The sequence below is a fragment of the Streptococcus caledonicus genome, from assembly GCF_042656225.1.
Taxonomy (GTDB): domain Bacteria; phylum Bacillota; class Bacilli; order Lactobacillales; family Streptococcaceae; genus Streptococcus; species Streptococcus caledonicus.
In genome coordinates, this window is sequence record NZ_JBHSOJ010000015.1 from 1 (window position 1) to 57,671 (window position 57,671).

General features: G+C 39.4%; 55 protein-coding genes, 3 pseudogenes and 1 riboswitch (1 of these 59 running past the window's edge). Of the genes and pseudogenes, 9 read left to right on the forward strand and 49 right to left on the reverse strand.

Going from position 1 to position 57,671, the window contains the following annotated elements:
• Window positions 1–85 precede the first annotated feature (85 nt).
• On the forward strand, window positions 86–724 hold the full coding sequence (locus ACFPQ3_RS01830) for a copper homeostasis protein CutC (RefSeq protein ID WP_156806351.1): 639 nt from the start codon (window positions 86–88) through the stop codon (window positions 722–724).
• A 71-nt stretch (window positions 725–795) separates the two neighbouring features.
• On the opposite strand, the gene ACFPQ3_RS01835 is transcribed toward ACFPQ3_RS01830, so the two are convergent.
• The 6 genes from ACFPQ3_RS01835 to ACFPQ3_RS01860 all read right to left on the reverse strand — a co-directional run bounded on the left by ACFPQ3_RS01835 (window position 796) and on the right by ACFPQ3_RS01860 (window position 6,482).
• The gene (locus ACFPQ3_RS01835) at window positions 796–2,064 is read right to left on the reverse strand and encodes a dihydroorotase (protein ID WP_156806352.1); all 1,269 of its coding nucleotides are present in this window, start codon (window positions 2,062–2,064) and stop codon (window positions 796–798) included.
• A gap of 9 nt (window positions 2,065–2,073) precedes the next feature.
• Window positions 2,074–2,706, reverse strand: coding sequence for a hypothetical protein (locus tag ACFPQ3_RS01840; RefSeq protein WP_156806353.1), 633 nt, complete (start codon window positions 2,704–2,706; stop codon window positions 2,074–2,076).
• A gap of 12 nt (window positions 2,707–2,718) precedes the next feature.
• Window positions 2,719–3,372 (reverse strand): uracil-DNA glycosylase, encoded by a 654-nt coding sequence (locus tag ACFPQ3_RS01845; RefSeq protein ID WP_156806354.1) that lies wholly within the window; start codon window positions 3,370–3,372, stop codon window positions 2,719–2,721.
• 90 nt (window positions 3,373–3,462) lie between these two features.
• The gene (gene rarD / locus ACFPQ3_RS01850) at window positions 3,463–4,341 is read right to left on the reverse strand and encodes an EamA family transporter RarD (protein WP_156806404.1); all 879 of its coding nucleotides are present in this window, start codon (window positions 4,339–4,341) and stop codon (window positions 3,463–3,465) included.
• Window positions 4,334–5,194: a homoserine kinase gene (thrB, locus tag ACFPQ3_RS01855; protein ID WP_156806355.1), complete on the reverse strand. Its 861-nt coding sequence runs from the start codon at window positions 5,192–5,194 to the stop codon at window positions 4,334–4,336. Before thrB ends, rarD begins: the two co-directional genes overlap by 8 nt.
• A 1-nt stretch (window position 5,195) precedes the next feature.
• Window positions 5,196–6,482 (reverse strand): homoserine dehydrogenase, encoded by a 1,287-nt coding sequence (locus ACFPQ3_RS01860; protein ID WP_156806356.1) that lies wholly within the window; start codon window positions 6,480–6,482, stop codon window positions 5,196–5,198.
• A gap of 373 nt (window positions 6,483–6,855) precedes the next feature.
• Here ACFPQ3_RS01860 and ACFPQ3_RS01865 point away from each other — a divergent pair, with 373 nt between their 5' ends.
• Window positions 6,856–7,773 (forward strand): polysaccharide deacetylase family protein, encoded by a 918-nt coding sequence (locus tag ACFPQ3_RS01865; protein ID WP_156806357.1) that lies wholly within the window; start codon window positions 6,856–6,858, stop codon window positions 7,771–7,773.
• Window positions 7,774–7,913: 140 nt separating this feature from the next.
• On the opposite strand, the gene gorA is transcribed toward ACFPQ3_RS01865, so the two are convergent.
• The 3 genes from gorA to ACFPQ3_RS01880 form a co-directional block, all read right to left on the reverse strand.
• Window positions 7,914–9,272: a glutathione-disulfide reductase gene (gorA, locus tag ACFPQ3_RS01870; RefSeq protein ID WP_156806358.1), complete on the reverse strand. Its 1,359-nt coding sequence runs from the start codon at window positions 9,270–9,272 to the stop codon at window positions 7,914–7,916.
• A 96-nt stretch (window positions 9,273–9,368) separates the two neighbouring features.
• Entirely contained in the window at window positions 9,369–9,902 is a 534-nt protein-coding gene (locus ACFPQ3_RS01875; RefSeq protein ID WP_156806359.1) for a DUF2798 domain-containing protein, read from the reverse strand.
• A gap of 77 nt (window positions 9,903–9,979) precedes the next feature.
• Window positions 9,980–10,441, reverse strand: a complete 462-nt coding sequence (locus ACFPQ3_RS01880) for a GNAT family N-acetyltransferase (RefSeq protein ID WP_156806360.1) — start codon at window positions 10,439–10,441, stop codon at window positions 9,980–9,982.
• Window positions 10,442–10,555: 114 nt separating this feature from the next.
• Between ACFPQ3_RS01880 and plsY the strand changes: the two genes are divergently transcribed.
• Entirely contained in the window at window positions 10,556–11,191 is a 636-nt protein-coding gene (gene plsY / locus ACFPQ3_RS01885; protein ID WP_156806361.1) for a glycerol-3-phosphate 1-O-acyltransferase PlsY, read from the forward strand.
• A 212-nt stretch (window positions 11,192–11,403) separates the two neighbouring features.
• Window positions 11,404–11,912 (forward strand): annotated as a pseudogene (locus tag ACFPQ3_RS11805) (transposase); the annotation flags it as partial.
• Window positions 11,913–12,252: 340 nt separating this feature from the next.
• Here ACFPQ3_RS11805 and nagB read toward each other — a convergent pair.
• Window positions 12,253–12,957, reverse strand: coding sequence for a glucosamine-6-phosphate deaminase (gene nagB, locus ACFPQ3_RS01900; RefSeq protein WP_156806362.1), 705 nt, complete (start codon window positions 12,955–12,957; stop codon window positions 12,253–12,255).
• 149 nt (window positions 12,958–13,106) lie between these two features.
• Here nagB and queA point away from each other — a divergent pair, with 149 nt between their 5' ends.
• A complete protein-coding gene (gene queA, locus ACFPQ3_RS01905) occupies window positions 13,107–14,135 on the forward strand; it encodes a tRNA preQ1(34) S-adenosylmethionine ribosyltransferase-isomerase QueA (RefSeq protein ID WP_156806363.1) in 1,029 nt (342 codons plus the stop codon).
• 82 nt (window positions 14,136–14,217) lie between these two features.
• Here the strand turns inward: queA and ACFPQ3_RS01910 are convergent, their stop codons facing one another.
• The 6 genes from ACFPQ3_RS01910 to ACFPQ3_RS01935 all read right to left on the reverse strand — a co-directional run bounded on the left by ACFPQ3_RS01910 (window position 14,218) and on the right by ACFPQ3_RS01935 (window position 20,295).
• The gene (locus ACFPQ3_RS01910; protein WP_156806364.1) at window positions 14,218–14,457 is read right to left on the reverse strand and encodes a DUF3165 family protein; all 240 of its coding nucleotides are present in this window, start codon (window positions 14,455–14,457) and stop codon (window positions 14,218–14,220) included.
• A gap of 115 nt (window positions 14,458–14,572) precedes the next feature.
• The gene (typA, locus tag ACFPQ3_RS01915) at window positions 14,573–16,414 is read right to left on the reverse strand and encodes a translational GTPase TypA (protein ID WP_156806365.1); all 1,842 of its coding nucleotides are present in this window, start codon (window positions 16,412–16,414) and stop codon (window positions 14,573–14,575) included.
• Window positions 16,415–16,580: 166 nt separating this feature from the next.
• Entirely contained in the window at window positions 16,581–17,843 is a 1,263-nt protein-coding gene (gene ftsY, locus ACFPQ3_RS01920) for a signal recognition particle-docking protein FtsY (protein WP_156806366.1), read from the reverse strand.
• Entirely contained in the window at window positions 17,830–18,666 is an 837-nt protein-coding gene (locus ACFPQ3_RS01925; RefSeq protein ID WP_156806367.1) for a Cof-type HAD-IIB family hydrolase, read from the reverse strand. Before ACFPQ3_RS01925 ends, ftsY begins: the two co-directional genes overlap by 14 nt.
• Window positions 18,663–19,454 (reverse strand): HAD family hydrolase, encoded by a 792-nt coding sequence (locus ACFPQ3_RS01930; RefSeq protein ID WP_232323229.1) that lies wholly within the window; start codon window positions 19,452–19,454, stop codon window positions 18,663–18,665. The genes ACFPQ3_RS01925 and ACFPQ3_RS01930 overlap by 4 nt, the downstream gene beginning before the upstream one ends.
• Window positions 19,455–19,626: 172 nt before the next feature.
• Window positions 19,627–20,295, reverse strand: a complete 669-nt coding sequence (locus ACFPQ3_RS01935) for a hypothetical protein (RefSeq protein WP_156806368.1) — start codon at window positions 20,293–20,295, stop codon at window positions 19,627–19,629.
• 239 nt (window positions 20,296–20,534) lie between these two features.
• On the opposite strand from ACFPQ3_RS01935, the gene ACFPQ3_RS01940 reads away from it, so the two are divergent.
• The gene (locus tag ACFPQ3_RS01940) at window positions 20,535–20,918 is read left to right on the forward strand and encodes a hypothetical protein (protein ID WP_156806369.1); all 384 of its coding nucleotides are present in this window, start codon (window positions 20,535–20,537) and stop codon (window positions 20,916–20,918) included.
• Window positions 20,919–21,060: 142 nt separating this feature from the next.
• Here the strand turns inward: ACFPQ3_RS01940 and ACFPQ3_RS01945 are convergent, their stop codons facing one another.
• The 5 genes from ACFPQ3_RS01945 to ACFPQ3_RS01965 all read right to left on the reverse strand — a co-directional run bounded on the left by ACFPQ3_RS01945 (window position 21,061) and on the right by ACFPQ3_RS01965 (window position 28,590).
• Window positions 21,061–24,366: a DUF6359 domain-containing protein gene (locus ACFPQ3_RS01945; protein ID WP_156806370.1), complete on the reverse strand. Its 3,306-nt coding sequence runs from the start codon at window positions 24,364–24,366 to the stop codon at window positions 21,061–21,063.
• 392 nt (window positions 24,367–24,758) lie between these two features.
• Window positions 24,759–26,936: a DNA internalization-related competence protein ComEC/Rec2 gene (locus ACFPQ3_RS01950; RefSeq protein WP_156806406.1), complete on the reverse strand. Its 2,178-nt coding sequence runs from the start codon at window positions 26,934–26,936 to the stop codon at window positions 24,759–24,761.
• A 37-nt stretch (window positions 26,937–26,973) separates the two neighbouring features.
• On the reverse strand, window positions 26,974–27,612 hold the full coding sequence (locus ACFPQ3_RS01955; protein ID WP_198039908.1) for a helix-hairpin-helix domain-containing protein: 639 nt from the start codon (window positions 27,610–27,612) through the stop codon (window positions 26,974–26,976).
• A gap of 8 nt (window positions 27,613–27,620) precedes the next feature.
• The gene (locus ACFPQ3_RS01960; protein ID WP_269747749.1) at window positions 27,621–27,752 is read right to left on the reverse strand and encodes a hypothetical protein; all 132 of its coding nucleotides are present in this window, start codon (window positions 27,750–27,752) and stop codon (window positions 27,621–27,623) included.
• 97 nt (window positions 27,753–27,849) lie between these two features.
• On the reverse strand, window positions 27,850–28,590 hold the full coding sequence (locus ACFPQ3_RS01965; RefSeq protein WP_156806372.1) for a lysophospholipid acyltransferase family protein: 741 nt from the start codon (window positions 28,588–28,590) through the stop codon (window positions 27,850–27,852).
• Between the two features lie 93 nt (window positions 28,591–28,683).
• Here ACFPQ3_RS01965 and ACFPQ3_RS01970 point away from each other — a divergent pair, with 93 nt between their 5' ends.
• Window positions 28,684–29,706: a GIY-YIG nuclease family protein gene (locus ACFPQ3_RS01970; RefSeq protein ID WP_156806373.1), complete on the forward strand. Its 1,023-nt coding sequence runs from the start codon at window positions 28,684–28,686 to the stop codon at window positions 29,704–29,706.
• Between the two features lie 346 nt (window positions 29,707–30,052).
• Here ACFPQ3_RS01970 and ltrA read toward each other — a convergent pair.
• The 3 genes and pseudogenes from ltrA to ACFPQ3_RS01985 form a co-directional block, all read right to left on the reverse strand.
• A pseudogene (gene ltrA / locus ACFPQ3_RS01975) lies at window positions 30,053–31,329 on the reverse strand (group II intron reverse transcriptase/maturase).
• 726 nt (window positions 31,330–32,055) lie between these two features.
• The gene (locus tag ACFPQ3_RS01980; protein WP_156806374.1) at window positions 32,056–32,580 is read right to left on the reverse strand and encodes a QueT transporter family protein; all 525 of its coding nucleotides are present in this window, start codon (window positions 32,578–32,580) and stop codon (window positions 32,056–32,058) included.
• Window positions 32,578–32,700: riboswitch (PreQ1 riboswitch) on the reverse strand. (Overlaps the previous gene by 3 nt.)
• Window positions 32,701–32,742: 42 nt before the next feature.
• Window positions 32,743–33,312, reverse strand: a complete 570-nt coding sequence (locus ACFPQ3_RS01985; protein WP_156806375.1) for a hypothetical protein — start codon at window positions 33,310–33,312, stop codon at window positions 32,743–32,745.
• Window positions 33,313–33,657: 345 nt separating this feature from the next.
• Here ACFPQ3_RS01985 and ACFPQ3_RS01990 point away from each other — a divergent pair, with 345 nt between their 5' ends.
• Window positions 33,658–34,086, forward strand: coding sequence for a GtrA family protein (locus ACFPQ3_RS01990; protein ID WP_156806376.1), 429 nt, complete (start codon window positions 33,658–33,660; stop codon window positions 34,084–34,086).
• A 183-nt stretch (window positions 34,087–34,269) separates the two neighbouring features.
• Here ACFPQ3_RS01990 and smpB read toward each other — a convergent pair whose 3' ends face one another.
• The 19 genes and pseudogenes from smpB to lacA all read right to left on the reverse strand — a co-directional run bounded on the left by smpB (window position 34,270) and on the right by lacA (window position 52,141).
• Complete coding sequence (gene smpB / locus ACFPQ3_RS01995) at window positions 34,270–34,740, reverse strand: SsrA-binding protein SmpB (protein ID WP_156806377.1); 471 nt, start codon at window positions 34,738–34,740, stop codon at window positions 34,270–34,272.
• A complete protein-coding gene (gene rnr / locus ACFPQ3_RS02000) occupies window positions 34,740–37,121 on the reverse strand; it encodes a ribonuclease R (protein WP_156806378.1) in 2,382 nt (793 codons plus the stop codon). Before rnr ends, smpB begins: the two co-directional genes overlap by 1 nt.
• A gap of 249 nt (window positions 37,122–37,370) precedes the next feature.
• Window positions 37,371–37,607, reverse strand: a complete 237-nt coding sequence (gene secG / locus ACFPQ3_RS02005) for a preprotein translocase subunit SecG (RefSeq protein ID WP_156806379.1) — start codon at window positions 37,605–37,607, stop codon at window positions 37,371–37,373.
• A gap of 45 nt (window positions 37,608–37,652) precedes the next feature.
• Window positions 37,653–37,799: a 50S ribosomal protein L33 gene (rpmG, locus tag ACFPQ3_RS02010; RefSeq protein ID WP_156806380.1), complete on the reverse strand. Its 147-nt coding sequence runs from the start codon at window positions 37,797–37,799 to the stop codon at window positions 37,653–37,655.
• A complete protein-coding gene (locus ACFPQ3_RS02015; RefSeq protein ID WP_156806381.1) occupies window positions 37,799–38,971 on the reverse strand; it encodes a multidrug efflux MFS transporter in 1,173 nt (390 codons plus the stop codon). The genes rpmG and ACFPQ3_RS02015 overlap by 1 nt, the downstream gene beginning before the upstream one ends.
• Window positions 38,972–39,015: 44 nt before the next feature.
• Window positions 39,016–40,509 carry a helicase HerA-like domain-containing protein gene (locus ACFPQ3_RS02020; protein ID WP_156806382.1) on the reverse strand — a complete coding sequence of 498 codons (1,494 nt, stop codon included), beginning with the start codon at window positions 40,507–40,509 and terminating at the stop codon, window positions 39,016–39,018.
• Between the two features lie 204 nt (window positions 40,510–40,713).
• Window positions 40,714–42,354, reverse strand: coding sequence for a hypothetical protein (locus tag ACFPQ3_RS02025; protein ID WP_156806383.1), 1,641 nt, complete (start codon window positions 42,352–42,354; stop codon window positions 40,714–40,716).
• Window positions 42,344–43,045, reverse strand: a complete 702-nt coding sequence (locus ACFPQ3_RS02030; protein WP_156806384.1) for an ABC transporter ATP-binding protein — start codon at window positions 43,043–43,045, stop codon at window positions 42,344–42,346. Before ACFPQ3_RS02030 ends, ACFPQ3_RS02025 begins: the two co-directional genes overlap by 11 nt.
• 79 nt (window positions 43,046–43,124) lie before the next feature.
• A complete protein-coding gene (gene coaE / locus ACFPQ3_RS02035; RefSeq protein WP_156806385.1) occupies window positions 43,125–43,706 on the reverse strand; it encodes a dephospho-CoA kinase in 582 nt (193 codons plus the stop codon).
• Entirely contained in the window at window positions 43,703–44,530 is an 828-nt protein-coding gene (gene mutM, locus ACFPQ3_RS02040) for a DNA-formamidopyrimidine glycosylase (RefSeq protein ID WP_156806386.1), read from the reverse strand. Before mutM ends, coaE begins: the two co-directional genes overlap by 4 nt.
• A gap of 76 nt (window positions 44,531–44,606) precedes the next feature.
• Window positions 44,607–44,684: pseudogene (locus ACFPQ3_RS02045) on the reverse strand (DNA mismatch repair protein MutT); the annotation flags it as partial.
• Window positions 44,685–44,750: 66 nt separating this feature from the next.
• Window positions 44,751–45,632, reverse strand: coding sequence for an aldose 1-epimerase family protein (locus ACFPQ3_RS02050; protein WP_156806387.1), 882 nt, complete (start codon window positions 45,630–45,632; stop codon window positions 44,751–44,753).
• An 87-nt stretch (window positions 45,633–45,719) separates the two neighbouring features.
• Window positions 45,720–47,126, reverse strand: a complete 1,407-nt coding sequence (lacG, locus tag ACFPQ3_RS02055) for a 6-phospho-beta-galactosidase (RefSeq protein WP_156806388.1) — start codon at window positions 47,124–47,126, stop codon at window positions 45,720–45,722.
• Window positions 47,127–47,191: 65 nt separating this feature from the next.
• Window positions 47,192–48,895 (reverse strand): lactose-specific PTS transporter subunit EIIC, encoded by a 1,704-nt coding sequence (locus ACFPQ3_RS02060; RefSeq protein ID WP_156806389.1) that lies wholly within the window; start codon window positions 48,893–48,895, stop codon window positions 47,192–47,194.
• Window positions 48,895–49,212 (reverse strand): PTS lactose/cellobiose transporter subunit IIA, encoded by a 318-nt coding sequence (locus ACFPQ3_RS02065; RefSeq protein ID WP_024409319.1) that lies wholly within the window; start codon window positions 49,210–49,212, stop codon window positions 48,895–48,897. The genes ACFPQ3_RS02060 and ACFPQ3_RS02065 overlap by 1 nt, the downstream gene beginning before the upstream one ends.
• A gap of 27 nt (window positions 49,213–49,239) precedes the next feature.
• Window positions 49,240–50,220 (reverse strand): tagatose-bisphosphate aldolase, encoded by a 981-nt coding sequence (gene lacD, locus ACFPQ3_RS02070; protein WP_156806390.1) that lies wholly within the window; start codon window positions 50,218–50,220, stop codon window positions 49,240–49,242.
• A gap of 2 nt (window positions 50,221–50,222) precedes the next feature.
• Window positions 50,223–51,155 (reverse strand): tagatose-6-phosphate kinase, encoded by a 933-nt coding sequence (lacC, locus tag ACFPQ3_RS02075; RefSeq protein ID WP_156806391.1) that lies wholly within the window; start codon window positions 51,153–51,155, stop codon window positions 50,223–50,225.
• Window positions 51,156–51,166: 11 nt separating this feature from the next.
• The gene (gene lacB, locus ACFPQ3_RS02080) at window positions 51,167–51,682 is read right to left on the reverse strand and encodes a galactose-6-phosphate isomerase subunit LacB (protein WP_002936382.1); all 516 of its coding nucleotides are present in this window, start codon (window positions 51,680–51,682) and stop codon (window positions 51,167–51,169) included.
• Window positions 51,683–51,715: 33 nt separating this feature from the next.
• A complete protein-coding gene (gene lacA / locus ACFPQ3_RS02085) occupies window positions 51,716–52,141 on the reverse strand; it encodes a galactose-6-phosphate isomerase subunit LacA (RefSeq protein ID WP_003084983.1) in 426 nt (141 codons plus the stop codon).
• A gap of 395 nt (window positions 52,142–52,536) precedes the next feature.
• On the opposite strand from lacA, the gene ACFPQ3_RS02090 reads away from it, so the two are divergent.
• On the forward strand, window positions 52,537–53,298 hold the full coding sequence (locus ACFPQ3_RS02090) for a DeoR/GlpR family DNA-binding transcription regulator (protein ID WP_156806392.1): 762 nt from the start codon (window positions 52,537–52,539) through the stop codon (window positions 53,296–53,298).
• A 142-nt stretch (window positions 53,299–53,440) separates the two neighbouring features.
• On the opposite strand, the gene pezT is transcribed toward ACFPQ3_RS02090, so the two are convergent.
• The 6 genes from pezT to glmM form a co-directional block, all read right to left on the reverse strand.
• Window positions 53,441–54,211: a type II toxin-antitoxin system toxin PezT gene (gene pezT / locus ACFPQ3_RS02095; protein WP_156806393.1), complete on the reverse strand. Its 771-nt coding sequence runs from the start codon at window positions 54,209–54,211 to the stop codon at window positions 53,441–53,443.
• Window positions 54,211–54,687 carry a type II toxin-antitoxin system antitoxin PezA gene (gene pezA, locus ACFPQ3_RS02100; RefSeq protein WP_156806394.1) on the reverse strand — a complete coding sequence of 159 codons (477 nt, stop codon included), beginning with the start codon at window positions 54,685–54,687 and terminating at the stop codon, window positions 54,211–54,213. The genes pezT and pezA overlap by 1 nt, the downstream gene beginning before the upstream one ends.
• Before the next feature lie 74 nt (window positions 54,688–54,761).
• On the reverse strand, window positions 54,762–55,238 hold the full coding sequence (locus ACFPQ3_RS02105; RefSeq protein WP_156806395.1) for an NUDIX hydrolase: 477 nt from the start codon (window positions 55,236–55,238) through the stop codon (window positions 54,762–54,764).
• Between the two features lie 9 nt (window positions 55,239–55,247).
• The gene (locus tag ACFPQ3_RS02110) at window positions 55,248–55,670 is read right to left on the reverse strand and encodes a GNAT family N-acetyltransferase (protein WP_156806396.1); all 423 of its coding nucleotides are present in this window, start codon (window positions 55,668–55,670) and stop codon (window positions 55,248–55,250) included.
• On the reverse strand, window positions 55,670–56,569 hold the full coding sequence (gene era, locus ACFPQ3_RS02115) for a GTPase Era (protein WP_156806397.1): 900 nt from the start codon (window positions 56,567–56,569) through the stop codon (window positions 55,670–55,672). Before era ends, ACFPQ3_RS02110 begins: the two co-directional genes overlap by 1 nt.
• Before the next feature lie 146 nt (window positions 56,570–56,715).
• Window positions 56,716–57,671, reverse strand: partial view of a phosphoglucosamine mutase gene (gene glmM, locus ACFPQ3_RS02120; RefSeq protein ID WP_156806398.1) — the 3' portion only. 397 nt of this gene lie beyond the right edge of the window; 956 of the gene's 1,353 nt are visible here — the last part of the coding sequence; the start codon falls outside the window, past its right edge; the stop codon is at window positions 56,716–56,718.

Genomic DNA, 57,671 nt, shown 5'->3' on the forward strand with positions numbered 1-57,671 from the left:
TCAAAACTCTTTTTTAAAAATTTGGGGCAGATTTGGGTCGATGCTTATCAAAACACTATAAAATAAAGGATTTTTAACGTATATCATGATTACCAAAGAATTTTGTGCTGAAAATTTAACAGATTTGCACCGCTTAGTTGGTACTGACATCACACGTGTCGAGCTTTGTGATAATTTAGCTGTTGGTGGCACAACACCGAGTTATGGTGTCATAAAAGAAGCTAACCGCTACCTACATGAGAATCACATTACCTCTGCTGTGATGATTCGTCCTCGTGGTGGCAATTTTGTCTACAACGACCTTGAACTTCGTATTATGGAGGAAGATATCTTGCGTGCGGTTGAGCTAGAAAGCGATGCTCTTGTTCTCGGTCTACTTACTGAGGATAACCAACTGGATCTTGAAGGTATTGAGTACCTTTTACCTGCTACTCAAGGACTGCCCCTCGTCTTTCACATGGCCTTTGATTTGATTCCAAAAGCTGAGCAAAAAGCTGCACTGGATAGCTTGATGGAGTTAGGATTTACCCGAGTTCTTCTTCACGGTTCTGCCATTCGCCGAGATATTTTTAAAAATGTAGACCACATCAAAGAACTCATTGCCCACGCCAATGGTCGCATTGACATTCTCCTCGGTGGTGGGGTCAATGCTGATAACTATCAAGAACTCATTGAAAAAACGGGAGCCAGCCAAGTTCACGGAACAGGACTTGTCGCTGACTAAATCATCTTAAAAAGCACTGGAAAACCCAGCGCTTTTATTGTGCCCAAAGATAGCATTTCTATCAGTCCATTTTATGCCTGATAGACAAGATTCCCATTACAAATCGTGTATTTGACAACGCCTTTGAGTTTGTCTCCGATAAATGGCGAATTGGCTGCTTTTGAATGGAAATGCTCCGAGATGATGCGATCTTCGTTATCAGCGAAAATCACAATATCTGCTGGGCCATTTTCCGCCAAATAACCGGCGTCAAATCCGTAAAGTTCTGCTGGGTTGACGGTCATTTTTGCCAGTAATTCCGACAAACTAAGGTGCCCTGCTTCAACCAAATGAGTCAGTCCCAAAGAAAGGGAGGTTTCTAAACCAGTCATACCTGACGGTGCTTGGGTCACATCAGAGACCGCTTTTTCATCGGTATGATGAGGAGCATGGTCGGTTGCAATCACAGAAATCACGCCTGATTTCAACCCTTCAATGACTGCCAAGCGATCACTCTCCAAGCGTAACGGGGGATTCATTTTTGCATTGGACCCTTTTTCAAGGAGCAGGTCTTCGGTTTTTGAAAAATGTTGCGGTGCAACTTCTGCGGTTACCTTGGCACCTAATCCTTGCACAAATTCAATAACTTTCACTGACTCCGCTTTAGACAAATGCTGCACGTGGAATTTATTTTGCACCTCATAGGCAATCATGACATCACGCGCCACCATGCTATATTCAGCCACGCCACGAGCACCACCACAGCCAAAATGATGTTTGGCGATGTGTTCATTTAACCCTAGAATGCCATTCAACTGAGGGTCTTCCTCGTGAAGCGCCACAACCACATCCAATTCCTTGGCTTTTTTGAAGGCCTTGCGAACCACACCGGTATTTTCAAGAGGAATCCCATCATCTGAAAAGCCGACTGCACCAGCTGCTAACAAGGCATCAAAATCCGTCAAAGTTTCACCGTCAAAGTTTTTGGTTATAGTAGCATTGGTTTTTATATGGATAGCTTCTTTTGCTGCTGACTCCAAAACCTCGGTCAAGGTCTCCACGTCCGAAATGGTTGGATTGGTATTGGCCATCATGACCACAGTTGTAAAGCCACCTGCTGCCGCCGTCAAAGCACCTGTGTGAATGTCTTCCTTATGCGTCTGCCCCGGCTCACGGAAGTGCACATGGATGTCAATGAGACCAGGTGCCACCACAAGGCCCGTGGCATCAATCACCTCGGCACCTGCCGCTTCAATACCATCTGCAATGCTTAGGATTTTTTTCCCTTCAACAAGCACATCCGTCACCCTATCCAAACCAGTTTTTGGGTCAATCACTCGACCATTTTTAATTAAAAGCATGTGTTCTCCCTATTTTAGTTGCGTGATTAGCTCTTCCACTTCAGCTGCACCTATGGTATCTCCGATGGTTAAAAAGAGGTCTTTGGCCTTTTGGAAATAGCTGAGCTCCTTGGTGATTTCACCGAGACCACGATAAGCGCAGGCTTTAGCCACCTCATCATCGGTCTGTAATGCCAAATCTAGTGCCGTTCTCATCTTAGCTTCCGCAGTAGTTTTGTCACCCATTAAAAAATGTAGGTAAGCATCTTCATAGCCAGCTACTGAATCCGCCTGTTTCCGATCACTGTCATCTAAGTCTAATTGTGCTATTAAGGCTTGTTCTTGAACAATATAGTCGAGAGCTTTAGGGTAGTCTTTGGCCTCTCGTTCGACATAAGCCAGCTGGTGAAGAGCTATGTGCTTCATTTCCAAGTCACCAAGCTTTTCTGCTAGCCTTACATTACGTCGGCCTGACTGCCTTGCTTCCTGTAATTGCGCTTTCTTCACGGACAAATAAATCCTATTGTTATTAGCCCAAAATTGTCCGATGACATCTTCCTTGTCTAGGGAGTCATACAGTTGTGTCAGTAACTGTTCTGCTTCTGTTAGCTGATTGCTCTCTAGCGCCTCAAAAAAGAGTGCGGTTCTATCCAACTCTGTCACTACTCTCACTCCTTACTGCAACCAATCAATTTTATCCAGCCCAGCCTCTTCTAAGTAGGCATTAGCTCTTGAAAAAGGCTTACTACCAAAGAAACCACGATGGGCTGAAAGAGGACTTGGGTGAGCCGATTCAATCACTTGATGATGGGAATTGGTAATCAAGTTTTTTTTCTTTCTCGCATAGCCACCCCAAAGAATAAAAACTACAGGCGCTTCTTTTTGATTAAGGACCTTAATCACGGCATCTGTGAACGGTTCCCAGATAAGATTCGCATGACCATTGGCATTACCAGCTGGAACCGTCAGACAAGCATTTAGCAATAATACACCCTGATCAGCCCAAGGGGTTAAATCATGGTTTTCTTTCAGACCAATATCTTCTTGTAATTCTTTCAAAATATTTTGCAAAGATGGCGGAGCAAGCAAGTCATTTGGCACTGAAAACGATAGCCCTTGCGCTTGATTGGGACCATGATATGGATCCTGTCCTAAAATAACGACTTTGGTCTGCTCAAAAGTCGTGTGTGTCAAGGCCGCAAAAACCTTCTCTCTCGGTGGATAGACCACTCCCTCGCCATAAACCTTGTCCATAAAAGCGTTGATCTGACCAAAATAATGCTCTGGTAGTTCTGCTTTGATTTTTTCATGCCAGGTTGAATGTTTCATTTTGACCTCCTACCGTATTGCTTTGCTATTTATTGTACCATAAGATACCTAAAAAATCCCTTTTGTTCAATAATCAAAAAGGATTGTTCATTATTTTTTTTTATGAAAAAGCTGCGCAAAAACAAAGACTCCTACTGCAAGCCAAATTATCGCGAAGCCTACCATTTCTCCACCATTGATCCCCTCACCAAAGATAAAAACTGCAATAACCAGTTGCAAAGTAGGATTAAAATATTGAATGAATCCTACTTGATTAAGTGGAGCGCGTTTAACAGCTTCCGCAAATAATAAGAGAGGAATTGCAGTGATTATTCCCGACAGAGCTAGTAACCCTTGCTCAATCAAGCTAACATCACACCAGCCAACTGGACTTAAAAAGATAAGATAACCTACCGCAAAAGGCAAAATAATTCCCGCTTCTACTAGCATCGCAACATCACTTGAAAGTTTAACCTGTTTTTTTAATAAGCCATAAATGCCAAAAGACAAGGCTAAAATAAAGGTTACAAGCGGCAGCTGTCCTGTTAGCACTATCAAAACAAGAGCTCCTAAAGCTGCCAAAGCAACTGCAATCCACTCAAGACGCACCAGCTTTTCCCCTAAAAAAAGAATGGACAAAAGAACTGATACCAACGGCATTAAGTAGTAACCTAGACTAGCCTCGGTGGCTTGACCGCTACCCACCGCATAGATATAGACTAGCCAATTGACGGCGATAAATAGGCTCGCAAAAATCATTGTCCATAAAGGCTTTGAAGAGCTTTTCAGATAAGTGAGCTCCTTCGTTAACTTATCAGTCTGCCTAGCCAAAACAAAATAAGCTAACATCGTTACAAAAGTCCAGACAATCCGATAGGAAAAAGTCGTATAGGCAGGTACTCCACCCAATGCTTTCCAATAAAGGGATAAAAGTGCCCAAGCCAGATAGGCACAGAAGGCGTAAATCAACCCTGTTCTACTTTCATTCAACACGCACACCCTCACGGTCAATTTCTAAGATAAAGCATTCACCATCAAACTGGAGTGCTTCAATAGCTAACTTGATTTCATCGGATTTATCGTGTGCTGTTAAGACCATAATTGTAGGCCCTGCACCTGATAAATAGGTCGCATAGGCTCCCATTTCTTTAGCTAAAGTCTTAATCGGAAGAAATTCCTTGACCAAAGATTGGCGATAGACTTCATGGAAACGATCGCCCTCAATAGCCTCTCCTGCCACTTCTAGATTTCCTGATAAAAGCCCTGCAACAGCCACATTTGCAATGGAGGAGGCTGCGACAGCTTCTTTATAAGAAAGCTCTTGTGGTAATACCCCACGAGAATCAGAAGTCTTCAACTCATAACTAGGAATAAAAGCAATAAAACTACAAGCTGGGAACTCAGCAACAATCTGATTAACGTTTTGATTCACATAAGAAGCAATGACCAAATTTCCAAAAATAGCTGGTGCAACATTATCAGGATGCCCCTCGGTCTCAGTCGCTATAGCCAATTTTTCATCAGCAGTCATCTCAAGATGACCAAGCTGATTGGCTAACTCAATACCTGCTACAATAACTGATGATGATGACCCCAAACCACGCGCCAGTGGGATATCTGATGTCATCTCAATCATGTGCGGCTGCAAATTAGGATTAATTTGAAGTGCCGTAGCAATTAATAAGTTACTCTCATCACTAGGAATATCTCCCAAATCATGCTTGATGAACCACTTATCAGTTGGCTCCTTAATCTCAATCGTTAAATATTTTGAAAGTGCGACCCCAACCGAATCAAAACCAGGTCCAATATTGGCTGAAGTTGCAGGTACTGTAATTCTCATCTTACTCACCCAACACCTTGAAAGTATTCAAGACCTTGAACTCTGCTACTTCTGATAATTTAGCAGTCACATTTGCCAAGGCAGTTTTGCTCATTTCGTGTGTAATGATAACAACACTAGCTCGCTCTCCTTGAGCCTTTTGTTGTAGCACTTGCTCAAATGAAATATCTTCTGAGCTGAAAATTTCAGCTAGTTGCAAAAGTTGTCCTTTCTTATCTGGTGTCTCAATTGAAAAGTAATAACGACTCTTCACATCTGATAAATCAGATAATTTTATTTCACGACTAAATTCATTAAAAGGTTTGCCAATGGTTTTATCATTTAAATGACGAGCAATACGAACAATATCTGCCACAACACTTGTTGCTGTTGGCTTTTGTCCAGCACCAGGTCCGTAATACATGGATTGACCGATACCTATTGACTCAACAAAAACAGCATTCATCACACCATTAACACTTGCCAATGGGTGTGTCTTGGGCACAAAGCTTGGTGACACCTCTGCAAAGAGCCCTGATGGGGTTTCCTCGATTGCTCCCACTAGCTTAATCACATAACCGAGCTGTTGCGCCACTGCAACATCAGCTGTGCTAATGGTTGAAATGCCTTTGTGGGTAACATCTTCCAATCCAATCGTCATGCCAAAACCAAACTGACTCAGAATAACAGCTTTATAAGCAGCGTCAATACCTTCAACATCATTTGTCGGATCACTTTCAGCGTAACCTAATTTCTGAGCAGTCACCAAAGCATCCTCATAAGACCAACCTTCATCAACCATTTTGGTCAACATGAAGTTAGATGTCCCATTTAAAACCCCTAAGATACGAGTGACCTTATCAGAAGTCAAGGAATTAGCCATAGTGCGCAAAATTGGAATACCACCCGCAACAGCTGCTTCGTAGTAAAAAGCTACACCCTTATCCTGTGCCAAAGAAATCAATTCCTTACCGTGACTAGCAATCAAGTCTTTATTGGCAGACACCACATGTTTACCAGCCTTCAAAGCCTTAGTGATAAAGGTTTTAGCTGGTTCAATACGCCCCATCAGTTCAATCACAATATCAATCTCACTATCAGAGATAATATCGTCAATGTCAGTCACAAAATGATAATCATTTCCTGCTGCCAAAAGACGCGTTTTCTCTTCTTCATCCTTCACCAATACCTTAGAAATTTCAATCTGATCTTTCGCTGCTGCTGTGATTTTATCACCATTTTCTTCTAATAAAAACGGAATACCGCTTGCTACAGTACCAAATCCAAGCAAACCTAGTTTAATTGTCATATCATTCTCCTTACTTTCTAAAACATAACATGCCAAATGTTAATTCATTATACCAAAAAATGGGAGATTAACGCAAAAACAAATATTTTCAAACTAAAATATAAAAGTCCTACAGGTATGCTGAAGTTTGTAATCGGTACACTAAACTTAATCTCTACAAACGTAAACGTTTCCAATAACTAAAATAGTATGTTATTATCGATAAAGTCTAGTTCTTATTTTATATCGTTTTTGCATATTAAGAAGAAGTTCCAAAATATTCCAGCTATTTTAACACTAGTCAGTTAGGAGAGTCTCAAATAGCTTTTCAATTCCATTTGCATCCTATTCACTTTTTCGTTATAATGAAGAAAAATTAACAAAGGAGCCCAACATGTCAAGACCTTCTCGCCATTCTAGACGCCGTCGTTCACCATTCCTCGGCGTATTACTTTCTCTCATAATCCTGCTTAGCTGCTTTGCTCTTTTCTTCTTTTGGAAAATGGCTGACGCTAAAAATAGTAATCAGAAAACAACTCAAGCCAGCTCTGCTATTTCCAAAGTCCAAGAAACAACCGATCAAGCCCAACAAACCGAAAGCACCTCTGAAACGGAAACCGTCACTTGGACGACACAAGAGCAACCCGTTACTATCCCAATCCTCATGTATCACGCTATCCACGTCATGGCTCCTGAAGAAGCTGCTAATGCTAACCTTATCGTGGCACCAGATGTTTTTGAGAGCCATATCAAGCGCCTAAAAGATGAAGGGTACTATTTTTTAAGCCCTGAAGAAGCCTACCGTGCCCTTACTGAAAATAGTCTCCCTGCTGAAAAAGTTGTCTGGCTTACCTTTGATGATAGCCTCTGGGACTTTTACGACCATGCTTATCCGATTCTTGCTAAGTACAGTGCCAAGGCAACTAATAATGTCATCACAGGTTCTGTTGACCATGAAGGTAATTTAACGGTTGATGAAATGCAAGAAATGAAGGCAAATGGTATTTCCTTGCAAGGACACACTGTCAATCATCCAGATTTAGAATATTCAACACCTGAAAATCAAACAGCTGAACTCAGCGATTCAAAAAACTATCTTGATCAAACCTTTTCACAAGATACTATCGCTGTTGCCTATCCAGCAGGTCGCTACTCTCAAACAACTTTGGATATCGCCAAATCACTCAACTATAAACTTGGTATGACGACAAATGAAGGTGTAGCTAGCGCAGCAAACGGATTACTCACCCTTAACCGTATCCGTATGTTCCCAACAACAACTGCTGATGAATTGATGACTCGAATCCAATAACAAGAAAACACTCCATTCAACATTGAATGGAGTGTTTTTATCATAACAGTTAAAATCAGGAGACTAACTCATTTGAGTAATATGGAATAATTTGATTCGCATTTTTATCATCCTATTCTTGATTCAAATTACAGTACCAATTATCTCATCGTCACAAATTCTTCTGCACCTGTTGGGTGAATGGCTACAGTATTATCAAAATCTTCTTTTGTTGCGCCCATCTTGATAGCAACTGAGAAGCCTTGAACCATTTCATCAACACCGTATCCGATACCATGAAGCCCAATAATTTTTTCATCTTCCCAAAGGCAAACAAGCTTCATCTTGCTTGGTTGACGGTGTGTTCCAAGAGCTGTGTACATTGGTGTGAATGTTGAGCGATAAACTTTAATATTTTCAGCACCAAATTCAGCGACGGCTGCTTCTTCTGATAAACCGATTGAACCGATGGCAGGGTGACTAAAAATAACGGTTGCCACATCCTTGTAATCCATCTTGGCATTCGTTTTAGCATTGAAAAGACGTTCTGACAATTGACGACCTGCTTTAACAGCTACAGGCGTTAATTCTAATTTACCAGTCACATCACCAAGCGCATAGATTCCTGATACATTTGTATTTTCAAATTCATCAGCAGCGATAAATCCCTTATCATTAAGTGCAACTCCAGTTTTTTCTAGCCCAAAACCAGTCACATTTGGACGACGACCAATGGCCCAGATAAGCGTATCAACTGTGTACCTCTGCCCATTTTCCAAAACCAAAGTCAGCGACTCATCAGCGTTCTTAATCACTTCCTTAGGAATCGAATGCGTATGCAAAGTAGGACCATTCTCTGTCATATAATCAGTCAGTGTTCCAATGATTTCTTGGTCAAAATTGCGGAGCGGACGGTCCTGACGGACAAAAAGATGCGTCTCCGAACCCAGAGCATGGAGAACACCCGCTACTTCTACCGCAATATAGCCTGCGCCTACAACAGCTGTACGATTAGGAACAGCATCTAGCTCAAAGAATCCATCAGAGGTGATACCATACTCAGCACCTGGAATTTCTGGATAGAGGGCATGACCACCTGTCGCAATCAAAATATGAGGAGCTGTATAACGTTGCCCAGCCACTTCTACGGTATGAGCATCTACAAAAGTTGCGTATTCATAAACACGCTCCACACCATTATTGTCAAATCCACGCTCGTAAGACCCGTGAATACGGTCAATATAAGCCTGACGATTAGCCTTCAAAGTTGCAAAATTAAAGTTTTTCGTTTCAACTTCAAAACCATACTCTGCCGCATAATGATTGAGGGTTTCAGCAACCTGAGCACCGTACCACATCACTTTTTTAGGAACACAACCCACATTGACACAGGTTCCACCAACTTCTTTTCCTTCAAACAGGATGACCTTAGCACCATGCATAGCTGCACGGTTAGCACTAGCAATTCCACCTGAACCACCACCGATAACGATATAATCATATTGTTTTACTTCTGACATCATTTCTCCTTTTTCAAACTAGACCGATTGGTACAATTTTCTTTATTTTAACATAAAAAAAGGTAGCAGACAAAAAACTGCTACGACATTTTTGAGTTAGATAATTTCAGGTAATTCGTCATCATTATCAAAGTCCTCAACCTTATCTTCACCTGGAAATGGTTTTTGAAGATGACCCAAAATAAAACGAGAAATTGGCCCTGCAATGAGGAAATTGAGTGGGATAGCAGCCACAAAGTTTGTTAGCCATGCTTTTCCATAAGCACCCAAAGTAATCACAGACCAAGGTAATCCTTGACCGATAATAAGATTAAAAATCAAACCATAGAGCGACATAAAGGTCACCATAAACAGTGCCATTGTCCCTGAAATCGCAATAATTTTCACCCAGCGTTTCTCGTGATGACCGATGTGGTGTAGAATCGCAAAAGCAATTTTCTTAGCAATCGGCCCTACCAAAATCACATCAAGCAGAAAAGCGACAGCAAATCCTGGCAAGTAGCCAGCAAAAACATGCCCCCAATGTACTGCTCCTGTATTTATGTAAAGGTTCCAAATTGACATTCCAAACACCATGATGCCACACATCATCACTGTAAACAACATCGCTTCTTTAACATTTCTAGGCATTATAAACTCCATTTCTAAAACATTAGTTTTTACTATACCATAAAAATTTTTTCTTCGTAAGCAATTTTTTCAAAAAATTACAAGATAATTTCCATTTCTGTATGTAAGGGTTTCATGCCTTGCTTTTGGTAAAAGCGGAGCGCCGAAACATTATCATTCCAAACATTCAAAGTTAGATGATAACAACCCAATTCTTTGGCATAAGCTAATGCAAAGCTATACAATTCCTGACCAATACCACTACCACGTACGTCTTGATCCACACATAAATCATCTATGAAGAGAGATTTTACTGGCTCAAGAACTGCTCCTTTCGCCTCTCTTATCTCTAAAAAGAGATGTCCGATAACAGCTTTGCCATTATCATAAACATAAACAGGCTTGGTATCATCTGTTAAAAGATGCTCAAGCTCCTCATCTGTAAACTTACAACCACTCCCTTTAAAAATATCCGGTCTAGCTTCATGGTGGACTACTAAAATTTGCGCCAATAATATCTGTATTGCTGGAATATCTTCTAAAGTCGCACGTCTAATCATTTGATAGTTCCTAAAGCACTAAAAAAGAGAAGTCTTCCTCTTTGTTTAGCTGAGCTCCCTTTCTAATTTTGTCTATTATATCAAAAATTGTGCTTCTTATGCTATAATGGAAACATGAAAACATTACTTTTTATTCTAATCGCCTATCTGCTTGGTTCAATCCCGACTGGTCTTTGGATTGGGAAGCAATTTTTTAAGATTAATCTCCGCGAACATGGTTCAGGAAATATGGGAACAACCAATACCTTCCGTGTACTTGGAGTTAAAGCTGGGTTAGTCGTTCTTGCTGTTGACGTCCTCAAGGGGACGCTAGCGACCTTACTACCTATCTGGCTTGGCATCACACTATCACCTCTTATGATTGGATTTTTTGCCATTCTAGGACATACCTTTCCCATTTTTGCTCAATTTCGTGGTGGAAAAGCTGTCGCTACCAGCGCAGGCGTTCTCTTAGGCTTTGCACCGAGTTTTCTTCTCTACCTAGCCATTATTTTTGTAGCCAGCCTATACCTCTTTAGCATGATTTCTCTTTCGAGTGTCATTGCCGCAACTGCTGCTATTCTAGGAATCGTTATCTTCCCTGCCATTGATTTCATCCTAACAACCTACGACCCACTTTTTAGCCTTCTCATTCTCCTAATCGCAGCCGTCATCATGGTTCGACATAAAGAAAATATCTCTCGAATAAAAGCGAAAAACGAAAACCTCGTCCCATGGGGACTAAACCTTACCAAGCAACAAAAAAAATGAGAATGGGACAAAAATCATTAAATCGTCAAAAAAGGTGATTTCGATTTTGTCGTCCCACCTCCACATAGTTGATTAGGATGGCCGCTAACGATTGCGTGGTACTCAAATAGTCCAGTGGACTATTTGAGGTGGACACTTGAAAATAAAGAAGTGTCCAGTTGCAGACCTCTAATCAACTACTGCGTCAATCTGTTATTACTATCAAAAAGAGAAAGAACCTCCTTCGTTTGGATGAAAGCAATGTGAACCATTTGTTTAAGTATGCCATGTTTGATAAAGAGCAGAAGAAAGGGTATAAACCGTCAGCTAGGAACTTAACGAATTGGCACTATGATGACAAAGAGGATAGCTATACTCATCCTGACGGGTGGTGCTATCGTTTTCACCATGTCAAACATCAGAAAACACAGACGGACTTTCAACAGGAAATCAAGGTTTACTACGCCGATGAACCTGAACTAGCCCTCAAAAGGGACTGTATATCAACGAACATTATCAACACTTAAAGGCTAAAGAATGCCAAGCACTTTTATCTCCCGAAGGTAGACAGATTTTCACTCAATGCAAGATTGATGTGGAACCTGTCTTTGGGCAGATAAAGGCTTGTTTGGGTTACAAAAGATGTAACTTAAGAGGCAAATGTCAGGTGACAATTGACATGAGATTGGTACTTATGGCCAATAATCTCCTAAAATACAATAAGAGAACAACTCAAAACTAAAAAGCTAGAGTTCCGCTATTAGGAAGCTCTAGCTTTTTTTGTCGCTGAGAACTATTTTTGTCTCAGACTCTTTTTTATTTCTGTAATAATAACTTTGTAAGAAAGAAGGGACTATTTATGGAAAGGATTTTTCCAATGTTTACGTTTCGGAACCATTCGAAACAACACAGCGAGTTAAAATAAGGCAGTGATTTTTAATCCCGTCCGTATCCAACTTGAAAAAGTGAGCACCGATTCGGTGCTTTTTTGCTTTTCCCAAGAATCACCAAGCTGAAAAGGCTTAGAACTGACATACTAAAAATAGTATGCTGATTCTAAGCCTTTTATGTAGATTTTTCTTTTAGTCCAATTTACTCGCTGCTGCTTCGTCAATAATTAAAACGACATTGTCATGATTTTGGAGAACCGTAGCTGGGACTTCTTCCGTAACTGGTCCGTGGACTGTTTTGTAAATAGCGTCAGCTTTTTCAGAACCATAAGCCATCAAAATAATTTGTTTAGCAGACATGATAGAGGCAATTCCCATCGAAATTGCCTGACGAGGCACTTGGCTTACATCTTCAAAAAAGCGAGCATTAGCTTCAATAGTGGATGCATCAAGATCTACAACATGGGTTTTAGTTGAAAAAGCGGTGCCTGGTTCATTAAAACCGATGTGACCATTACGGCCGATTCCTAAGATTTGAAAATCAATAGGATGTTTTTCAATCAAGCGATCATAATTCTTAACTGCTTCCTGTAGGTCTTGTGCCATGCCGTTAGGAACATAATGCGCTTTTAAGCTTTTATGATTAAATAATTGTTCTGTCATAAAATAATGATAAGACTGCTCATTTTCAGAATCAAGTCCAACATATTCGTCTAAATTGATTGATGTAATCTCTGAAAGATCAATATCAGATTTTCTAATTTGTTTGTAAAACTCTAATGGAGTAGAACCAGTCGCAAGCCCTAATGTCTTAGCCCCCTCATCAACAGCTTTTTTTAATAAATCAAAAGCAAGAGCTCCACCTTCTACTTGATTTTTCACTTTAAAAATTTCCATTTTGTTCTCCTTTTTGGTATATACCAATATTGTTTGATTTTATTTTATTATATTAACCTATAAATGTCAATTCAAAAGAAGTTCTTTTCATTATTTTTATCAACGTGGTATAATATAAAAGCATCTTTTGAAATGATATTGGAGAATTTATGAATACTAATGATTTTGATTTTTATTTACCAGAGGAATTGATTGCTCAGACACCTCTTGAAAAGCGTGATAGCTCTCGTCTTTTAATTTTAGATCGTGACCAAAAAACGATGGTTGATAGCCATTTTGACCACCTCGTGGATCAGCTAAATCCTGGTGATGCCTTGGTCATGAATAACACACGTGTCCTCCCCGCTCGTTTATACGGAGAAAAGCCTGATACTCATGGCCATGTAGAGCTTTTACTATTAAAAAATAACCAAGGTGACCAATGGGAAGTTTTAGCTAAACCAGCAAAACGCCTTAAAACTGGTACAAAAATTAGTTTTGGAGACGGTCGTCTAACCGCTACAGTCGTTGAGGAACTGGAACACGGTGGACGAATTGTTGAATTTCATTATGATGGTATTTTTCTCGAAATCCTCGAAAGTTTGGGAGAAATGCCACTACCGCCTTATATCCATGAAAAATTAGATGATCGTGAACGTTATCAGACTGTTTACGCTAAGGAAAATGGCTCCGCGGCTGCACCGACTGCAGGATTACACTTTACAACTTCGCTTTTAGAAAAAATTCAAGCCAAAGGCGTTAAATTAGTCTATCTTACCCTTCATGTCGGGCTAGGGACCTTTAGACCTGTTTCGGTTGACAATGTGGACGACCATGATATGCATTCTGAATTTTATAGTCTTAGTCAAGAAGCAGCTGACACAATCAATCAAGTCAAGACTTCAGGAGGCCGTATTGTTGCTGTTGGAACGACTTCTATCCGTACACTTGAAACCATTGGACAGAAATTTGATGGAAAAGTCCAAGCAGATTCAGGCTGGACTAAAATCTTTATCAAACCTGGATATGATTTTAAAGTTGTTGATGCCTTCTCAACGAACTTCCACCTTCCAAAATCTACGCTTGTCATGCTAGTCTCTGCCTTTGCAGGACGAGAATTTGTCTTAGAAGCCTACAAACATGCTGTGAATGAACGCTACCGCTTCTTCTCCTTCGGAGACGCCATGTTTATCCAATGATAGTCTACTTTTAACCTGTCGTGTGAACATCGCACGGCTTTTTCTGATATAAAAAATGCTCACCACAAGGATGAGCATCAGTTTATTTTTCTGAAAGATTTTTAATATCTCTTAAAGTTAGGTAAGCCAAACCTAGCATCCCAAGGACGATAAACAATTCTGGCGGCGACTGAAGAATTTTCATAAATGTCATTCCAGCTAAAACGATTAATAAAGCAAGCAGACCGACCAATAAAATCATACTAAGGGTATTTTTTATGGTCTTTGGAGCTCTAAAAAAATAATAAAGGATGATTAAAACAGCTACAATGAAATAGAACATAAAATGTAACACCGAGAGCTAAGACAAAGAAAACATAATGATAAAATAAAGTATGTCGCTATCTAAAACCCGTATTTAGTTCCTTTCTAAGCTGTTATAATAACTCATTCTGTTATTATTCAGCTTGTTTTTTCTTTTTATTGGCTTTTTCGCGTTCGTTTTTATTAAGAATTTGTTTACGAAGACGAATTGATTCAGGGGTTACTTCCATGTACTCATCGTAGTCAAGGAACTCGATAGATTCTTCAAGAGTCAAGATACGAGGTGTTTTAATAACTGCTGTTTGGTCTTTTGTTGCTGAACGAACATTAGTCATTTGTTTAGCAGTTGTGATGTTAACAGTTAAGTCATTTTCACGTGCATTCTCACCGATAATCATTCCCTCATACACTTCTGTGCCTGGGTTGACAAAGATAGTGCCACGCTCTTCAATACGCATGATTGAATAAGTAGTTGCCTTACCTTGGTCTATAGAAACCAAAGCTCCACGGTGACGACCACCAATTTCAGCATCAATATATGGAAGGTATTGATCAAAGGTATGGTTCATGATACCGTAACCACGTGTCATTGACAAGAATTCTGTAGAGAATCCGATAAGACCACGAGCAGGAATCAAGAAAATAAGACGTGTTTGGCCATTTCCGACCATTTGCATATCAAGCATATCACCTTTACGCTCTGAAAGGGCTTGGATAATTGAACCTTGATATTCTTCTGGTGTATCGATTTGAACACGCTCAAATGGCTCACATTTCACACCGTCAATCTCTTTGATGATAACCTCTGGTTTTGAAACTTGAAGTTCATAACCTTCACGACGCATTGTTTCAATAAGAATCGACAAGTGAAGCTCTCCACGACCTGATACAATCCATTTATCTGGTGACTCTGTATTTTCAACACGGAGAGAGACGTCTGTTTGAAGTTCCGCCATGAGACGCTCTTCAACTTTACGTGATGTCACGTGCTTACCTTCACGACCTGCAAATGGTGAGTTATTTGCCAAGAAAGTCATTTGAAGCGTTGGTTCATCAATGCGCAGAACTGGAAGTGGCTCGATTACATCTGTTGGTGTTACTGTCTCTCCAACGAAGATATCTTCCATACCAGAAACAGCAATCAAATCACCGGCTTTAGCTTCTTGGATTTCTTTACGCTCCAGACCGAAGAAACCGAAAAGTTTTGTGACACGGAAGTTTTTAGTTGTACCGTCAAGTTTTGAAAGGGTAACTTGATCACCGACTTTAACAGTTCCACGGAAAACACGCCCAATACCGATACGTCCTACAAATTCATTGTAGTCAAGAAGGGAAACTTGGAATTGCAACGGCTCATCTGAGTTATCAACTGGCGCTGGAATGTGCTCAATAATGGTATCAAAAATTGGTGCCATTGTTTTTTCTTGATCAGCTGGGTTATCTGAAAGTGATGATGTTCCATTAATCGCTGACGCATAGACCACTGGGAATTCAAGCTGATCATCATCTGCTCCAAGTTCGATGAACAATTCAAGAACTTCATCCACAACTTCTGCTGGACGTGCTGATGGTTTATCAATTTTGTTAACAACAACGATTGGTGTCAAGTTTTGCTCAAGAGCTTTTTTCAACACAAAACGTGTCTGAGGCATTGTTCCTTCATAAGCATCTACAACAAGTACAACGCCATCAACCATTTTCATGATACGTTCAACTTCACCACCGAAGTCCGCGTGTCCTGGGGTATCCATGATATTGATCCGAGTATCGTTATAAGCAACTGCTGTGTTTTTCGCAAGGATTGTAATACCTCGCTCTTTCTCAATATCGTTTGAGTCCATCGCACGCTCTTCAAGTTCTTTACGCTCATCCAGTGTTTGCGATTGCTTCAAAAGCTCGTCTACGAGGGTTGTTTTTCCGTGGTCAACGTGGGCAATAATGGCTACGTTACGGATATCATTTCTTAAGTTTATCATAAAATCCTCTTACTCTTATTTTTAACCTAACTATTGTATCACATTTTTAAAAAAATGACTGTTCTAATCTTTATGTAAATGTTTTCAGTTGTTACAAAGCACTTATTTCCTCTTAAAATCATTCATTTAGTCAAAAAAGACTGCCTAAGCAATCTTTTTCTAGTTCTTATAAAATTTCTGCGAGAAGTCCGGTCATAAAGTCTTCTGAATTAAATTGTCCAATGTCATCAATTTTCTCGCCAAAGCCGATGAGTTTCACAGGAATATCCAATTCTTCACGGATGGCTAGGACAACCCCACCTTTGGCAGTCCCGTCAATTTTAGTTAAGACGAGTCCTGTCAATGGTGTAATTTTTGAAAATTCTTTGGCTTGGCTGAGGGCATTTTGGCCAGTTGAGGCATCTAGAGCCAACAAGGTTTCATGGGGTGCTTCTGGGATAACACGTTTGATAATACGACCAATTTTTTCAAGCTCTGCCATGAGATTATCTTTGTTTTGCAGGCGACCAGCAGTGTCAATCAAAAGGATGTCTACTCCTTCTGCGACAGCTTTTTCCATACCATCAAAAACAACTGAGGCAGGATCAGCTTTTTCTGGACCAACAACAACTGGCACATCCACACGGCGGCTCCACTCAACAAGCTGAGCAACGGCACCAGCACGGAAGGTATCCGCTGCAACGAGCATGACTTTTTTGCCTTCCGCCTTATATTTATGGGCAAGTTTACCAATAGACGTTGTCTTACCGACACCATTGACCCCAACAAAGAGCATGACTGTCAAACCATCTTGGAAATTGATTTTCTCGTTAAAGTTACCGTCTTTTTCGTAGATGTCTACTAATTTTTCAATAATGACACGACGGAGTTCTTCTGGTTTCTTAGCTTTTTCTAACTTAGCTTCATAGCGAAGCTCCTCAGTCAAGTTAGTTGCAACACTAACACCAACATCTGACAGGATGAGCAATTCTTCCAATTCTTCAAAGAAATCTTCGTCAACACGACGGAAATTGGCTAAGAAAGCATTGAGACGAGCTCCAAAACCAGTACGTGTTTTTTCTAAACTTCGGTTATATTTTTCCTCTGTTGTTTCAACAAAGGTTTCTTCTATAACTGGAGCTGGTTCACTCACTTTTCGTGTCTCAACTGCTTCAAAATGAATTTCTTCACCCTTTTCAGCAGCAGCTTTGGCAGCAGCTTTTTTAGCATAGTAGTCTGCCATCACAGATGAAAAAGCATTATCAACTGCTTGCGTTTGCTCAGCTGATGCTTCAATGATTTCTTCTGAGACTTCTTCTGATATTTTCTCAACTACTAATTCATCTTGCTCGTCATTATCAGCATCAACAACTTCTTCACTCGCTACCTCTGCCACTTCCTCGACAGCTTTTTCTTCTTTGTTTCCAAATAACTTATCAAATAAGCCCATTACATTCTCCATTCACGATATATTTTTTGACCGCTTCAGCAACTCCTGATTGGTCATTCGTTTTCGTTGTGACTGCCTTAGCACTTTCTTTGGCAATAGCAGAGCCATTCGCCATAGCAACACCTAAACCAGCCCATTTTAGCATGGTTATATCGTTTTCTTCATCACCCATTGCCATCACCTGCTCCGCCTTTAACCCTAAATGCTTTGCTAAAAGGTCAAGTCCAACTGCTTTATGAACACCTTTTGGCATGATTTCAAGAATAATCTCACGTGATTTAAAAATCTCGAAAACTTGATGTAGATGAGCTGGAATTTTAGGAATTTGGCTATCTAAAAAATCAGCATCTGTCACAATCACTACTTTATTATAAATGATATCTCTCGATAATTCATTAAGGCTGTCTAACTCAACAAAAGTCAACATAGGATTAGCTTGATAGTACTGTGAATGATTGCCACGACTAGCAATGCTATACACCGTCCCATCACTAATAACATCCATAGGTAGTCCTAATGGCTCTATATGCCGGTAAATGATTTCCAATTCCTCAAAAGTCATGTCACTTTTATCTAAGATGTCCCCATTATTGCATTGAACTAAACCACCATTAAAGGTAATACTATAGTTATCCTCATTGTAAAGGTCTAATTCTTCTAAAACGTGGATAATAGCTTTTAAAGGGCGTCCTGTGGTAATAACTATCTTAACCCCTAATTCTTGCGCTTTTTTCAGAGCCTGTTTGTTTTCTTCAGTAATGGCTTTATCAGTTGTAAAAAGGGTCCCATCCATATCCAAGGCTAGTAATTTAATCTCAGTCATTCGTTTAACATTCCTTCTAAGTAAGTCAATACGGCACCATCTTCACAAGAGCCAATCACTTTATCGGCTATTTCTTTAATACCTTCACGCGCATTGGCGGTAGCAACAGCTGTACCTGCAAACGACAACATCTCTGCGTCGTTAAAGTTGTCCCCAAATGCAATTACCTCTGAAACATTTAGCCCCAAAAAGTGACACAGGTCTTCTAAACCAGTTGCCTTTGTGATACCGTCTAGGATAATATCCATTCCTCCAAAACCAGTCACTACAGCTGATAAGCTAGGATTTTTATCAGTCAAGGCTCTGCTATGTTCCAAAATTAAATCATCTGAAAACTGAGCAGTTAACTTGTAAATGTCATCAGTTATTTGAGTTAAATCCATTTTCTGTGTTTTTTCATAAAATTCAGAAACACGGTTAAAATAAACATCTCTGGTATTTAACGGAGCATAGGCACCTACCCGTCCTGAAAGTAGGTAGCCATGACAATCTGAAAGATTTTCAAGTTGCTCTGCCACAGCCAGATATTGCTCAGGACTCATAAAATGCTCTGAAATCACTTTACCCTTGTAGGAAACAACACTACCGTTCTCAGCAATAATGGCAATCCTAGATAGGACATCTGAAAATAACCTTTGCACACTCAACATAGGGCGACCGCTAGCCACCGTAAATAAAATCCCTCGATCTTCACACTTATCTAAAACCTTTGCGAATAAAGTCTTATCATAAGTATGCTCCTTCGTCAAAAAAGTACCGTCCAAATCTGTTGCGATTAATTTAATCATACAATGTCACCAATTTCTATTTTAGGAATGCCAATTTCGCCTCCGCTTTCTAACTTCCATTATAACATATAAAAAGTTAAAAAAGCGCACCTCGGGCAAGCTCTCGAAAAAGAAACATTTTCGGATAATAATCACTCATTATTCATACTATTCATTCCAAAGGTTAACATTTCTAAACTATTGTATAAGGTAGATGAATACTCTCGGTATCTACACCTTTTAGCTCTAAAAACTCTTTAAAGCTACATTTAGTTTTTTCTTCTAAATATTCAAACCAGAGTGGATAATACCGTTTACAATTATGGCATAATATTTCAAAGTTTTTAGCTTGAAAATTGAGTTTCTTAGCCGTTTCTTCCATCTCTGTTACTGAGTTTAATTCTTCTTCTCTATTTCCTTTTACTAATACTCCCCAAGGAAGTTCGTGTAAGCAAAAATCGTGGTAACGGACTAACAGTTTTAATTTAAGTTTTAAGGCTTTGACATGATTTTGATTACGTTTTAAGACTTGATTTGCCAAATGCATAGATGAAAGGTCAAATTTCCATATCAATTCCTCTAAATCCATTTCCAATAAAAATTCAGAAAACTGATAGCCATGGTTAAAATCTTCTCTCCACACATATTGAAATTTTTGAAAAAACTGTGGCGTAATGTGAATGTTGTTTTTATACTGAGTCACAAAATCCATCAGCTCGTCTAAGCTTGGATACTCGTCTACCACTTCTTTTTCCCAACTAGTCATCATCTTGTGACGAACTTTCCTTTGCACTTTGGAAAAATAAGCATTTAAAGGAAATTTTTCATAGATTTCTAAATATTTCTTTAAATGTGTATTCATCAGTCACCTCGTACAAAGCAAATAATCATCTATTATTCTGTTAAGTACCTTCTGTTTCGTTATCTCTCATTGTAACATATAAAAAGCAAAAATAGGCCCACTCTGCAGAGTATACAATGGAGAATTCTTCTAAAATTTACGCACTAAATTTCTCATGCCTCTTCACGACATCACCCTCTTCCTTGCCCTCTTTTTCGTTTCACGCTATAATAAGGAAAAGTAATCTCGAAAGGTTTATCATGTCTATTACCATTAAACGTCGTACGAAGTATATTCGCGCCTTTGCTCCTATTTACCTGAAGCTGAATGGGAAAATTGTTGCTCGTATTATGGAAAATGAGGAGGTTGACTTGAGTCTTCCTACATCTGAAAGTTTGCTCACCGTTCGCGGCAGTAAAAAATCTAGAATTTCTGTATCAGATAGTGATGTCGTTATTATTAAAGATAATGTTCTGAATATTCTAACGTTTTGGGGTGGTGTTTTAGCCATCCTCTTTGGGCAATTTATTTTTTCTCCTGGAACGTGGATCATGGCTATTATCACTTGGCTTGGGTTGGCTAGTATCCTAGCAAGTCTTTTTATTCCTCGTTTTCTATTGGAAAAAGCAGGTGCAGACCAATAAAAGTCCAAAGACACAGCTAAAATGTTGACAGATATAAACTATGAATCTCTCACAAACATAAAAAAGAGACCTTATTCCTTACTTAGAATTTGGTCTCTTTTGATTTTTATCAGATACACAAATAGTGTTTCTTAGAAACTGCTTAGTATTCTTTACGTTTATGACTTGCAATGGCAAGACTGCTCAAGAGAATACTTGCTCCTACGACTAGCATAACGTGTTCATCTGAGTCTGACAATGCTGGTAGGCTTTCTGCTTTTGAAACGTTAAAGATATCTTGTTTCGCTCCACCTGCTGTTTGTTGCCCTTCTTTCACAACCGGTGATGGTTTCACCTCTGTTTGCGCATGAGGAGCATTAATTTTCTCGTTTTTAGATGTCAAAGATAATGGTAATGTCAATTCAGGTTTCTTATCCACTGTTGGAAAATCTTTTGGCACTTCATTGACTTTTCTGATATCAATTTGCAGCAACAATGGGTCATGATCCGAAGCTCTGCCATGTTCTTCCATAAAGGCAGCATTCACATGAACCATATCAAACTCATAATTATCAGCTAGGTGGCCTGAAATCATAGCTTGGTCCAAAGTTTGATTATTTCCTTGATGGAAGTAAGAATAGCGATCTGATTCCTCATGATGTTTCACAAGGTTTCTAAGTCCTGCCGACTCAATAATTGATAGAGTCTTAGTGAACTCATAATCGTTATAATCCCCTAGGATAACGATATTCGCTCGTTCATTTTGAGCAAATCCAGCCTCTACAAATACTTTGATGTCTTCTGCCATCTGATGACGTCTGGCTTCTGACTTGAACTGTGGTGGTTGAACCTTACCAAAGACGCCCATATCACCGCGTTTAGAATTTAAGTGTAACCCTAGCAGAACAACTTTTTCACCATTAAATTCAAATTCAGCTACTGGAACTTTTCGTGTGCCTTCCCATACAGGACTTGTTGGATTTAGTCTTGCGACGCTGTATTTTAACTCTCCATTTTCCCAAGTTGCTGATTCATTTGGCTGGGCTGCTGGTTTATCAGATAATTTAACTCTTTCAGAATTGTACAAGAAACCTGTTCTAATGTTACCACCAGGTGCTCCACCATCGGCATTATTTTCAGGTGCAAAGTCAATATACTTGTAAGCTGGGCCACCTAAAGCGGCAATGGCGTCAATCAAACGTTGTGCCGATTTCGTCGCATCTGTCGTACCATCATTAGTTTCCCCGTTATTATCTTGAACCTCTATAAGGGTAATAATGTCTGGAGAATGCAAGTCAGAGACAAAGGATTTCGCAATTCTTGCTACTTTCTCATCACTTGTACCTTTTTTATTGGCAGAGAAGTTTTCAATATTATAAGATGCAATCATTAATTTTGCAGGGTCTTTGACAATGCGGCTAACTTCTGGCTTCAAACCACCATCTTGATGAGATTCCAAGGCCTTATTATCGACTAACAATTTATAGTTAGTGTACGAATAAGAAATTGGTCCTGTAATGTCTTTACCGAAATAATCCCCTGCTTTAGCGACAAATTTTCGATTCGTTGTCAGAAGAGCAATTTTTTGTGGATTGTAGCTATCACTTTGCAAGGTGATACCACCTGAATTATTTTTCTTAGTCGTGTCATTTCCTGGTACAACATAGATTTCACCGTATCTTTGTGGACCTAAGACTCTTGCTCCTTTTACAGTAACCAGCTGTCCTTCTAGCGATTCCCAGAAATCAAGGGCATCATTTTCTGGATCAAACTCTTTAAAAGCATCATCATCAATAATTTTAGTAGGAGCTACTCTATCCTCACCTAAAACAATGGCCTTAGGCACTTCTGCTGTCCCTACAACTCTTGTTTCATTTGCCTTGATTTGAGTGACGGTAAGGTCAGTTTCAGCTTTATCCGAATAACCGTCACCTAAATATTCTTCAACTTCACCAGTGATTTCCAATTTATCACCAACTTTGACCTTATGTTTTGGTAAAAAGACAGCAATGCCATCAGAAGTTTTAGCATTACCATCAGGGACTAAATCCTGCACATAGAATTTATTATCTTTCTCAACGTAGGTAACAACGACATCTTTAACTGTGACTTGTTTCCCAACTAAAGGAGAGACATGCCCTTCTCCTTGTACTTGGGCAACGGTTACTTCAAGAACAGGGGCCTGCTCTGCTTTTTTCACAATTTCAAAATGGTCAAGAGAGAAAGGTTTTACTTGGTTGGCTTCTTTGAAACTAGATAAAATCCCTGTGACATGAATCTCGTCATTAGTATTAATTTTTTCTCTAAGAGCCGTTGCTGTGAAGCCAGAACGACTGTCTAAACGCACAGAAACAACCTTGCCATCCTTGTCAGTGACATCAAAAGTCGCGTTATCAAAGGAATCATTTGAAATCGTTCCAACTTTGACATTCTCTAATTTGATTAGTGTAGACTGTTTATCAGCACTCAATGTTGGAATTGTTAATGTCGTCAGTGTCGTGTTGATGTCACCTGCAATTTTTTTACTTGCTGTAATATCAACAACCTGTAACTCACTGCCGTATTTGGACAGGGTACCAGTCAACTCTACAACATCACCTTGCTTGAACGATAGGTCTTGTTTAGGATAAACATAAATTCCTGCGCCAGACTTATCTTGAACGTAAAATCCTTGGCCACCCCAAGCATTGACAGGGCTGATGACTTTTCCTAAAAAACTATATTCTTTACCTTGCTCATATGTTCTCAAATGAGCGATTGGGGTAAGATTTGAACTTACTGGCTCTAATGGAACTGGGGGCTCAATAGGTTTATCTTCTACTGGTACACTACCATCTTCAACTAATTCAATTTTGCTCGTAGATTTTATGCCAATTTTATTGAAATAGGTTTCTGAAATGCCAGTTACTCGAACTTTCTTCCCAATATAACTTGGATTATCTTTCACATTGAAATTTTTTCTAACCTCTGACTTGCTAACGAGTTGAACTGGAATGGTGTCCTTTGCCTCAGCATCCTTTGTGGCACCAAGAGCTAGGTTAGAATATTCATTTCCATAAGCATTTCCTGATTTCAAAGATCCTGTGATATAGCCCTCAACAGTGGTTTCTTTCTTATCAGCAGTCATTTTTTGGTAATCTTCTACGCTAACAACTGATGATTGAAGAACTTCTGATTCGACAACTGGTGCTGGGGTATTAAGTGATTCTGAAACTACCTCTGGAGAAACAATATCTGATACTGCATTAGGTTCTGGCGTCAAAGAAACAGGTTGGGTTTCTTCCAAACCTTGTGGAGAGGTGTTAGCGTTAGGCTGTATAAGCTGATTTCCCAAATTGGTTGGCTCCTCTGCTTGAACAATTGTTCCACCTAGGAAAGCTAACCCTAAAAGGACAGAGACAACACCGATACTATACTTCTTGATTGAAAAACGTTGCGCATTCTCTCGAGTTCTGTTTTTTCCAAACATTTTAATTCCTCCGAATTTTTAATACGGTTACATTATACAAAACCCGAACAAATAAATCAACTATATATTTTTTGTTATGCTTATTCTGTTTTTTTTTTATAGTTATAAATATAAAACAACATTAATGAAACTATCAATCATTTTAACACTCTATTAATTTTTAGTAATACTGCTAATATTGCTAATTTCTACAATAGTGATAAACGGTGGCTACTCCTAGAATTCTATATAATCGTAAAAATGAGAGACAAGCTAGTAAATCTCATTCCTTCTCTTGAAATATGAATATAGCAAAAAGTACGAAATCAACGTTTTGATAAACATCATTCCATACCTTTTATTGTAGTCTAAAACTGTTGTCACCCAATAACTATTAGCCTAGTAACCTGTCGCTACCTCACCGTTTCTATTTGCCAATTAGTCCATCCATAAAAACGAATAGCGCCTTGTTGGTCCGTTCGATAGACTGTCATATTTTCTTTTTTAAACCGTTCTAAAGTTTCTGGATTAGGATGGTTAAACTGGTTGTTTTTTCCAGCCGAAACAAGAGCCACTTTTGCTCCAATATGTTTTAAAAACTCTGGATGAGAAGAACCTTTTGACCCATGATGACCTGCTTTGAGAATATCCACAGGTAACTTCGGATATCTCTGGATCAATTCTAACTCTCCTTCTTCAAGGTCTCCTGTAAAGAGAAATGTCTTATCCAAAAGTTTACCGTAAAGCACCAAAGAATCATTATTTTCACCATTTCCAATCATCGTTGGATAAAGGACTTGTAGCTGACTTCCCATAATTGAAATAGTATCACCTGCTAACATAGCCTTAACCGGAATGCGTAAGGTTTTCAATCTCTTGACAAAATTAGGAACTGTCAAACTACCTGGACTGACAATAATTTCACCAATAGAAAAAAACTTGGCGACCACTTCTAAATCACCCACATGGTCCGTATCGGTATGGGTCAACACCACTTGATCAATATGACTCACGCCCCGACTTTTCAGATAAGGAATCAGTGTCCTCTCAGCATTCGCATCGCTGGTACCATTTTTCCATCTTTCTTTTTGAGTAAATTTTGCCTTGCCACCAACATCAATCAGTAGGGTTTTCCCTCTCATATCACGCAGAAAAATACTATCTCCTTGGCCAATATCTACCACCGTCACTTCATTTGTCATCGGATTTTTAGTGATAAAAAATAGCAGAGCTAAAACTAGACTAAGTCTAATCACCCTTTTTTTACTGCTAGAACTATCATAAAGATAGCCTAGACAAATGAGACTGAACAAAAAAATCACCAAACTTGGGCTTCCAAATATAATAGGTCTATCAAAGACCTGCCCAACTAGCGTCAGCCCTTTTTCCAACAAAATAAAAAGGAAATTGACAAACGTTAGCTTAATGACAGGCGAGCAGATAAAAACAAGACTGAGCAAAGGCAGAATTATTACATCAAAGAGCACAGACATCAAGGCAGTTAGCGCAATAGCAAGAGGTTGAAAACTAGAAAAATACCAGATGAGGACTGGTAAAATACCAATGTTAACGCCCAACATTTCTGCCAGACGTGGGTATTTCCACACTTCAAAATTAGTCATTGCTAGAATAAAGGCATAGGCAAAGCTGAGTACTCCTCCAGTTGTTTGAAGAAAGCTAGGCATGATGAGAAACATTACCATGACGGTTGTTGCAAAGTTATCAAGTCCTCTAAGTCCAAAATTTGCCAAATTGAGTTGAAGGAGGCTACGAATCACAGAAACAGAAAAACCCGTTAAACCTGCGTAAATCAGAGAAAGAGGTAAAGTTAACCAATTAACCCAATCTTTTCTCATTCCAGCCCGTAAAAGAAGGTAACGAAAACCACCAATAAAAAATCCGACCTGCATGCCCGACAAAGCAAATAAATGAATAATTCCCAGACTACTATAGAGGTCACTCATTTCCTCAAATTCCTTACCAAGATGTCCAAAAAGAAGCCCCGTCATGTAATGTTTCATCGGTGCAGGGAAAGAACTATAAATAAACACAATTGCTTTACGTCGCCACTCTCTAATCCATTCAAAAAAGGTGATTTGAGTTGCTGGGTAAATATTTTGTAGCTTTTCAATCTGAACCAAGCGATAAATACCTTGACTTTTTAAATAAGCTGCATAATCAAATCCATTAAAATTGCGTTGCCTCTCAGGGATGCTTAAATTAGCTTCAATATCCAAAACAATACTACCATTTAGGTTTTGGAAAAAGCGTTGCTCCTTTTCAGAAGTCAATTTATAAAACGCTTGATAAGTCTGCCCTTTCGAATGTCCTCTAAAAGATAGGCGGTCACCGTTAACCGAAATCGTATCAGATAAAATCTGTAATCTTTGTACCGTCTGCGGAGCATGTTCTTCTTTTTGAGATGTTTTCCATTCTTGAAAAACGATATAGGAAGCAAAAAGTCCTAGAATAAGAATCACCTGACCAAACTGTTTTAGAGAATAAAACCGAAAACAGCACATTAACAGAAAAACTAGACCAAATAGTGCCAGCTTTTCTCTAAAAACAAGGACGAAGTAAAGCCAAATCATAAGAAAGGCTAAATAAAATGCTGGAATCGGTAGTCGCTTAATCAAGAGTCAGCTCCATTTTAAATCTTTCTAGGGTCTTTGCACCAATACCTGATACATTTGTCAATTCATCCAGGCTTGAAAATTTTCCATGCTCTTCACGATAAGAGATGATATCTTGCGCTCTCTTTTCACCAATACCTGAAATACTTGTTAATTCTGAGATGGAAGCTTTATTAAGGTTAACTTTATCAGAACCCTTTTCTTTATTTCCTGAAACTACAGAAATTGCTACTGATGTTTCAACTTCACCTACTTTAGCGACATAGATGACGGCTTCATCCTCTAATTTTTGAGCTAAATTGATAGAATTTTTATCCGCTTCCTGAGATAGCCCGCCAGCCATTTCAATAGCATCACGAACCCGATCACCTTGAGCAAGTTCGTAAACCCCCTCAGATACGACAGCACCTTTAACATCCACAAGGATTTTATCACTTTCCTGGGAAATAGCTGAGTTGCTCTCATCTTGCTTTTCTGTTACTACTTGCGTGACTTCTTCTACTACTGGAAAAGCTGGCGCTTTTTCCTTAGGTTTCAGCATCAGAAAACCAACAAAACACACCAAAATGAGCACTCCTCCACCTACACCAGAGAGAATCGGATGTTCTTTTACCTTTTCAATGATTGTTTCCATAATCCCTCCTAAGTTGTTAATACCACATTAGGGGTCAGAGAAGGTAGCAGTAACATCGTCCCCAACTGCACCATTATCAAATAAGATAAAATGACCATAAGCAACAAACCAACAATTATAATGATACTTTTTTCTCGCATAAAAGCCTCCTTACCTTATAATTCGAAAAATACAAAAAAATCTCCTAAAACTAGAAGATTTTCAATGTATTTAAATTTCTGCTCAACTAATAACAAGCTATCCTTTCTTCTCCCAAGGTTTGTAAACAAAACTAGCGAGATAACTAAAGATAACGGTTAAGAGTACCACAACAAGCGCTACAAGCCCAGCTGGGATACGAATGAGGTAGGACAAAGGGTTCACTTTTTTACCATTAGAATAGCTAGCATTTTCAGCATCTAAACGGTCAAATTCTGACTGAATGCGATTTGCAACTTCTGCAATCCCTTCATCATTCATTTTCTTAATATCTGAGATATCAATAGGGTTACCAAAGTTCATATCTACACGCTCCCCTTTTAAGAAGTTGCTAAATTTCAGAGGACCTTGGTAAGCTGCTGGCATGATTTTGACCTTAGCCATTTTAGCAATCACAGCAACACCACCCTTAACATCCGAGGAATGACGGCTTCCACTTGGAAACATAACGAGACTACGGTTACCCTTTTTCAAGGTATTGATAGGATAGCGCAGCGCTTCTTGTCCAGGATTATCACGGTCAATAGGAAAAGCTCCACACATACGAATCCACCAACCAAACATGCGATTAGTAAATAATTCCTTCTTAGCCATGAAGATAAATTGCTTTGGACGTGCCGCAAACGCCATGTAAACAGGATCCCAAAAAGTCCTATGTGGAGCAACGAGAATGTAATTCTCATCCTTATCTAAAATCTTATCCGTGTTATGGAAGTAGGCATTACCGTTGGCAATCCAAAGGAGAAACATCACTAATCCACGTAAATAGGCATAAAACATCTGTATATCTAGAGCTTGTCAAACGACGAGCTGCTTCCTTTCCTAACAAGATTTAACACTCTATTTTACCAAATTTTTGTTATAATGTTAAGTATGACTAATGAGATTCTAAAAACAGGAGAGCGTATTGATCAGCTCTTTTCTACCGATGTCAAGATCATTCAAAATAAGGTTGTTTTCAGCTACTCTATTGATAGCGTTCTGCTATCTCGTTTTCCCAAAATCCCTAGCCGTGGTCTCATCGTTGACCTCTGCTCAGGAAACGGTGCAGTGGGTCTCTTTGCCAGCACAAAAACCAAGGCGCCGATTAAGCTCGTTGAATTACAGCCACGTTTAGCTGACATGGCAAAGCGTTCTATTCAGCTGAATCAGCTAGAAGATCAGGTGACGATGATTAACGATGATTTGAAACATCTTCTGGATTATGTGCCACGTAGTCAAGTTGACCTTATCCTCTGCAACCCGCCTTACTTCAAGGCAACCGAAACCTCTAAAAAGAATGTTTCTGAGCATTATCTCCTTGCCCGCCATGAAATCACCACAAATCTGGATGAGATTTGCGAGGTCGCTCGCCACGCCCTCAAATCCAACGGTCGTCTCGCTATAGTGCATCGTCCCGATCGCTTTTTAGACATCATTGACACCTTGCGTCGCTATAACCTAGCGCCCAAGCGAGTACAGTTCGTCTATCCTAAAGAAGGCAAGGAGGCCAATATGCTTCTCCTCGAAGCCATCAAAGACGGCTCAACCGACGGCCTCAAAATCCTTCCACCCCTCTTTGTCCACAAGGCAAATGGAGATTACACCGATGAGATTTTTGAGATTTATTTTGGCAAAAAGGCTGAGCCACAAGCTGAAAAAGAGGCTTACATGTATGTTTTGGAATGCGCAGACGGCACCCTCTACACAGGCTACACCACAGATATTGACAAGCGCCTAAAGGCTCACAATGCTGGCAAGGGGGCAAAGTACACCAAATCACGCCTCCCCGTCAAACTCCTTTATCAAGAAGCCTTTCCAAGCAAACAAGCTGCCATGTCTGCGGAAGCCTTGTTTAAAAAACGCAAAACCAGACAGGAAAAACTCGATTATATTGCTGAACACCAAAAGAAGTAGCCAGCGCTACTGTTTTCAGATTGTAGACAAACTCTGTGTCCCAAAATAAACTTTGGAGCTTTGCAAGTAAGTATTTATTTTCTATTTTTGCGAGTGATAGCGAGCTATCAAAAGATACTTCCGCCGTGATGAAAGTGTCAGAAATCTCTACAAATCAAGATTTCTGACACTCGGAATATTTGAGACTATAGACTCAAATATTAGTCATGGAATTCCGAAGGAAGTCGCTGATGTCCGACATCACCTAAGGAAAGTGTCGAAAAGAAACTTTTTCTTCAACAATCGAGTAGGGACTAATCTCTACCCCCTCTCACACCACCGTACGTGCCGTTCGGCATACGGCGGTTCAATTAACTTTTAACGCATGTCGTTCTAAGTAGTAATCCAAGCATGAAACCAGTCCACGTTTAATGAGGACTGGTTTGGATATAGCTCGTTTTAGGACTGACTTTTGTACCACCAATTGATAGCGGTCACCCCAACCAGATACTTTATCTGCTATCCACTTCGGAACTCCTAATTTAAGAAGTCCCCAAAGTCTCTTAGATTTCTTCTTCCATTGTTTCCAGATGATAACCCTAATTCATGTTCGTAAGCGTTCATCAATGCTTTTCATAACAGATTTCATGTTTGTCATGGAGAAATAGTTTATCCAGCCTCGGATAAGTCAATTGAGTTTCTCTATACGACTATCCAAGTCTATGCTCCATTTCCGTATGGTCAGTTGCTTAAGCTTTCTCTTGAAATTCTGTATGCTGTCTTGATGCGGGCGACTTTTCCGGCCTTCAGATGACTTCCAGAAGCCAAAGCCAAGATACTTCAGTTTATCTGGTCTCACAATCTTGGTCTGAGTTATATTGACTTTCAGTCCGAGACGTTTTTCAACAAAGCGACTAACTGAATACATAACTCGTTTAGCTGCCGCCTCACTCCCAACAGTTATGACACAATCATCTGCGTAACGAACGAAGTGAAAGCCTCGTTTTTCCAGTTCCTCATCCAGTTCATTGAGCATGATATTAGATAGGAGAGGAGATAGATTTACTCCCTGTGGGGTTCCTATTAACGTTTTATGTCGTTGTCCGTTGATGACTACACCCGAATGAAGATACTTGCGACTCAGAGATTCTGTATCACCATCTTGAATAATGTTATGGACGAGTGACATCAGTCTATCTTGAGGAACTGGATCGAAGAATTTCTCAAGGTCTATATCCACAATCCACTCATAGCCATCGTTAAGGTACTCCAGTAACTTGATGATGGCTTTTTCGCATGACCGATTAGGTCGGAAGCCATAACTCGTTTCAGAGAAGTGAGGTTCGCAGAGAGGGCTGATAATCTGAACGATTGCCTGTTGAATCATTCTGTCCATTACTGTTGGATACCGAGCTGACGGACTCCCCCATTAGGTTTCGGGATTTCTACTCGTAAGACTGGCTGAGGTTTGTACTTCCTCTGTTTTATCAGTTCCTTGGTTGGTCGCCAATGTTGGCGAAGATAGTTGTCTATCTCTTCAACGGTAATGCCATCAATTCCAGCTGAGCCTTTATTGGCTTTCACTTGGTTATAGGCTTCTAACACATTCTCACGATATAGAATGTTATCTAGTAATTCTGACATGTGTGTATTCCTTTCACAAGATACTAAGCTGTTAAGCGACACATAGCGAAATAGGCAAGCTGACGAAGGTGCCAAAGCACCTAGGAAGGCTGTATCTTTTCGCACAGTGTCGTAGGCGGGTTCAGTTCTTGTTTCGGTGTCTGAGGGACATCTTATATTAGTGAACTTTCCTCTAGTCCATACGTGACCGTATCCAGTTCTATCAGACCGTTCATTTTACAGACACAAGTGAAGTAGGTATACTTCGGTTAATTGTTCGCCCTTCGCTCCACTTCCATTACAGAAGTTTCTCCACTACTATGGTCTCGGCTGACTTCTCATGAGTAGTCGTTGTTATTACGTCTTTGACGCTCATGAGACCTCACGGGCTAAGTCGTACATCTTTCCTCGTTTACTCTCGTGATTGACGCACATAGGTTACGACTACCTTTTTGGACTTTAGAGTTTTGGGCCTCCTCATCCCCTATATACGCCTTGATGATACCACGTTTCTGTTCGTAGAGCCACGATTTCGCTATCCCTTCCTCTGACGGTCACAATTTCTAACGTCAGACTTAAAACAGTCTATCCCCAGACCGTTTTAATCCGCTACCTCACGATAGTCAGGATGCATAGTCGCTATTGGGTTCTACCTTCAGCGGGTGCCCACGGAGGACTTGCACCTCAGATATACGACATGCCCGTCGTACCCAAAAGAAGTAGCTCGCGCTACTTCTTTTAATATAATCACTTTGTCAAATCAATACGGTCACCGACCTTTTTGATAATAAAGGCTCCGAAAATGAGTGACGACAATTCTCCAAGAAAGAGCCATGCCCATGTTGATAAAAATGGCAAGCCAAGAAAGGCTTTCAATTCCCAGGCAATGGTAAACATGGTTGCTGCAAAGAAGACAGCAAAGAACAAGTGTCCAAGAATAAATTGCCCACCAAATACCTCTTTCTTCTTGAATTGATCAAACAAGATAACACCAAGGGTGACAAATATAAGGGTTGATAGCCCGCCAATCAAAATATCTGGCGCTCCGAGGCTCATCGGATTAACAAATGGTGCATTAGCAATCATACAGCCAATCGTCACAGACCAGATATACTTGCGATTATAAAAGGCAAGAAAGTTCAGCATCTCAGACATACGGAACTGGTACATGCCTGAAGCAATAGCATTGAGGGGTGGGGTTGCAGTCAATACAACGTAAAGCGCAGCCACAAGAGTGACTTGGACAAAGTCACGAATCGTTAAGTTTTTCATGTTTTTTTCTCCTTTAACGTCCCAAAGATCAACATGACGATCTTTCAACGTGTGTAATATGCTTGGCGAAAGAAGAACTAAGCACCAAGGGTTGCTAGGCAACTTGAATATTCTATCATAAAAACAAATTAAAAAGCAACCTTTGCCGTTGCTTTTTATACTTTACTGCGGTACTTTTTCAAAACCAATAATGCTAAATCCAGCAATCAATTGACTTGGTGGCATCTTTTCTATTTTTGCTAAGTAAGCGAAAGTATCTCCTTTTGTTGCAAGATCTTCAAAATTAACAACATTAGGATCTAACGAGACTGTCAATTTCCAAGCAAAATTCTCATCGACAGTTGATTTGACGTCAACACCTTTTAAATCTTTAATCGCACTAATTCCTGGTATTAGAGCCTCAAGATGCTCATTAAAGCTAGCTTCAACTGCTTCACGTCCTTGAGCTTGAAAATTCGCTAAAGCTTCACCTTCATAAATCGTTTCGTACCGAAGAACAAGCGATTGATAAGTGTCTCCTGTATAGGTTAAATCAATATAAATATCTTGCTTTCCCCCATTTATCTCTTGCGATTTTTTATAAGTTTCTTTAGTTTCTGTTATTGTTGTTGTCTCACTAGCTGTTGTCACTTCTTGTTCTGACGATACCTGTTTACTGTTTTTACCTTTTGAGCAAGCTACTAAAAAAAACACAGTTGCTAAGGTAAATACTAGGGTAAAAACTTTTTTCATTTCATTTAACTCCTTTATTGAAAAGTATTTACATCAAGTTATTATACCATACTTTGAATTTCTTTGACAAATCAAAGCTCTTTGTTCACAACAAACGCACAAAAAACATTTAAGCCTTGTCTAACCACATATAGTTGTATGTCTTTTCATATTTTTATATTGCACATCATCAGTTTATCATTTTCTATCTGATAATCCTCAAATGGTTAGAGTGGTGCTGAAACAATTATTGGAGATCGACACTTTTATTACGAGATGATCATATTTCCTGTATTACTTCTGTAACTTTAAAAACAAATTGTTCTATAAATCGTATTTTTTATTGATTTTTGATATGCTTATACCATGAAGTATTTTAATAATGTTTTAAAAAATGATCTCTTTAAGTATCTGATTGCTGGTATTTTGACAACAATCTTTTATTTTCTAACCCGAAAACTAATTTTTAGCCTCAGTCATCATGTTATTACCTCAACTATTTTCGCAAATGGTTTAGCTATTTTAGCAGCATTTGCACTCAATGATATCTGGGTTTTTGCTCAAGAAAGAAAAGGATGGCTTGCAAGGCTTATCAAGTTTTTTATTGCTAGGTTATCCTCTATGGGAATTGATGTCTTCCTTTCTTTCTTTTTAGTTGACAAATTTCCTGAAATCATTGGTCAGTTTGTTAATCACAATATTGATACTGTTGATTCCATTGTCGCCTTAATCGGCCAAGTCTTAATTGTTATCACCAATTACGTGATTAGTAAATTTTTAATTTTTAAGAAATAAGCCATTCGATGACTCAAAATCATGAAAATAAAGCCAATGAGACAGGTAAAACTCAGATTTAACTCTTACTGATAAAATTACATAGTAGAAAAAGGCTTAAAATCAACATTTCTTGACAACGTCATTCTAAGCCTTTTTCTATTTTTGAGATTTTTTCTTAGCCTTTTGGTTGGTTTACTCAATTTATCTTGCATTGACACTTTTCATGACGCGCTTAATGTCACGTTCTTGGTCACGACGTTTGATAGACTCGCGTTTGTCATAATCGTGCTTCCCTTTAGCTAATCCGATAAGGATTTTAGCAAAGCCATTTTTTAAATAAACCTTGAGGGGAACGAGGGTCATACCTGTTCCTTTTGATTCATTTTCCAATCTGGCAATTTCCTTCTTCTTAAGAAGTAGCTTGCGGGTACGAGTGGGATCTTGGTTCCAAATATTTCCCTGTTCAAAAGGTGAAATATGCACATTGACCAACCAAGCTTCCCCGTTTTTGATTTGCACATAACCATCTTTAAGCTGGATACGAGCAGCACGAACAGACTTTATTTCTGTTCCTGTCAGAACTACTCCTGCTTCAAATGTATCTACAATACTATAATCATGCCTTGCTTTTTTATTTTGCGCAAGAACGTTATCAGAAAGTCCTTTGGGCATCATTTTTTCCTTTTCTTACTTGATTTTTTAACCGCTTCCTTATAAAAAAGGGGGGCCTTTTTGGATTTTGTTTTGGAAGAATGGCTGCGCTTATCAGATGATTTCCGCTTGCCAGAACCCCCTCGAAAGTGGTTGCTCTTTTCTTCTGTACTACGCTTCTCATCACGATTAGCTCTGCTATTTCCCTTAGAACGACCGCTACGGCGTTCATGTCTATCAGATTTAGAAGTCTTTTCAACGACATCATAGTCACTAGGCAGATACTCAAAATCAATATCACCAGTTTCCTTATCCGCCTTAACCAATTTGACACGAATCGGCTGACCGACTTTGAAGACAACGCCTGACTTCTCGCCTTGAAGTGTGAGGTTTCGTTCATTGTAATGATAAAATTCAGGGAGACTTGTCACATGAATCAGACCTTCAATGGTGTTTGGTAATTCCACAAACAAGCCGAATTTAACAACACTGGAGATAATCCCTTCAAATTCTTCGCCAACATGCTCCTCCATGTATTCAGCTTTTTTCATGGCTTCAACGACACGTTCCGCATCAATGGCACGGCGTTCAAGATTTGAAGATGAAGTCGCCAATTCTGGAACAACTTGAGCAAAATGGTCTTGAACTTCTTGAGAGGCATTTTTAGTATACTCACGAATCATACGGTGTACTAAAAGATCTGGATAACGGCGAATCGGGCTCGTAAAATGCGTATAGTATTCTGCCGCAAGCCCGTAGTGCCCATGATTGTGTTCAGAATAACGAGCCTGTTGCATAGAGCGCAATAACATCATATTGAGAACTTCTGCCCCTGGCTTACCATCGAAACTTGCCATGAATTGTTGTAAGGCAGCTTGAGTCATCTTGTTAGCCGTTCCTTGAACTTTAGCCCCCATCACACTTGCAAAATCAATGAACTTCTGCAATTTCTCTGCCTTAGGCTCTTCGTGAATACGGTAAATAAATGGCAGATGGTGTTTTGAAAAATGCTCAGCAACGCACTCATTTGCGGCTAACATAAAGGATTCAATCATCCGCTCTGCAATGCCACGCTGACGCACCACAATATCAACCGGCATCCCCTTATCATTAACGATAATTTTAGCCTCAGAAGTATCAAAGTTTAAGGCACCACGGCGGACACGCATTTCTTCCAAAATGTTATGCAGCTCCGCCATGTAACGAACACTCGGAACAATAGCTTCATACTCTGCAAGAGCTTCCTCATCACCGGCAAGCATATCGTTAACACGGATGTAAGTCATACGGTAAGTGGTCTTAATGACAGACTGACAAATTTGATAGTTAACCACCTTACCTTGACGATTAATTTCCATCAAGGCCGACTGCGTCAAGCGGTCAACATTAGGATTAAGGGAACAGATCCCATTTGACAAACGTTCTGGTAACATTGGGACCACACGGTCAGTCACATAGACCGATGTACCACGCGTAATCGCTTCACGGTCCAAGGCAGAGCCTTCCGTCACATAATAGGAAACATCCGCAATATGAACTCCAAGTTCAAAATTCCCATTGTCCAGTAATTTAATATGCACCGCATCATCTAGGTCCTTAGCATCCGCACCGTCAATGGTAAAAGTCGTTTCTCCTCTTAAATCCACACGACCAATCAAATCTTTTTCAGTCGGCGCCTCAGGGATACTATTAGCTTGCGCCAAAACATCCTCTGGAAATTCAGACACGATATCCATGGACTCTAACACTTCAAGGACATCAATGCCGACATCACCTTGATGGCCCACAATATCACGGACATTCCCTACAAAGTAATCATGACCTCGTGTTGGGTATTTGTCAATATCCACCTTGATGATTTCAGTTCCATCCAATACCACAGGTTCTTTTTTGATGTAAATTTTTTGCTGGATTTTTTGATTTTTAGACTTGATGTAACCGGCATATTTAGGCTTTTTATCATCTAAAATAAATTTCCCAACAACTGTTTTGAGACTGCGTTCTATAATCCCAACAACACGCGCTTCTGCCGCTGTGCCTTTAAGACGATCTGATGGCTTTTTAATGACAACCTCAACTTGGTCTCCATCAACGGCATAGCCAACATCATTTTTTCCGATAAACATATCGTCTTCATTTTCATCGACAAAAAGGAAACCAAAACCTGCCTTATTAGCCCGAAAAGTACCTTGAATAGTGATTTGCTCTTTTTTATCTGTCTTTTTACGCAGACTGATGGTCCCATCGTCTGAAAAGCGGAGTTCCTTTTGGCTCTCCATTTTAGAAATTTCTTTAATCAAGGCAGGAAATTTTTGACTTCCTGCCATATCAAGAGCTTCAGCAAGATCATTGACATTTGATCTGCCCTGCTCCTTTAAATAAGTTATAATCTGTTCTTTCATATCATTATTATCAAGGAATTTTTCTTAGTAATGCTGTGATGATTCAATTCGTCATTGACCTTATTTTTACTACTATTCGTGAAATAAGATTAGTAACACAAATAAAGTCATCTATTGAATTCACATTCCCAAAAGTTGCTTTCCTTGTCTAGCTCTAATGAGCTAAATAATCCTTTCATTAGTGAATGAGGGTAAAAAAACTGTAAAAAATGGACTGTTATACCAGCCCATTTCTATCTATCTTCATCATTAACGACTTGACAAGATTGCCAAGATTAAAGCATCAGCTAGCCACAAGAAAACTAATACTGCTGTCAAACGTTGCATGAAAGCTTCAAAGCCACGAGGTTTTGAACGTTCAAAAAGAGCTTCTGAACCGCTACTGTCAAAAACATTTGAACTTGGATTTTTCTGTGGTTGCATAAAAATAGCTAAAATCAATACGACTGATAAAATTAATAGAACGGTTAGTAATGTAGTATACATGAGTTTCCCCCTAGAATAGTCTTTATTAGTTTACCATAAGTTTCCTCAGGTTTCAACATGTAAGGTTACTTTTCTCTCTTTTGGACAATATTTCAGCACCTGAATCTTCTCAGGATGAGTTTGTTTATTTTTACTTGTCAGGTAGTTTTTACTCCCACACTCCTGACATTTTAAATTGATTTTAACGCGCACTAGATTTCTCGATTTCTAAGATATTTTCTGAAATTAATTAGACTCCAGGCAAGGTTGAAAAAGACGATTCCTGCAGTTACATAAAAGACCCAGCGAAATCCCCATACAGTTGCTACGGTAGAGCCAACAAAGGGACCGATGACTTGACCAAAATTGGTCATCATCTGATTATAACTAAAAATGGTGGAAATGTGTTCGGTTGGTGTAATTTTAGTTAGTAAGGCATTGACTGATGGCATCAAAGCTCCTGTTCCAAAACCGAAAAGAAAACGCAACAGGCCGAGTTGCACCGCATTTTCCGCCTGAGCCAAGAATAGATAAAGGACACCGCAGTAGCAAAGACCTGCTAAAATCAGCCTATGGTTACCAATTTTATCGCCAACTTTCCCCAGTCGACCGCTTGAAATCAGGCTGGATACTCCCATGGCAGACACGATTGTTCCCGAAATAAACATGAGATTTTCAGTCGTTCCAAGATAGCGAATATAGAGGGAGAGAATCGGTGATACCGACTGGGCTGAAATTTGGATAATCATGCTAGTAATAAAGAGTCCTACTAACATTTGCCGATTTTTTACAGAGTGAAACACTTGTCTGGTCGACAATTGTTGCTCCCTTGTTACAGGGGTAAAGTCCTCCTTGACGTAGTAAACCGTTAACAAGGTTACGATAAAGAGTAAAGCACCCACTAATAGAAACACATTGCGAATGCCCAAAAATTCTGCTAGGACGCCTCCAAAAATGGGGCCAATCAGGCTCCCGCCAATGACACCCGTGGCTAAATTTCCTAAAGCATAACCCGACTGATCCTTAGGGGCCTGAGATGCAATAAGGGCGTTGGCATTAGGCACATAACCGGAAAACATCCCATTTAACAGCCTTAAGACCAAAAGCCAAAAAACATTAGGCACAAAGGCGAGCCCTCCCATGGTAAAGGTCATGACAAAGGCCGCTCTGACCATCATGATTTTACGCCCATAACGATCTGCCAAACGCCCCCAAATAGGGGCACAGACACCCGAAGCTAGAGCCGCTAGAGCTACTGCCAATCCAGCGTAAAATTCAACCGTTCCTTGTGGCGCTCCAAGTTCTTCTACATAAAGCGCCATAAAGGGCATAACTAGTGAATAGCTTGCCCCTGTTAGAAAATTGCCTAACCAGGCAATTCGCATATTGTTTTTCCAATTGATACTGGCGATAATAGTCACACTTTCTCTTATCTGCGTTTTTTAAGACTTCCAAAAAGTCCCCGAACAAGCTCACGACCAATGGTACGAACGGCTGTTGTCAAAAAGGCATCCGCTGCTTTTTCAACCGTTGATTTTCGTTGACGTCCACCGCCACTTGCCGTTTTAGCTTTCGCTTTTTCCAAAGCTGCTTTTTCTTTTTCTAATTGCTTACGCTCTTCAGCTTGTTTAGCTGCTTCCGCTTCTTGCAAAATTTTTTTGGCCAACAGTTCGTGAGCTGATTCTCGATCAATAATCTCACGGTATTTCTCGTCAAACGGTGAATTGCCAACGATAGCCTGTACTTCTAAGGCGCTAAGAACATCAAAGCTACTCTTAGGTGGCATAACAAAGGCACGTTCGACTGCTGTTGGCTGAGCCTCTTCATTCAGAAGGGAAATCAAGGCTTCACCAACCTGTAATTCAGTAATAGCCGTCACAACATCAAGCTCTGGATTTTGTCTGAAGGTCTCTGCAGCTGTTTTAACGGCTTTGATTTCTTTTGGCGTATAGGCACGAAGAGCGTGCTGAACTCGATTACCGAGCTGAGCTAAGACTGTTTCTGGCAAATCCATCGGATTTTGGGTGATAAAGAAAATTCCCACACCTTTGGAGCGAATGAGGCGAACCATCTGTTCAATTTTTTCCACAAAGACTTTTGGAGCATCCTTAAAGAGCAGGTGAGCTTCATCAAAGAAGAAGACGAATTTTGGCTTGTTAAGGTCACCAACTTCTGGTAGGTTTTCATAGAGCTCTGACAAGAGCCATAAGAGGAAGGTCGCATAGAGTGTTGGGGCTTGGAAAAGCTTGGTTGCATTAAGAATGTTAATGACTCCCTGACCGTGTTCATCAAGGCTCATAAAGTCCTTCAAGTCCAAGGCAGGTTCGCCAAAGAAAAGCTCACCACCTTCTTGCTCTATTACTAATAAGCTCCGCTGAATAGCTGCTACAGACTGTTTAGCAATGTTCCCATATACTGCTGAATACTCACTGTCATGCTCTGCTATTTCCCGTAAAAGAGACTGTAAATCCTTCAAATCAATCAGAAGCCAGCCTTTTTCATCCGCAATCTTAAAAGCGATGTTTAAAATGCCAGTTTGTGTATCGTTAAGCCCTAGTAGACGAGACAACAAGAGCGGTCCCATCTCAGAAATGGTGGCACGCACAGGATGCCCCTGTTCCCCAAAGACATCCCAAAGACGCACTGGAAAGGCCTGTGGCTCGTAGTCACTAATCCCAAGTTTATCAAGACGCACGGCTAACTTCTCTGTCACCTCGCCTTCTTTCGCAAGATTGGTCAAGTCCCCTTTGATATCGGCTAAAAAGACAGGAACCCCTGCTAAACTAAGCTGTTCCGCAATGACTTTTAGCGTGACCGTTTTACCCGTTCCTGTGGCACCTGCAATGAGGCCGTGACGATTGAGCATCGCCAGCTGGAAAGCTACATCTGTGGTTTCATTTTTAGCAATAGTTACTGTAGACATCCGTTTACTTCCTTAATGTTATTCAAGAAAAGGTCAATAGGTCATCACATCTGTTTAGACAAACACCTTATCTTCTACGTATCAACTCTTTTATTATAACACATATTTGAGATAGGGTTAAAAAAGTAGGAGGGAAAACAGGTATTCGCCCCATTTTCCCATCTCTGATATTTGACTAGCCAAACTTTCACATTATAAATTTCCTTAAGACCTTAATTTAAAGGTTTTGGGAGCAAAGCGGAGCACCGCAAAGAACCCAGCTATAAGAAAAATGGCAATTCCTAACAAAATCCCCATCAAAATTGGGAATGTCATATGATTCGCCAGTCGGATGATCTGATAACCTGCGTAATAAATGATTCCCGTTAAAATATTATATAACTTACTTTTTGATTTCATGCCATCATTAAAAGGCTGAAGCAGAAAATAAAAATAAAGGAAATACAGACTAAAAAAGGTAACTGATAGGATTTGGCCAACAATAATCATCAGAAGCCCTGCTATGTTCCAATCAAAAAATGCCATGTAAATCAGACAATAAATGACCGACAGCAATAAAAAGATAGGAAAATTATGGCGTAGATAGCTTTTAAACCGTTCTAAAAAAGTTGCTAGAATCACATCTTTTCTACGGTAATAATGATATTTTAAAAGCGGTCTGTCTAGATGATAGAAACAAAACTTGACATAAGATTCCCCCACATAAAGAAGATAGCCAATCACCACTGTCACAAATAAACTCTGCCAGAAAAATGTATCATCTGTGATGACTTGTTTATTGGATTCAAAAATCGTCTTAACGATTAAAATCAGAGCACCTATCCCACCAATAATAATCAAGCGCCATTTAATTTCTCTTTTGAGGTGTTTTCCAAGACGCTGCATGAAAATGGCATTGAGAAAAGCAACTCCTGTTAAATCATCTCTGATTACCTTTTGATGATTAATCTCAAAATCCTTATCCTTGATTTCCATTGCAGCTGCTTCGATATTTTCAACAGCTGTTGCACTTTCTTTTAGAGCTGCATGGGTCAAGAGGCTGCGCGTTAGCTGATTAATCTGAGGATGATTTTTAAGATAGTGATAAGAAAATAACCACATCACTGACCCAATTAGCCCAGCAGGTAATCCCATAAGTATGTGAGGTGAAAACTGTTCTCCTAGAAAAACTAAGGCTCCACCTAGACCAACCACAACGAAGAACCCAATAATTTGTCCCCTCGTCATCAGTTTGTCAGCTTTTTCGTGATTCCAAACATAAAGAGGAATCCCTATCACTTTGACACCTATACGCAATCCAGAGAGCAACAGGGCAAACGTCAAACCGTACCAAAAAGGCATTCCAAGTGTCCCAAAATAAACACCAAACACAACACTTCTTGCTATCAGTCCCCGCCCAAATACCATTACTTCTCGAGCCAGTAAATAGTTTCTAGGAAGAATCTTAAAAATACGAATGGCTTGACTGGATTCCACATCTGATTTTTCAACCCATTTCATCTCAAAAATGGTGGCAAATAGGACTGAAAAAATAATCATTAAGATTAAAGAATAGTGATCTGCGGAAGCTTTTTCCAAATCCAAAAATTTAGGGAGCAATTCCTTCAAGACGAACCCAGAGCCTAGGCAAAAAAAGGTGTAGATAATTGACTTGCCAAAGAGGTCAACTGGTATCAGTAAGCCCTTAAGAATCATCATCACGACCTTGACGTCATCGGCTCTGTACCAACGATTAGGAATCTTTTTACCTAACCATGGCATCTTTTGTAAAAAATGGATCAATGAATTGTACTGCTTGGCATTGCTAACCTGAAACAAAACTCTCATTATCTGACTAAGTTTCATAAGTGCCTCCTTGCAAGGCTTCCAAAACTTTCTCTTCAAATTGCTCATGTTTCTTGTCAACGTCAAGCGCCATCAAAATACCTTTGTCCAAAACCACGACCTTGTCACACAAATCTTCTGCCAAAGCCATGATATGCGTCGATAAAATGAGGATATGATTATCTTTCAATGCTAATAAAAAGCGCTTAATTGCAATACTTGACACCACATCAACTGCTGTCAAGGGTTCATCTAATAAAATGACCTTAGGTTTTGAAATAAAAATGCAGAGCAAAGATAGCTTACTTTTCATTCCATCTGAGTACCCTTTGATAATCCGATGTCGATCTTCCTGACTAATCTCCATAAAATCTAAATAATCATCCACCGAACGACTATCAGACTGAGCATGCAAGTCCATGTAAAAGGTGATAAATTCGTAACCTGTTAAAAATTCTGGTAGGTAATTTTCCGAAAATACCATGCCCACATCTTCAACTTGTAGCGGATGTTCAACCCCATTTTCTTCAAGAAAGAGCTCACCGCCATCAGCCATAAGATCCCCATAAAGCACATTGAAGAAAGTTGTCTTTCCAGCACCATTTCTCCCTAAAAGCCCCGTAATCTCTCCCGATGAAAAGGTATAAGTGACTCCCTTGAGCACTTCTTTTTCTTGAAACGATTTTTGCAATTCCCGAACAATCAATTTCATCTCATCATCTCCTTTTTAACATTATTATAGCAAAGTCATACAAAACAAACAAGACAAAAGAGGGAGCTGACTCCCTCTTCTATCGCAATAAAGCATCTACCTGTGCAAAGGTTTCTGCCAGCTTCCCATTATTGTCAATCCAGTGGCTGGCTTTTTCTTTCTTATCAGCTAAGGGCATTTGCGCTGCGATCCGTTGCTTCGCCTCTGCTTCGGTATAACCGTTTCGCACTCTCAAGCGGGTTAGCTGAGTTTGTTCGTCAACCCAGACCAACCAAACCTCATCACACCAACTCTCATACCCTTGTTCAAATAAGAGCGGAATATCAAGAATAACCACCTCTTCCGTCGCCAGAAGTGCTTCTTTTTGCTCCCACAAGGCTTGTCTAATGATCGGATTTTGACGCTCTGCAGACGCTGCCAACATTTCCTTAGAAGCAAAAATCTGCTTCCCTATTTCCGAACGATTCAGCTCACCATCTGCTTGTAAAATCCCTTCTCCAAGCCACTCCAATAAAACCTGATAAAGAGTGCCCCCTTTTTGCTGCAAGTCTCGAACCACCTGATCAGCATCAACCACTGCATAGCCTTTCTCTCTTAAATAAGCGGAGACAGTTGATTTTCCAGAAGCGATCCCTCCTGTCAGACCAATCACTTTTTTCATAACTTCTGACACCTTGGACAGAAATGACTGCCCCGCCCTCTCACTTGAATTTTCACAATCTCACGGCCACAACGGGCACAAGGCTCGCCTGTCTTACCATACACCTGATGATACTCCTGCATGGTTCCATTAAGCCCCAGGGCATTCTGATAGGTCCGAATGGTCGAGCCACCTTTTTCAATCCCCAGCTGCAATATCCGTATGGTCTCATCATGCAGCCGCTTGATTTCAGCCTTTTTCAAACTACTCGCCACACGCTCTGGATGGACCTTGCTCGCCCAGAGTACCTCATCCACATAGATATTGCCAAGCCCTGCTACCAGACTTTGCTCCAAGAGATAGGGTTTAATGAGTTTTTGGGATAATAGCAGAGCTTCTTCAAAAGGTTTCAGCTTAAAAGCCTCCTTGGTCGGCTCTGGACCGATTTTTTTCTGCTGAAAATAAGCCGCTTCCTCCGCCTTAGCTAGTAATTCCATAGTCCCAAACTTACGAACATCTTGATAGACTAGCACAGCCCCATTATCCAAGGTGAAGAAGGCATGAAAATGCTTGTTTTCTGGCACTTGCCTCTTATCCGAAAAGACCAAGTACTTCCCTTCCATCCGTAAATGAGAAATCAGCACCGCTTGTCCAAAATCAAAAATCAAATACTTGCCACGGCGGCGCATCGCCTCAATCTGTAACCCCAACAAGGATAAGCTAAGCTCTTCGGCACCTGTCTTGACCATGGGAGAATACAAAATCTTAACAGCTATAATCGTCCGACCCACAATCAACCGCTCCAAACCACGGCGCACCGTCTCTACTTCTGGTAACTCTGGCATACGTTCTCCTCTCATTGAGTAATCGCTACTATCATTTTAACAAAAAAGCTGAGCAAAGCCCAACTTTTCAGTTTGCTTAATGCCCCAAAGCAAATTCACCTGTGAAATACTCCTCCAACATGAGGCGGTGTTTGCCAGATACCGATTCGAGTTGAGGTTTTCTACCATACTTGCTATCTGTCATTTTTACAAGAAAAGTTTTTTTCAAACAACACTTTCGTCACAATATTGTAATAGCAAATGATTTAATACTCGTTTGACTTGGTTCTACAAATGTAACCCCCTGTTTCTCTTCCAATATATCTGATTCCTCTAATGATGTTGATAATCCACTCCATGGCTCTAAGGCTATAAATGGACTTTGATTAGTGGTAGACCAAATAATTAAATGTGGAAAATCTTTAAAATCCACCTTAATTCCCTTATTACTTTTTTTAGACTTCAAACTGACACTACGTGACTTTAGTTGATCTAGGGTAATAGCATCGTGTGAAAACAAAGAATAATTCAAATCTAGTTTATTTTGATTTTCAAGAAAAGGGGTTCTATCTTGTAAATCAAGTAATCCAGTATCTGGGAAACTCTTTGGAATGCTACATGTTTCATGTTCAGAAAATTCTAAATAATAATCTTCGTATTTCTCGTTATTTTCTAAAGGGCAATTAAATCCTGGGTGACCTCCAATAAAGTAAGGAATTGAACGTTCAATTTCACTGCTTGTCACCTGATATTCCGTTGTTATTGTTGAACCATGTAATTTATATATAATATTCAACACAAAATGATAAGGATATTCTTTAAGTGTTTTTTCATTAGCCTTAAAACTAAAGGACACTGTGCTGTCATCTATCTTACAATAATCAAAATTTTCCTTTCTAACCAATCCATGTCTCGGGATATTTCTCACTTTTTCATCTATAAACACTTTATCATCCCTTACACTACCACAAATCGGAAATAAAACTGGCGCTTGTCCACTCCAATATTCTGGATTACCTTGCCAAAGGTATTCAACTCCATCTTTATCTTTAATAGAAGATAAAGCACCACCAAACTCCGAAAACTGTACTGTTAACTGTTCATTTTTTAATTCAATAACCATATTTTTCCCTCCGTTATACAAAACAAGAGCGTCAGTATTAAACCCACACTCTTATCTTGCGTTAGAAATTTTTAAGAAGAATACTATCTATTCAATAACCTGAGTTTCTGCTACTTGTTTATACCAGTAGGCTGATTTTTTCGGATAACGTTCCTGTGTCTCAAAATCTACATAGAAGAGACCATAGCGTTTTTCATAACCATTTGACCATGAGAAAACATCCATCAAGGACCAAATAAAGTATCCTTTAACATTGGCTCCATCTTCAATCGCATCTGAAATGACTTCTAAGTGTTTCTTCACATAGTCAATACGTCCATCGTCATACACCGTGTTATCAACAAATTCATCTTTATATCCCAAACCATTTTCAGTGATATAAATTTTCTTGTAATTTGGATATTCTCGTTTTACTCGCATAATTTGATCATACAGACCTTGCGGATATATAATCCAGTCCCAATCCGTCTTAGGTACATCAACTGGTGCTTCACGGCGTCCGACACCTTTAATTTGGTACTTAGAGCTTCCTTTTTCACCTTTACCGTTATGGATAATTTCCGTTGGTCCATCAAAAGCCTGCATCCAGTCACTCATGTAATAATTAATACCAAGGAAATCATTCAAATCTTTTGCAGCTTCAAGTGCTTCAAAATCTTCATCACGAAGATCTAGTGGACCTCCATTAAGTGCAAGAATATGATTAACACCTTCCAATGTTTTCTCTGAGTAACCACCTAAATAAGTTGCATCAAGAATGAATTTATTATGGATAATATCTTCAAGTTCCGCCGCTCTAACATCATCTGGGTTGTTTTTATCAAACGGATATTTTGTAGGTAGAGCATGTACTACTCCAATTTCACCCTTATATCCACCATCTTTAAACAGTTTCACAGCACGAGCATGAGAAACCATCATGTTATGGTGTGATTGGAAGACTTTAGCAAGATCGTATTTGATACCTGGTGGGAATTTACCAACAAGATATTGTCCATCACCAATTGGTCCAATTTCATTAAAGGTTGTCCAATAATTAACTTCTGTAAATTCTTTAAAACAGAATTCTGCATAGTTAACAAAATGGTCAATATTTTCACGATTTAAGAAATCGCCATTTGAATGTAAAGCTTCAGGAGTATCAAAGTGGTGAAGAGTTACAAATGGCTCAACGCCACGCTTATGACACTCAGCAAAAAGATTATGATAGAATTCAACACCTTTTTCATTGACTAGTCCAAATCCTGTTGGGAAAATACGAGACCAAGCGATTGAAATACGGATTCCATTAACACCAAATTCTTCAGATAACTTCAAGTCAACAGGATAGCGATTATAGAAATCACTTGCTGGCTCAGCCGTATACCAGTAATTATCTTCTAGGTATTTGTCCCAAGCAACTGGACCTTTACCGTCTGTTTTAGTAGCACCTTCGGCTTGATATGCTGCTGTTGCACCACCGAAAATAAAATCTTTAGGTAATGTTTTTGACATTTGTTTTTCCTCTTCATCTAAAAAGGGAAGTTGAGTTCCCCCAACCTTCCCTAATGTTGTCTATTTTAATTTTCCATTTGTTGTTTAACAAAGTCCAATGCGCCTTGTCCATCACGAGTCAATTTGATGTATTGTGCACCTTCAGTTTTAGCTAATTTGATACCAAGTTTATCTGTTTCTACTTTCAAATCTTCATAGTTTGACGCTACTTGAGGAGCAAGGATAACGAGTTGATATTGCGGCAAGATTTCACGGTGACCACCATAGCTTCCTGCTGCTGCAGTAACTGGAACACCATATTCTTTAGCTGCTTTTGTCAAAGCATTTGCAAGAAGACCACTTGTTCCTCCACCTGCACAGAGAACCAAAACATTTGTTTGTTCAGTAATTTCTTTTGATTCAACAGTTTCAGTTGCTCCTGCTTTTTCAAGAATGGCATCAGCTTTTGCTGTATTGAAGTTTGCGGCTACTTTTTCTTTCAACTCATCTGAAGATTTACCAGTTCGTTCTTCTTCAAGAATTTGTTGGTCATAAACCTTCAAGAATGGGTAGTAAATGGCAACATCAACAACTATCAAAACAGCAGCTAAGATGAATGATAGAACCTGGAAGTTAGTACCTAGTACAAGTCCTAGGGGAGCTGGTGTTGTCCAAGGTAAGTTTGCAGTAAAACTGTTCATTCCTAGACTATCAATAAAGAATTTGAAAATCCAAACGTTAACAATTGGAGTTAAGATAAATGGAATGAAGAAAATTGGGTTCAATACCAGTGGAGCACCGAACAAAATTGGTTCGTTAACTCCAAAGAAAGTAGGAACAACAGACGCACGTCCAATCGCTTTATTACGTTTTGATTTCGTCAACCACATAAACATGAACGGAACAACCAATGTTGCACCAGTACCACCCATCGTAACGATGAACATTTGAGTACCTGATGTCAAAATCTTATCAGCATGTTCCCCTGCTTGAAGCAATTGTAAGTTAGCTTCAGCATTGGCATAGGTAATAGCTGCGATAGCTGGCTCAACAATTGAAGGTCCGTGGATACCAACAAACCAGAAGAATGCAAAGGCACCAAAGATAATGGTAATACCAACATAACCATCTGCTGCTTGGAACAACGGAGCTAATAATTTACCAATTGATTCCGCAACATTTACACCTAGTGCATTATGTACAAGAAGTTCAATAGCGTAAAGCAATACGACTGAGACAGTAAATGGGATTAAATCTTTAAATACTTGTGAAATATTCGGTGGAACTTCATCAGGCATACGAATGGTAACATTATTTTTCACACAAACTTTGTAAACATTCACTGTAATAAAGGCTGCAATGAAGGCTGTAAGCAAACCTTTAGTACCCATAAATCCAGTTAAGAAACCACCATCTTTTGCTGGATTAGCAGCCATCAACAGGAATCCAACAATGGCTGCAAGCATTGTAGAAATGAAGTTAATTTGATTTGTGCTAGGCAATGAGCGGTTCATCGAATCAGTTAATGCTTTTGCAGTTGTACCAGCAACAAACAATCCAAGAATTCCCATTGAATAATTGTATGGAGTCATCAAAAGTGTTTCAATATCAGCACTCCATTTGAATCCCCAAGCATTAGGAACATAAGCAATTAAGATGAAAATACTTGAGAAAAGAATGACTGGCATACCAGCGATAAAGCCATCACGAATAGCACGGAGGTAAATATTCCGAGAAATCTTCTCAAAGAAAGGTTTCCCTTTCTCAATTTGAGCAATAAACCCTTTCATTATTTGGCTCCTCTCTTATACAACTCAATCATATGTTTCATTAGGTCTTGAAGTAAGATTGTAGTCATCAAGTGATCTTGACCATGCATTAAGGTAACACTAAAGGCAAGATCCTCACCAGCTGCTTCTTTTTGTAGAAGACTTGTCTGAGCATTGTGTGCATCATTTAAGCACTCACCACCAGCTGCAATCAATTCTTCAGCTTTAGCATAGTCGCCTGCTTGAGCTGCTTTGAGAGCCTCTAAAAACTTAGAGCGTGCATCTCCAGCATAAGCAACAATTTCAAATCCTAAAAGAGTGATTTCTTCTCTATTCATGATATTTTCCTCCGAAAATTTTTATGATTATACTTTTGCAGTCCAAGGACTAGCAGTTTTTTCCAAAACTTTGTTCAATTCATCAATATTTTGGAATCCAGTTGTACGTAACCATTCACGAGCTACTTCTTCCCCTTGTTCAATGAAAACTTGAACTGATCCAGCCCATGTTGCACGTCCACAAAGAACACCATTGAATTTTGCACCTGATTCTGCCGCAAATACCAAGGTATCTTGGAATAATTTAGCAGAAACACCCGCACTTAAATAGATATAAGGTAGGTGTGTTGAAGATTCCTGGTCACGGAAGTGTTGTGTTGCTTCTTCCTTAGTGTAGACAACTTCACCATCACCAAAACCTTCAACGAAATTCATATTGACTGGAACTTCAACCTTAAGAACATCAATACCGAAACGCTCATCTGAGAAGACTTTCATCGCTTCATTCACTTTACGAGGTTTTACTTTGGCGAACTCAACACCTGTGTTGTCTGCAATACCTTCGTCATAAGACAGTATTTCAAGGAAGAACGGAATATCTTCCGCCTTACATTCAGAACCAATACGTTCAATGTATGCTTGTTTCTGACGGTTTACTTGCTCATCACCATCTACATCATAGTATAGCAAAAATTTCAGTGTATCGGCACCCTGTTCTTTAAGGCGTTTGACTGACCAATCATCCAAACAATCTGGTAAACGACTCGTTGTGCTTGCATCGTATCCTGTTTTTTCATAAGCAAGTAATAGTCCTGCTTCGTCTGCACGAGCTTTAGACGCTGGTAAACCGTACTCTGGATCAAGAAGAATAGAGGACGCATACTTTGTCAATTCTTCTGAAACAATTGTTTTCAATGTTTCGATCTGTTCAACCGTTGGTTCTTCAGTTTGATGTTTTGCCATCATTTTTTTAAGAGCTCCACGTTGGTCAAAAGCCAATGCTGAAATAACACCATTTTTATCGCTGACTTTTTCCATCAATGAACGTTTTTGTGCTGTTAATACCATTTTTATACCTCTGTTACTTCTATCTGATTAAATAAACTATCGTAATTATTAAGATTGACATAGCCTGTTAGTGCTTCTTGAGCATTCAACATACCAAGTACATTTGCCTTTTTCAATAAATTCTCATCACTATCGTTATGAACTAAAGCAGATGTAATTCCAGCTACTGTTGAGTCTCCTGAACCAACAGGATTGACCACTTCAATTTTGGGAATAGATACCTTATAAAAAACATCATGATGTTTTGCAAAGGCTCCTTTTGAACCAAGTGAGACAATCACCCATTCAATCCCATCAAAAAGAGAATTTTCAAGAACTGATTTCAAACTATCAATATCATCTGTTACTTCAATGCCAACTAGCTGAGAAAGTTCCTCAGTATTTGGTTTAATAACTGTCGGTTTATTGTCTCCATCCAATACGCTGAATAGTGCGATTCCTGAGCAATCTAATACAACTGGAATATTATATTTATTACAAATCCCTATCATACGAGAATAAAAGTTTGTATTGAGACCTTTAGGAAGACTACCTGAGATGGCTACAATCCCTAAATCTGGAACCAACTTTTCAAAATAGCCTAAGAATCCTGTTGCTTCTTCTTCACTAATCGTTGGACCTTGTTCAAGAATCTCTGTTTGATTTCCATCATGCAAAATGGCAATACAGTTTCTCGTTTCTCCAGCAATCTTATAAAAGGAGTGTTTCACACTTGACTTATCTAGTTCACTCTCTATGAATTCTCCAATTTTACCGCCTAACAAACCACTTGCAATCACATCATCTCCCAGTTGGGAAAGAACTCGAGTAACATTCAAACCCTTTCCACCAGGAGTTTTATGCGTTTTAGCAACACGATTCACGGTATCTAATTTGAATTGTTCAAGCGGATAAGAAATGTCAACTGACGGATTCGTTGTTATTGTCAGAATCATAACCTTACCCCTTAGTCGTGATATTCACCACGATCCCATTTTTCTAGGAATTCATCAAAGAAGTGTGGGTCAGCTTGTCCTTGATTGAGTGTTTCAACATGTTGAATTTTTTCAATCAACTTTTTATTTTCTTCTGTTGGTTTATATTCTGCATGGATGAATGCTTCAATAATATCTGTCATCAATAAGCCACCTGTAATTTTGCCACCAAAACCAATTACATTGGCATTCAATTCTTCTTTGGCGTAGATAGCTGATGTCATATCACGAACAAGAGCAGAGCGAATACCAGGAACTTTATTGACAGCATTGTTAATTCCAACACCAGTCCCACAGATACATACACCAAGATCGGCCTCACCACTCGCTACTGCCTCACCAACTTTTTTACCAAAGATTGGGTAGTGTGTGCGAATGTTATCGTAAGTTCCGCAGTCAATTACCTCATAACCTTGTGTTTTCAAATAATCTACGACAGCAATTTTATCGTTAGTTACAATGTGGTCACAGCCTACTGCAATTTTCATTTGTTTTCTCCTCTAATTTTAACTTTTGATTTTTTAGCACATTTTATTCAACATATCAACACGAATTTGGTGGCGACCTCCATCATATTCACCTTCAACAAATCCTTTAGCGATATTTTTGGCAACACCAGGTCCTACAATTTCAGAACCAATGGTAATGATACGTGAGTTATTGTGACCACGTGTCATATAAGCAGAGCGTTCATCTGAAACTTCCGCAGCAATCATCCCTTTGATTTTAGTTGCTGTCATGAAAGGTCCCACACCATACGCATCAACTACGATTCCTAAGTTTGAATCGTTAGAAGTCACTTCTTTAGCAACTGCTAAAGTTACATCTACGAAGTCTTGACCATCTTTACTCACATCAACAACTTCTTTACCAAGTTCAATCAAGTATGATTTAACTGTCTCTTTAAGTTCTGTACCTGCTTTATCAGCACCAATAATTACTGCCATTTTCTTTCTCCTGTTACATTAGAAAATAATTGAATGTAGCTACATCGACGATAAATTTTTGCAAAACTGTTTGAAATAACGCTTTCATTATTTCTATGGCATTATAATATCACCGATAAAAACAAAAGTCAACACTTTTTTGTTTTTTTTTTATCTTTTTTAACATATTGTGTTTGTTTTGTTGGTTTTATGTGTTTTTTAGTTAGAATTTCAATTAAAATTGATATTCATTATTAATTGAAAGCTAGAAATAATTCGATTTTTACTTATAGTTAACTACAATGTATCATTAATTTTCTTTTTTGTTTGTTTTGTTTCATTTTATTGTTTATTTGTTTGTTTTATGGTAAAATAGTAACAATAAATCTTTTAATACAATTGAAAGGGAATAAATTATGATAAAAAAAGAAAGGCATGAACGTATCTTAGATATGTTAAAAGTTGACGGTATTATCACTGTTAAAGAAATGATAAAAGAATTAAACATTTCTGATATGACTGCCCGTAGAGATTTGGACGCTTTAGCCGAAGAAGGTCTTTTGACCCGTACACATGGAGGAGCTCAACGTATCTATAATCCTGAAGGACCTCATGAAAAAACACATATTGAAAAAAAAGTACTTCAAACCAAAGAGAAAAAACGCATTGCTCAAAAAGCTAACTCACTAATCACAGATGGCGAAACCATTTTTATTGGACCAGGTACTACCCTTGAACATTTAGCTATTGAGTTAAAATCTCGCAATATCCGCGTGATCACCAACAGTCTTCCAGTTTTCCTTATCCTCAACCATAGTCAAACCATAGACCTTTTATTAATTGGTGGAGAGTATAGAGAAGTCACCGGTGCTTTTATTGGCTCAATGGCAACAGCTAACTTAAAAACCTTGCGATTCTCTAAAGCCTTTGTAAGTGCCAATGCTGTTTCAGATAACGCCATTGCTACTTATAGTGATGTTGAAGGAGAAATTCAACAATTAGCACTTGATAATGCTGTTGAAAAAATCTTGTTGGTTGATAGTACAAAATTTAACCGCTATGACTTCTTTAACTTTTATACATTAGACCAGCTAGATGCTATCATTACCGATAATCAAATCACCCAAGAACAGCTGGATGAATTCGGACAAAGCACCACCATTATTCAAGCGGATTGAACACGCGCAACAAAAAAACAGTCATTTTTATAATCGACTGTTTTTTATTTGAAGGAGAAAATTCCTATTCTAGAAATTGAGAAAGAAAAAAGAGAACTGGATAGCTCTCAATATTTCTTAGGTAATTTTTATCTGTAAAATATCAATGTCTATTTTTCTCAATCAATTCATTAAGTTGAATTTTACCCACCTTCATCATCTCCTCCTCCACCTTGCTCCATTTTCCAAAGAGGCATTCTTGTAGCACTTCTGTCGCTGGGCCATTATCTGTTTCAGAATCATAGACGCAGTTTCTATCTCTCTGATAGATTTGAATCTGGCCAAAGAGTTTATCGTTTTCTAACCCTCTTAGATTATCGACTAAATGGTCTACAATACCATCGTGATGTTCTTTAGGCGTTGCTCGAGCTTGGCTTGGATTTACGGCATAGACTTCCTCGTAGCGGATTAAGGTGCTGAGATAGGACAATTCAGGTTTGGTTGCTATCAAAGCTAACGAGACTTGATAGCCTCTTGATTTCAATAACTGAGCTGTTTTTCGTGGGACTTCTGCCGTTCTCAAGGTTCCTTCAATTAACAAATGATAACCTTGCTTGCTGAGTTCATCAACAAGGTGTTCTACCATTTTTCCTGCAAATCCTTTGGTATAATCTACGCTATTTTTTCCGTATTCTTCCTGCAAGGCTAGATAATTCGGGTGTAAAGAGCGGTAGCTATCACCGTCAATAATGATGATATTCCCTTGAAATTCTTTCTGCTTGATACGGTGTATCGTTGTTTTCCCTGCTCCGCTTTGCCCGCCAAGTAAGATGGCTTTTGGGTTAACTGATGTCTCCTTGCCACGAGTTAAGGAACGAATGGTTCGTTTTAAGGCAAAGTCAAAGTCATCTTGATGATAGTCTGCCAGTGCCATTAAGCCACCACCTGATGACGAGCAAGTACCAACATACGCTCAATACCATCCAAATAACCATTGTAACGCTCCACTTCATCAAAGGTATTGACAAGGTAAATCTTAGTATTGATAAGGTCTGACAAGTCATCACTCATTAAAATCCAAGGATTGGTCTCATCGTCAAAAGCGATTCCTTGACTATCTTGATAGCGATATAGTTGAGATAAAATCGCTGCGCCACGCTCTTTGATGACTTCTATTTTTAGTGTCAATTGATAATCTTCTACTGGTGTTAACAGTTTTTCTTCTCCTACAATATCAACATAAGACACATTGAATTTCTGACAAATACGGTCTATTAGTTCTGTCGAGACAGAACTCGTTCCATTTTCATAGCGGCTAAGGCTATTGCGTGAAATCCCCACTATCTTAGCGAACTCTGGCTGTGTCAAATCATGCGTTTTTCGTAAAGATTTGATATTCTCTCCAATCATAAGTCCCTCCTCTATTCAAGGTTTATTATATCATAAAAAAACAAAAACGCACCAAAATTGGTGCGTTGATTCGTTTAATGTCCCAAGGCAAATTCACCTGTGAAATACTCGTCCAACATGAGGCGGTGTTTGCCAGATACCGATTCGAGTTGTGCGATTTCGTCACGTGAGAAGAATTGCAATCGCAGTGTTTCTTCATTTTGAAAGTTTTCAATTTTTATTTCCGAGACTGCTTTTAATTCATAGATAAAAACAATCGTCTGCACCTTGTCACCATTTGGATAGATTTCTTCAAAGTTGGTGTAGACATTTAGCAACCGAAGCGCTTCTACTGCAATCCCTGTTTCCTCCAGAAACTCTCGCTCAGCGGTGTCAACTGAACTCTCACCCAATTCCATAGTGCCACCTGGAATCGCCCATGTTTTCTTATCCCCACGCAACTGCATAAGGACCTTGCCCTCATCATTAGCTAAAATGCCACCAGCGAAGTTGAGAATAATCTTATCATGTCCCACTTTGGAACGCATGTAGGAAATATAATCTTGGTTCATGTGTTCTCCTTAACAATCTAACACATAATTGACAGTTCTGCTGACTTCTTTGAAGCCTACTGCACTATGAAAAGCTTGGCTAGTCAGATTATCTAGTTCACAATTTGATGCCAATTGTCTAATCCCCTGATTTCTAGCCCATTGGCGAGCAAAATCAATTAGTTCTTTCGCTATACCACTTCTCTGGTAATCTGATAGAACATTAATTCCTTCCAGATACGCAACTGGACTGGTCTTTGCCCCTTCAACATAGTCCTTTCGGATAGATAGACTGATAAATGCAACTGCTCTGCCATTTTGCCAAAAGAGAAACTCATAAGGGAAGCTACCAATCTGGAAGTCTTTTTCTAACTGCAACCGTTCTGTCTGCCAAACGGTTGACGCCAGAGCTGACCAGTCAGACAAAGAATGGCTGTCAACTGGCTTAATCATTAGTACTCTTTCTCATTGTAGCCAAAGTCGGCGAGGTCGAGTTTTTTGTCTCGCCAGTTTTTTTTGACTTTGACCCAAGTTTCTAGATAGACTTTGTCACCAAGCATGATTTCGATATCGCGACGTGCCATTTTGCCAATCTTTTTGAGCATGGCACCTTGCTTGCCGATGATAATGCCTTTTTGGCTATCACGTTCAACCATGATCGTTGCACGGATGTGAACCTTATCTGTCTCCTCGTCACGCTTCATTGATTCAATCACTACGGCTACTGAGTGGGGAACTTCCTGTTGAGTTAGGTGCAAGACTTTCTCACGGATCATTTCTGACACAAGGAAGCGCTCTGGGTGGTCTGTGATTTGGTCTTCTGGGAAATATTGGAAACCTTCTTCCAGATTATCTGTCAAAACCTTAATCAGTGTTTCAACATTATTACCTTGAAGAGCTGAGATTGGGATAATTTCTTTGAAGTCCATTTGACTACGGAAATCATCAATCTGCGCTAGCAATTGGTCTGGATGAACCTTGTCAATCTTGTTAATCACAAGGATAACAGGGATTTTGGCAGCCTTTAAGCGCTCAATAATCATGTCATCCCCTTTACCACGCGCCTCATCCGCAGGCACCATAAAGAGAACTGTCTCTACTTCACGGAGGGTTGAGTAGGCAGATTCCACCATGAAATCGCCAAGCGCCGTTTTGGGCTTGTGAATCCCTGGGGTATCAATGAAGACAATTTGCTCAGTCTCTGTCGTGTAAATACCCATGATTTTATTGCGCGTTGTTTGCGCCTTGTCACTCATGATGGCAATTTTCTGCCCCATGACATGGTTTAGAAAGGTCGATTTCCCAACGTTTGGACGACCAAGAATGGCTACGAAGCCTGATTTGAATGTCATTTTAATTTCTCTTTTCTTTGTTAGATTTCTTCTATTATATCATAGATTTGGAAAAAGGCAGAGCTAACATCTGAAACAATCCTAAAACGAAAATATCCTATACACCATAGTAAAAAGGCTGGGCAATACCAACCTTTCAATTCCTATTAATCAATTCCAATTTCTACACGGACAACATCTGCAATGGTGTCAACGTAGTAATCTACTTGCTCATGTGTTGGTGCTTCTGCCATGACACGGAGCAAAGGCTCTGTTCCACTTGGACGTACCAAGATGCGACCATTACCATTCATTTCATTTTCCATTTTTTCAATGATGGCTGCAATGGCAGGAACTTCCATCGCCTTATCTTTCATGCTATTTTCCACACGGATATTAACCAATTTTTGTGGATAAATCGTCACTTCAGAAGCCAACTCCGAAAGAGTTTTTCCAGTTTCTTGCATCACCTTTGTCAACTGAATTGCTGTTAATTGCCCATCACCAGTCGTGTTATAATCCATGATAATCACATGACCAGACTGCTCACCACCGAGATTATAGCCGTTTTTACGCATTTCTTCAACAACATAGCGGTCACCAACAGCCGTTACAGCCTTAGCAATTCCCTCGCGATCAAGCGCCTTATGGAAGCCAAGGTTTGACATGACTGTCGTGACAATGGTATTTTGTGCCAACTGACCTTTTTCAGACATGTACCTACCGATAATGTACATGATTTTATCACCGTCAACAATCTCCCCATTTTCATCAACTGCGATCAGACGATCACTATCACCATCAAAGGCAAGGCCAATAGCAGAGCCTGACTCTTTGACTAATTCTTGAAGTTTTTCAGGATGGGTTGATCCCACTCCATCATTAATATTAAGGCCATCAGGTTTATCTCCTATAACCGTAATTTCTGCACCTAAATCCAAGAAAATATTGCGTGCTGAAGCTGCCGCAGCACCATTTGCCGTATCAAGAGCAACCTTCATCCCATCTAAAGAAAGCCCCGTTGAAACCATAAATTTCTCATATTTACGAAGCCCTTCTGGATAGTCAACAAGAGTTCCTAGCCCTTCTGCTGATGGACGTGGGAGAGTGTCTTCAGTAGCAT

Excerpts from the sequence above, each read along its gene's own strand:
- ACFPQ3_RS01830 (WP_156806351.1), top strand. The coding sequence starts at position 86 with ATGATTACCAAAGAATTTTGTGCTGAAAATTTAACAGATTTGCACCGC.
- ACFPQ3_RS01835 (WP_156806352.1), bottom strand. The coding sequence starts at position 2,064 with ATGCTTTTAATTAAAAATGGTCGAGTGATTGACCCAAAAACTGGTTTG.
- ACFPQ3_RS01845 (WP_156806354.1), bottom strand. The coding sequence starts at position 3,372 with ATGAAACATTCAACCTGGCATGAAAAAATCAAAGCAGAACTACCAGAG.
- thrB (WP_156806355.1), bottom strand. The coding sequence starts at position 5,194 with ATGAGAATTACAGTACCTGCAACTTCAGCCAATATTGGACCTGGTTTT.
- ACFPQ3_RS01860 (WP_156806356.1), bottom strand. The coding sequence starts at position 6,482 with ATGACAATTAAACTAGGTTTGCTTGGATTTGGTACTGTAGCAAGCGGT.
- ACFPQ3_RS01865 (WP_156806357.1), top strand. The coding sequence starts at position 6,856 with ATGTCAAGACCTTCTCGCCATTCTAGACGCCGTCGTTCACCATTCCTC.
- gorA (WP_156806358.1), bottom strand. The coding sequence starts at position 9,272 with ATGTCAGAAGTAAAACAATATGATTATATCGTTATCGGTGGTGGTTCA.
- ACFPQ3_RS01875 (WP_156806359.1), bottom strand. The coding sequence starts at position 9,902 with ATGCCTAGAAATGTTAAAGAAGCGATGTTGTTTACAGTGATGATGTGT.
- ACFPQ3_RS01880 (WP_156806360.1), bottom strand. The coding sequence starts at position 10,441 with ATGATTAGACGTGCGACTTTAGAAGATATTCCAGCAATACAGATATTA.
- plsY (WP_156806361.1), top strand. The coding sequence starts at position 10,556 with ATGAAAACATTACTTTTTATTCTAATCGCCTATCTGCTTGGTTCAATC.
- nagB (WP_156806362.1), bottom strand. The coding sequence starts at position 12,957 with ATGGAAATTTTTAAAGTGAAAAATCAAGTAGAAGGTGGAGCTCTTGCT.
- queA (WP_156806363.1), top strand. The coding sequence starts at position 13,107 with ATGAATACTAATGATTTTGATTTTTATTTACCAGAGGAATTGATTGCT.
- ACFPQ3_RS01910 (WP_156806364.1), bottom strand. The coding sequence starts at position 14,457 with ATGTTCTATTTCATTGTAGCTGTTTTAATCATCCTTTATTATTTTTTT.
- typA (WP_156806365.1), bottom strand. The coding sequence starts at position 16,414 with ATGATAAACTTAAGAAATGATATCCGTAACGTAGCCATTATTGCCCAC.
- ftsY (WP_156806366.1), bottom strand. The coding sequence starts at position 17,843 with ATGGGCTTATTTGATAAGTTATTTGGAAACAAAGAAGAAAAAGCTGTC.
- ACFPQ3_RS01925 (WP_156806367.1), bottom strand. The coding sequence starts at position 18,666 with ATGACTGAGATTAAATTACTAGCCTTGGATATGGATGGGACCCTTTTT.
- ACFPQ3_RS01930 (WP_232323229.1), bottom strand. The coding sequence starts at position 19,454 with ATGATTAAATTAATCGCAACAGATTTGGACGGTACTTTTTTGACGAAG.
- ACFPQ3_RS01935 (WP_156806368.1), bottom strand. The coding sequence starts at position 20,295 with ATGAATACACATTTAAAGAAATATTTAGAAATCTATGAAAAATTTCCT.
- ACFPQ3_RS01940 (WP_156806369.1), top strand. The coding sequence starts at position 20,535 with ATGTCTATTACCATTAAACGTCGTACGAAGTATATTCGCGCCTTTGCT.
- ACFPQ3_RS01945 (WP_156806370.1), bottom strand. The coding sequence starts at position 24,366 with ATGTTTGGAAAAAACAGAACTCGAGAGAATGCGCAACGTTTTTCAATC.
- ACFPQ3_RS01950 (WP_156806406.1), bottom strand. The coding sequence starts at position 26,936 with ATGATTTGGCTTTACTTCGTCCTTGTTTTTAGAGAAAAGCTGGCACTA.
- ACFPQ3_RS01955 (WP_198039908.1), bottom strand. The coding sequence starts at position 27,612 with ATGGAAACAATCATTGAAAAGGTAAAAGAACATCCGATTCTCTCTGGT.
- ACFPQ3_RS01960 (WP_269747749.1), bottom strand. The coding sequence starts at position 27,752 with ATGCGAGAAAAAAGTATCATTATAATTGTTGGTTTGTTGCTTATGGTC.
- ACFPQ3_RS01965 (WP_156806372.1), bottom strand. The coding sequence starts at position 28,590 with ATGTTTTATGCCTATTTACGTGGATTAGTGATGTTTCTCCTTTGGATT.
- ACFPQ3_RS01970 (WP_156806373.1), top strand. The coding sequence starts at position 28,684 with ATGACTAATGAGATTCTAAAAACAGGAGAGCGTATTGATCAGCTCTTT.
- ACFPQ3_RS01980 (WP_156806374.1), bottom strand. The coding sequence starts at position 32,580 with ATGAAAAACTTAACGATTCGTGACTTTGTCCAAGTCACTCTTGTGGCT.
- ACFPQ3_RS01985 (WP_156806375.1), bottom strand. The coding sequence starts at position 33,312 with ATGAAAAAAGTTTTTACCCTAGTATTTACCTTAGCAACTGTGTTTTTT.
- ACFPQ3_RS01990 (WP_156806376.1), top strand. The coding sequence starts at position 33,658 with ATGAAGTATTTTAATAATGTTTTAAAAAATGATCTCTTTAAGTATCTG.
- smpB (WP_156806377.1), bottom strand. The coding sequence starts at position 34,740 with ATGCCCAAAGGACTTTCTGATAACGTTCTTGCGCAAAATAAAAAAGCA.
- rnr (WP_156806378.1), bottom strand. The coding sequence starts at position 37,121 with ATGAAAGAACAGATTATAACTTATTTAAAGGAGCAGGGCAGATCAAAT.
- secG (WP_156806379.1), bottom strand. The coding sequence starts at position 37,607 with ATGTATACTACATTACTAACCGTTCTATTAATTTTATCAGTCGTATTG.
- ACFPQ3_RS02015 (WP_156806381.1), bottom strand. The coding sequence starts at position 38,971 with ATGCGAATTGCCTGGTTAGGCAATTTTCTAACAGGGGCAAGCTATTCA.
- ACFPQ3_RS02020 (WP_156806382.1), bottom strand. The coding sequence starts at position 40,509 with ATGTCTACAGTAACTATTGCTAAAAATGAAACCACAGATGTAGCTTTC.
- ACFPQ3_RS02025 (WP_156806383.1), bottom strand. The coding sequence starts at position 42,354 with ATGAAACTTAGTCAGATAATGAGAGTTTTGTTTCAGGTTAGCAATGCC.
- ACFPQ3_RS02030 (WP_156806384.1), bottom strand. The coding sequence starts at position 43,045 with ATGAAATTGATTGTTCGGGAATTGCAAAAATCGTTTCAAGAAAAAGAA.
- coaE (WP_156806385.1), bottom strand. The coding sequence starts at position 43,706 with ATGAAAAAAGTGATTGGTCTGACAGGAGGGATCGCTTCTGGAAAATCA.
- mutM (WP_156806386.1), bottom strand. The coding sequence starts at position 44,530 with ATGCCAGAGTTACCAGAAGTAGAGACGGTGCGCCGTGGTTTGGAGCGG.
- ACFPQ3_RS02050 (WP_156806387.1), bottom strand. The coding sequence starts at position 45,632 with ATGGTTATTGAATTAAAAAATGAACAGTTAACAGTACAGTTTTCGGAG.
- lacG (WP_156806388.1), bottom strand. The coding sequence starts at position 47,126 with ATGTCAAAAACATTACCTAAAGATTTTATTTTCGGTGGTGCAACAGCA.
- ACFPQ3_RS02060 (WP_156806389.1), bottom strand. The coding sequence starts at position 48,895 with ATGAAAGGGTTTATTGCTCAAATTGAGAAAGGGAAACCTTTCTTTGAG.
- ACFPQ3_RS02065 (WP_024409319.1), bottom strand. The coding sequence starts at position 49,212 with ATGAATAGAGAAGAAATCACTCTTTTAGGATTTGAAATTGTTGCTTAT.
- lacD (WP_156806390.1), bottom strand. The coding sequence starts at position 50,220 with ATGGTATTAACAGCACAAAAACGTTCATTGATGGAAAAAGTCAGCGAT.
- lacC (WP_156806391.1), bottom strand. The coding sequence starts at position 51,155 with ATGATTCTGACAATAACAACGAATCCGTCAGTTGACATTTCTTATCCG.
- lacB (WP_002936382.1), bottom strand. The coding sequence starts at position 51,682 with ATGAAAATTGCAGTAGGCTGTGACCACATTGTAACTAACGATAAAATT.
- lacA (WP_003084983.1), bottom strand. The coding sequence starts at position 52,141 with ATGGCAGTAATTATTGGTGCTGATAAAGCAGGTACAGAACTTAAAGAG.
- ACFPQ3_RS02090 (WP_156806392.1), top strand. The coding sequence starts at position 52,537 with ATGATAAAAAAAGAAAGGCATGAACGTATCTTAGATATGTTAAAAGTT.
- pezT (WP_156806393.1), bottom strand. The coding sequence starts at position 54,211 with ATGGCACTGGCAGACTATCATCAAGATGACTTTGACTTTGCCTTAAAA.
- pezA (WP_156806394.1), bottom strand. The coding sequence starts at position 54,687 with ATGATTGGAGAGAATATCAAATCTTTACGAAAAACGCATGATTTGACA.
- ACFPQ3_RS02105 (WP_156806395.1), bottom strand. The coding sequence starts at position 55,238 with ATGAACCAAGATTATATTTCCTACATGCGTTCCAAAGTGGGACATGAT.
- ACFPQ3_RS02110 (WP_156806396.1), bottom strand. The coding sequence starts at position 55,670 with ATGATTAAGCCAGTTGACAGCCATTCTTTGTCTGACTGGTCAGCTCTG.
- era (WP_156806397.1), bottom strand. The coding sequence starts at position 56,569 with ATGACATTCAAATCAGGCTTCGTAGCCATTCTTGGTCGTCCAAACGTT.